The organism is Bradyrhizobium sp. Gha (assembly GCF_900113735.1).
Taxonomy (GTDB): domain Bacteria; phylum Pseudomonadota; class Alphaproteobacteria; order Rhizobiales; family Xanthobacteraceae; genus Bradyrhizobium.
Genome location: NZ_FOQM01000023.1, coordinates 57,672 through 115,342, shown reverse-complemented (window position 1 = coordinate 115,342; position 57,671 = coordinate 57,672). Strand labels below are relative to the sequence as shown.

General features: G+C 64.8%; 49 protein-coding genes (1 of these 49 only partly in view). 25 read left to right on the top strand and 24 right to left on the bottom strand.

The genetic code is table 11. The features are described 5' to 3' along the window. On the top strand, positions 1–379 hold the end of the coding sequence (locus BM222_RS25220) for an AraC family transcriptional regulator (RefSeq protein WP_092233721.1). 581 nt of this gene lie to the left of the window's left edge; only the last 379 of its 960 coding nucleotides appear in the window; the start codon falls outside the window, past its left edge; the stop codon is at positions 377–379. Between the two features lie 115 nt (positions 380–494). Continuing rightward, positions 495–1,721, top strand: a complete 1,227-nt coding sequence (locus BM222_RS25215) for an NAD(P)/FAD-dependent oxidoreductase (protein WP_092233718.1) — start codon at positions 495–497, stop codon at positions 1,719–1,721. Between the two features lie 224 nt (positions 1,722–1,945). Here BM222_RS25215 and BM222_RS25210 read toward each other — a convergent pair whose 3' ends face one another. From BM222_RS25210 to BM222_RS25175, 8 genes are all read right to left on the bottom strand, one after another. Continuing rightward, positions 1,946–2,146, bottom strand: coding sequence for a hypothetical protein (locus tag BM222_RS25210; RefSeq protein ID WP_092233715.1), 201 nt, complete (start codon positions 2,144–2,146; stop codon positions 1,946–1,948). A 296-nt stretch (positions 2,147–2,442) separates the two neighbouring features. Further along, entirely contained in the window at positions 2,443–4,584 is a 2,142-nt protein-coding gene (gene flhA, locus BM222_RS25205) for a flagellar biosynthesis protein FlhA (protein WP_177243450.1), read from the bottom strand. A 330-nt stretch (positions 4,585–4,914) separates the two neighbouring features. Further along, positions 4,915–5,214 (bottom strand): copper-binding protein, encoded by a 300-nt coding sequence (locus BM222_RS25200; protein ID WP_177243449.1) that lies wholly within the window; start codon positions 5,212–5,214, stop codon positions 4,915–4,917. A 17-nt stretch (positions 5,215–5,231) separates the two neighbouring features. Next, the gene (locus BM222_RS25195) at positions 5,232–5,687 is read right to left on the bottom strand and encodes a cupredoxin domain-containing protein (protein WP_092233709.1); all 456 of its coding nucleotides are present in this window, start codon (positions 5,685–5,687) and stop codon (positions 5,232–5,234) included. A gap of 35 nt (positions 5,688–5,722) precedes the next feature. Next, positions 5,723–7,054 carry a copper oxidase gene (locus BM222_RS25190; RefSeq protein WP_092233796.1) on the bottom strand — a complete coding sequence of 444 codons (1,332 nt, stop codon included), beginning with the start codon at positions 7,052–7,054 and terminating at the stop codon, positions 5,723–5,725. 13 nt (positions 7,055–7,067) lie between these two features. After that, positions 7,068–8,507 carry a TolC family protein gene (locus BM222_RS25185; RefSeq protein ID WP_092233707.1) on the bottom strand — a complete coding sequence of 480 codons (1,440 nt, stop codon included), beginning with the start codon at positions 8,505–8,507 and terminating at the stop codon, positions 7,068–7,070. Positions 8,508–8,516: 9 nt separating this feature from the next. Then, positions 8,517–8,801 carry a hypothetical protein gene (locus BM222_RS25180; protein WP_092233700.1) on the bottom strand — a complete coding sequence of 95 codons (285 nt, stop codon included), beginning with the start codon at positions 8,799–8,801 and terminating at the stop codon, positions 8,517–8,519. Between the two features lie 81 nt (positions 8,802–8,882). Continuing rightward, positions 8,883–9,326 (bottom strand): hypothetical protein, encoded by a 444-nt coding sequence (locus BM222_RS25175; protein WP_244547237.1) that lies wholly within the window; start codon positions 9,324–9,326, stop codon positions 8,883–8,885. 140 nt (positions 9,327–9,466) lie between these two features. Between BM222_RS25175 and BM222_RS25170 the strand changes: the two genes are divergently transcribed. Next, positions 9,467–10,732, top strand: coding sequence for an MFS transporter (locus BM222_RS25170; RefSeq protein ID WP_092233697.1), 1,266 nt, complete (start codon positions 9,467–9,469; stop codon positions 10,730–10,732). On the opposite strand, the gene BM222_RS25165 is transcribed toward BM222_RS25170, so the two are convergent. Together BM222_RS25165 and BM222_RS25160 are read right to left on the bottom strand one after the other, a co-directional pair. After that, entirely contained in the window at positions 10,729–11,136 is a 408-nt protein-coding gene (locus BM222_RS25165; RefSeq protein WP_092233693.1) for a DUF4864 domain-containing protein, read from the bottom strand. The two genes, BM222_RS25170 and BM222_RS25165, sit on opposite strands and share 4 nt — an antisense overlap. A 66-nt stretch (positions 11,137–11,202) precedes the next feature. Next, entirely contained in the window at positions 11,203–11,841 is a 639-nt protein-coding gene (locus BM222_RS25160) for a TetR/AcrR family transcriptional regulator (RefSeq protein WP_092233690.1), read from the bottom strand. Between the two features lie 252 nt (positions 11,842–12,093). Between BM222_RS25160 and BM222_RS25155 the strand changes: the two genes are divergently transcribed. The 3 genes from BM222_RS25155 to BM222_RS25145 are packed head-to-tail and all read left to right on the top strand — an operon-like array spanning position 12,094 to position 15,897. Continuing rightward, positions 12,094–12,591 (top strand): (2Fe-2S)-binding protein, encoded by a 498-nt coding sequence (locus BM222_RS25155; RefSeq protein WP_092233687.1) that lies wholly within the window; start codon positions 12,094–12,096, stop codon positions 12,589–12,591. Next, positions 12,588–13,643 (top strand): FAD binding domain-containing protein, encoded by a 1,056-nt coding sequence (locus BM222_RS25150; protein ID WP_092233684.1) that lies wholly within the window; start codon positions 12,588–12,590, stop codon positions 13,641–13,643. Before BM222_RS25155 ends, BM222_RS25150 begins: the two co-directional genes overlap by 4 nt. Further along, positions 13,636–15,897 (top strand): xanthine dehydrogenase family protein molybdopterin-binding subunit, encoded by a 2,262-nt coding sequence (locus tag BM222_RS25145; protein WP_092233682.1) that lies wholly within the window; start codon positions 13,636–13,638, stop codon positions 15,895–15,897. Before BM222_RS25150 ends, BM222_RS25145 begins: the two co-directional genes overlap by 8 nt. A gap of 39 nt (positions 15,898–15,936) precedes the next feature. Here the strand turns inward: BM222_RS25145 and BM222_RS25140 are convergent, their stop codons facing one another. Further along, positions 15,937–16,485, bottom strand: coding sequence for a cupin domain-containing protein (locus BM222_RS25140; protein WP_092233681.1), 549 nt, complete (start codon positions 16,483–16,485; stop codon positions 15,937–15,939). A gap of 148 nt (positions 16,486–16,633) precedes the next feature. Here BM222_RS25140 and aptA point away from each other — a divergent pair, with 148 nt between their 5' ends. Together aptA and BM222_RS25130 are read left to right on the top strand one after the other, a co-directional pair. After that, on the top strand, positions 16,634–17,962 hold the full coding sequence (aptA, locus tag BM222_RS25135; protein ID WP_177243448.1) for an omega-aminotransferase AptA: 1,329 nt from the start codon (positions 16,634–16,636) through the stop codon (positions 17,960–17,962). A gap of 70 nt (positions 17,963–18,032) precedes the next feature. Further along, complete coding sequence (locus tag BM222_RS25130) at positions 18,033–19,298, top strand: D-amino acid dehydrogenase (RefSeq protein WP_092233677.1); 1,266 nt, start codon at positions 18,033–18,035, stop codon at positions 19,296–19,298. Between the two features lie 110 nt (positions 19,299–19,408). Here the strand turns inward: BM222_RS25130 and BM222_RS25125 are convergent, their stop codons facing one another. Next, a complete protein-coding gene (locus BM222_RS25125) occupies positions 19,409–20,056 on the bottom strand; it encodes a helix-turn-helix domain-containing protein (protein ID WP_177243447.1) in 648 nt (215 codons plus the stop codon). A gap of 178 nt (positions 20,057–20,234) precedes the next feature. Between BM222_RS25125 and BM222_RS25120 the strand changes: the two genes are divergently transcribed. The 4 genes from BM222_RS25120 to BM222_RS25105 are packed head-to-tail and all read left to right on the top strand — an operon-like array spanning position 20,235 to position 23,701. Continuing rightward, positions 20,235–20,993 carry an ABC transporter substrate-binding protein gene (locus tag BM222_RS25120; protein ID WP_092233673.1) on the top strand — a complete coding sequence of 253 codons (759 nt, stop codon included), beginning with the start codon at positions 20,235–20,237 and terminating at the stop codon, positions 20,991–20,993. Positions 20,994–21,023: 30 nt separating this feature from the next. Beyond that, positions 21,024–21,677 (top strand): amino acid ABC transporter permease, encoded by a 654-nt coding sequence (locus BM222_RS25115; RefSeq protein WP_092233671.1) that lies wholly within the window; start codon positions 21,024–21,026, stop codon positions 21,675–21,677. After that, positions 21,674–22,405 (top strand): amino acid ABC transporter ATP-binding protein, encoded by a 732-nt coding sequence (locus tag BM222_RS25110; RefSeq protein ID WP_092233669.1) that lies wholly within the window; start codon positions 21,674–21,676, stop codon positions 22,403–22,405. The genes BM222_RS25115 and BM222_RS25110 overlap by 4 nt, the downstream gene beginning before the upstream one ends. 12 nt (positions 22,406–22,417) lie before the next feature. Then, a complete protein-coding gene (locus BM222_RS25105; RefSeq protein ID WP_092233667.1) occupies positions 22,418–23,701 on the top strand; it encodes an NAD(P)/FAD-dependent oxidoreductase in 1,284 nt (427 codons plus the stop codon). A gap of 47 nt (positions 23,702–23,748) precedes the next feature. Here BM222_RS25105 and BM222_RS40220 read toward each other — a convergent pair whose 3' ends face one another. The 4 genes from BM222_RS40220 to BM222_RS25085 all read right to left on the bottom strand — a co-directional run bounded on the left by BM222_RS40220 (position 23,749) and on the right by BM222_RS25085 (position 26,295). Further along, complete coding sequence (locus BM222_RS40220; RefSeq protein WP_177243435.1) at positions 23,749–23,967, bottom strand: hypothetical protein; 219 nt, start codon at positions 23,965–23,967, stop codon at positions 23,749–23,751. A gap of 87 nt (positions 23,968–24,054) precedes the next feature. Beyond that, positions 24,055–25,644 (bottom strand): gamma-glutamyltransferase family protein, encoded by a 1,590-nt coding sequence (locus BM222_RS25095; protein ID WP_092233665.1) that lies wholly within the window; start codon positions 25,642–25,644, stop codon positions 24,055–24,057. Positions 25,645–25,875: 231 nt separating this feature from the next. Beyond that, entirely contained in the window at positions 25,876–26,052 is a 177-nt protein-coding gene (locus tag BM222_RS41270; protein ID WP_177243446.1) for a hypothetical protein, read from the bottom strand. Between the two features lie 9 nt (positions 26,053–26,061). Then, positions 26,062–26,295: a DUF6894 family protein gene (locus tag BM222_RS25085; protein WP_092233661.1), complete on the bottom strand. Its 234-nt coding sequence runs from the start codon at positions 26,293–26,295 to the stop codon at positions 26,062–26,064. 207 nt (positions 26,296–26,502) lie between these two features. On the opposite strand from BM222_RS25085, the gene BM222_RS25080 reads away from it, so the two are divergent. The 3 genes from BM222_RS25080 (at position 26,503) to BM222_RS25070 (ending at position 30,639) form a co-directional block, all read left to right on the top strand. Beyond that, the gene (locus BM222_RS25080; protein ID WP_092233659.1) at positions 26,503–28,587 is read left to right on the top strand and encodes a PQQ-dependent sugar dehydrogenase; all 2,085 of its coding nucleotides are present in this window, start codon (positions 26,503–26,505) and stop codon (positions 28,585–28,587) included. Then, complete coding sequence (locus tag BM222_RS25075) at positions 28,544–29,485, top strand: SMP-30/gluconolactonase/LRE family protein (RefSeq protein ID WP_092233657.1); 942 nt, start codon at positions 28,544–28,546, stop codon at positions 29,483–29,485. The genes BM222_RS25080 and BM222_RS25075 overlap by 44 nt, the downstream gene beginning before the upstream one ends. 128 nt (positions 29,486–29,613) lie before the next feature. Next, positions 29,614–30,639 carry a histone deacetylase family protein gene (locus BM222_RS25070; RefSeq protein ID WP_092233655.1) on the top strand — a complete coding sequence of 342 codons (1,026 nt, stop codon included), beginning with the start codon at positions 29,614–29,616 and terminating at the stop codon, positions 30,637–30,639. A gap of 111 nt (positions 30,640–30,750) precedes the next feature. Here BM222_RS25070 and BM222_RS25065 read toward each other — a convergent pair whose 3' ends face one another. The 4 genes from BM222_RS25065 to BM222_RS25055 form a co-directional block, all read right to left on the bottom strand. Continuing rightward, positions 30,751–31,731: an LLM class flavin-dependent oxidoreductase gene (locus BM222_RS25065; RefSeq protein WP_092233653.1), complete on the bottom strand. Its 981-nt coding sequence runs from the start codon at positions 31,729–31,731 to the stop codon at positions 30,751–30,753. Beyond that, complete coding sequence (locus BM222_RS25060) at positions 31,728–32,459, bottom strand: 4'-phosphopantetheinyl transferase family protein (protein WP_092233651.1); 732 nt, start codon at positions 32,457–32,459, stop codon at positions 31,728–31,730. Before BM222_RS25060 ends, BM222_RS25065 begins: the two co-directional genes overlap by 4 nt. Before the next feature lie 228 nt (positions 32,460–32,687). Then, on the bottom strand, positions 32,688–32,855 hold the full coding sequence (locus tag BM222_RS41265; protein ID WP_177243445.1) for a hypothetical protein: 168 nt from the start codon (positions 32,853–32,855) through the stop codon (positions 32,688–32,690). Positions 32,856–32,991: 136 nt separating this feature from the next. Next, positions 32,992–39,426, bottom strand: a complete 6,435-nt coding sequence (locus tag BM222_RS25055; RefSeq protein ID WP_092233648.1) for a non-ribosomal peptide synthetase — start codon at positions 39,424–39,426, stop codon at positions 32,992–32,994. Between the two features lie 136 nt (positions 39,427–39,562). Between BM222_RS25055 and BM222_RS25050 the strand changes: the two genes are divergently transcribed. Further along, positions 39,563–43,027, top strand: a complete 3,465-nt coding sequence (locus BM222_RS25050; protein ID WP_092233645.1) for an ATP-binding protein — start codon at positions 39,563–39,565, stop codon at positions 43,025–43,027. Beyond that, on the top strand, positions 43,024–43,818 hold the full coding sequence (locus BM222_RS25045; protein ID WP_092233642.1) for a protein-L-isoaspartate O-methyltransferase family protein: 795 nt from the start codon (positions 43,024–43,026) through the stop codon (positions 43,816–43,818). Before BM222_RS25050 ends, BM222_RS25045 begins: the two co-directional genes overlap by 4 nt. Here BM222_RS25045 and BM222_RS25040 read toward each other — a convergent pair whose 3' ends face one another. Further along, a complete protein-coding gene (locus BM222_RS25040) occupies positions 43,819–44,883 on the bottom strand; it encodes an endo-1,4-beta-xylanase (protein ID WP_244547235.1) in 1,065 nt (354 codons plus the stop codon). It lies immediately after the preceding gene. A gap of 104 nt (positions 44,884–44,987) precedes the next feature. After that, complete coding sequence (locus BM222_RS25035) at positions 44,988–46,076, bottom strand: glycosyltransferase (RefSeq protein ID WP_092233790.1); 1,089 nt, start codon at positions 46,074–46,076, stop codon at positions 44,988–44,990. Positions 46,077–46,331: 255 nt separating this feature from the next. Here BM222_RS25035 and BM222_RS25030 point away from each other — a divergent pair, with 255 nt between their 5' ends. From BM222_RS25030 to BM222_RS24995, 8 genes are all read left to right on the top strand, one after another. Further along, positions 46,332–47,768: a lipopolysaccharide biosynthesis protein gene (locus tag BM222_RS25030; RefSeq protein ID WP_092233636.1), complete on the top strand. Its 1,437-nt coding sequence runs from the start codon at positions 46,332–46,334 to the stop codon at positions 47,766–47,768. A 110-nt stretch (positions 47,769–47,878) separates the two neighbouring features. Beyond that, positions 47,879–49,003 carry a mandelate racemase/muconate lactonizing enzyme family protein gene (locus BM222_RS25025; protein ID WP_092233633.1) on the top strand — a complete coding sequence of 375 codons (1,125 nt, stop codon included), beginning with the start codon at positions 47,879–47,881 and terminating at the stop codon, positions 49,001–49,003. A gap of 234 nt (positions 49,004–49,237) precedes the next feature. Further along, positions 49,238–50,470, top strand: a complete 1,233-nt coding sequence (locus tag BM222_RS25020; RefSeq protein WP_092233630.1) for a branched-chain amino acid ABC transporter substrate-binding protein — start codon at positions 49,238–49,240, stop codon at positions 50,468–50,470. 122 nt (positions 50,471–50,592) lie between these two features. Then, positions 50,593–51,540 carry a branched-chain amino acid ABC transporter permease gene (locus BM222_RS25015; RefSeq protein ID WP_092233627.1) on the top strand — a complete coding sequence of 316 codons (948 nt, stop codon included), beginning with the start codon at positions 50,593–50,595 and terminating at the stop codon, positions 51,538–51,540. Next, the gene (locus tag BM222_RS25010; RefSeq protein ID WP_092233623.1) at positions 51,537–52,826 is read left to right on the top strand and encodes a branched-chain amino acid ABC transporter permease; all 1,290 of its coding nucleotides are present in this window, start codon (positions 51,537–51,539) and stop codon (positions 52,824–52,826) included. Before BM222_RS25015 ends, BM222_RS25010 begins: the two co-directional genes overlap by 4 nt. Next, positions 52,823–53,584: an ABC transporter ATP-binding protein gene (locus BM222_RS25005; RefSeq protein ID WP_092233620.1), complete on the top strand. Its 762-nt coding sequence runs from the start codon at positions 52,823–52,825 to the stop codon at positions 53,582–53,584. Before BM222_RS25010 ends, BM222_RS25005 begins: the two co-directional genes overlap by 4 nt. Beyond that, positions 53,584–54,279 (top strand): ABC transporter ATP-binding protein, encoded by a 696-nt coding sequence (locus BM222_RS25000; protein ID WP_092233617.1) that lies wholly within the window; start codon positions 53,584–53,586, stop codon positions 54,277–54,279. The genes BM222_RS25005 and BM222_RS25000 overlap by 1 nt, the downstream gene beginning before the upstream one ends. A 296-nt stretch (positions 54,280–54,575) precedes the next feature. Beyond that, a complete protein-coding gene (locus tag BM222_RS24995) occupies positions 54,576–56,135 on the top strand; it encodes a L,D-transpeptidase (RefSeq protein ID WP_092233615.1) in 1,560 nt (519 codons plus the stop codon). 27 nt (positions 56,136–56,162) lie between these two features. Here the strand turns inward: BM222_RS24995 and BM222_RS24990 are convergent, their stop codons facing one another. Together BM222_RS24990 and BM222_RS24985 are read right to left on the bottom strand one after the other, a co-directional pair. Then, positions 56,163–56,975, bottom strand: coding sequence for a class I SAM-dependent methyltransferase (locus BM222_RS24990; protein ID WP_092233612.1), 813 nt, complete (start codon positions 56,973–56,975; stop codon positions 56,163–56,165). 103 nt (positions 56,976–57,078) lie between these two features. Beyond that, on the bottom strand, positions 57,079–57,618 hold the full coding sequence (locus BM222_RS24985) for a VOC family protein (protein WP_092233609.1): 540 nt from the start codon (positions 57,616–57,618) through the stop codon (positions 57,079–57,081). Positions 57,619–57,671 lie beyond the last annotated feature (53 nt).

Genomic DNA, 57,671 nt, shown 5'->3' with positions numbered 1-57,671 from the left:
CCTCTTGCTCGGCACCGATGCCGAGCATGCGGCGCTCGCGCGTGGTCGCGGCCATGCGGCAGCCCGTCTCGATCTCATGCGCGCCGACGTGATGGCAGCCCTCGGCCGCAACGATCTCTGCCTGTCCGAGGTCGCGACCCGCTCGGGGCTCAGCTCGCGCCAGGCGCAGCGGCTGTTCGAGCAGGCGGGCACCACGTTCACCGAATTCGTGCTCGAGCAGCGCCTGCTGCTGGCGCGAAAGCTGCTCGGCGATCCCCGCGCGCGAGCGCGCAAGATCAGCGACATCGCGCATTCCTCGGGCTTTTCCGATCTGTCCTATTTCAATCGCGCTTTCCGCAAGCGTTTTGGTGCGACACCGTCGGAGCTGCGCGAGGCGTGAGTATTCCGATCTTGTGCTGAGGCGCTGCGGCCGCATTTGGTCGAGCGGGGTGAATGAGCTATACCTGTCTCGCGAATAGATCGCCGGATAGCAGGGAATAGCGAAGTCAACGGACATGGCGCGTATCGTCGTGCTCGGCGCCGGATTTGCAGGCCTGTGGGCGGCCATTGGTGCCGCGCGCATGCGCGATGAGATCGGTAACGCCGGCCGCGACATCGAGATCCGCCTCATTGACCGCAATCCCTACCACAATATCCGGGTGCGGAATTACGAGGTCGATCTCAGCGAGCTCGCGCTGCCGCTGTCGCAATTGCTCGATCCTGTCGGCGTCGCGCACGGGATCGGCGAGGTCGAAGCCATCGATCCGGTGCACCACGAAATTTCGCTGGTCACGAGCAGCGGCGAGGAGACGCTGCGCTACGATCGTCTCGTACTTGCGCTCGGCAGCGAACTGATGTGGCCGAATATTCAAGGTCTCGCCGAGCACGCGTTCGACGTCGACACCTACACTGCGGCGCTTCGGCTGGATGATCATCTCACCTCGCTGGGACGTAGCGCGCCCGCGCCGGGACGGTCGACCATCGTGGTGGTAGGCGCCGGCTTCACCGGCATCGAGGTCGCTGCCGAAATGCCTGAGAGGCTGGTGCGCGCCGGCATCACCGGCAGCCGCCGCATCATCCTGGTCGATTCAAGTCCCGCGGTCGGCGCCACCATCGGCGGCCACGCGCGTCCCGTCATCGAGACAGCGCTGTCGTCGCTCGACGTCGAGATGCGGCTGGGCGTGCGGCTGGCGTCGGTCGAGGCTTCGGGTGTTTGCTTGAGTTCAGGCGAATTCATTCGGACGCAGACGGTGATCTGGTGCGCCGGCCTGCGCGCGAGCCGGCTCGCCGAAAACTTTCCACGCGCGCGCGATCGCCATGGGCGCCTGCTGGTCGATCCCTTCATGCGGGTGGCGGACCTGCCCGGCGTCTTCGCCGCCGGCGACGTCGCCTCCAGCGTCGTCGATGGCTTGCATCCGACCGTGATGTCCTGCCAGTTCGCCCGCCCCATGGGCCGTTTCGCCGGCCACAATGTGGTCGCCGATCTCGTCGGCCGGCCGATGCTGCCGCTGCGGATCGACTGGTACGTCACCGTGCTCGATCTCGGCGGTTGGGGCGCGCTCTACACGGAGGGCTGGGATCGCGAGGTGCGGACCACGGGCGCCGCCGCCAAGGCGACCAAGCAGACCATCAACCGCAAGCGCATCTATCCGCCGCTCACGGGTAGCAGGGATGAACTGTTTGCCGCCGCGGCGCCGACGGTGCAAGCGCCGCCGCCGACTTATGGGGCAAAGCGACGTTGAGCCAGCTGCGCGGCAGCGTGAAAACGCTGGAGCTTCCGGAACACGAGAGACGAGTTCAAGCGCGTGCCGTCGCCATCATGCGACCCACCCCAGACATGAGAAAGCGCCCGTGGGGGGCGGGCGCTTTCCGTAGTCGACTTGGGGTTGGGGTCGTCTACATATCCACGTGGCGACTTTGGGGGGCTGGTAAAGAGCCGCGTGAATTCCTGAAACTCAAAATCTCCTTAGCGAACGAGCGATGCGTTCGAACTGGTGATCACAACCGGCTTGCCGGCCTTGATGACGCGAGCAGTCTGGGTCAGGCCTTCATCCGAACTCGTCCGCGCCGAGATGCCAAAGCCCGCGAGCGCGATGCCAGCAAAGAGCGCCACGGCCACCACCTTCAGGTGGGTCGAGCGATCTGCGCTGTAGATCGAGTGGTTCATGGAAGCCTCCTGCCGCCACCTACCCGAAGTAGTCGCCAGCCAGTTCAGGCAGGTTCATGCTTCCGGTGCCCAACAACCTAGTATCGGGAGGATTCGTTCCCAAGAGGCCATCACAACAGCGTGACAGGGCGTGAAACATCGCGATCGGAACCGGAGCCTTGACCGCTAAATCATATAATTATTTCAATGATGTAATGTGCTTGTCAGGCGCCTTTATCAACGTTTGGTCGGAAAGGCGCCAGGAGCTCGGAAACCATTTGCCTGTGGCCGAAAAACACGCGGCTTCTTAAGGCAAATCAGATGCTTCCAACCGTCTTCAGCCTCGCTCTCGGGTGGATTTCGGCCTGCGACAGCACGGTCGTCTGGGCCCGGAACCGCTCCACCAGGGAGCGGACGAAGGGACGAATTGCCGCAGAGGTGACCAGCACCGGTGCCTCGCCTTCGCGGGCGGCGCGCTCGAAGGCCTCCCGCACGGCGGTCATGAACTCCGACAGCTTGGAGGGCTGCATCGCGAGGCTGCGCTCCTCGCCCTGGCCGATGATGGATTCGGCAAAGGCCTGCTCCCACCGCGCCGACAGCGCGATCAGCGGCAGATAGCCGGCATAGGAGGTGTTCTGCGCACAGATCTGTCGCGCGAGCCGGGCGCGGACATGTTCGACCATGGTCGCGGGGTTGCGCGAGAAGGCGAGCGAGTCGGCGATACCTTCGAGGATGGTCGAGAGGTCGCGGATGGAGATGCGCTCGGCGAGCAGCAATTGGAGCACGCGCTGGATGCCGGAGACCGTGACCTGTCCGGGCACGATGTCCTTGACCAGCTCACTTTGTTCCTTCGGCAGCTCCTTGAGCAGCTTCTGCACCTCGCCATAGGACAGCAGGTCCGACATGTTGGCCTTGAGCAGCTCGGTGAGGTGCGTCGAGAGCACGGTCGCGGCGTCGACGACGGTGTAGCCTTTGAGCGAGGCCTCTTCCTTGAGGCTGGCATCGACCCAGGTTGCGGGCAGTCCGAAGGTCGGCTCGGTGGTGTGGATGCCGGGCACCTGCACCTGGCTGCCGCCGGGATCCATGACCATGAACTGGCTCGGCCAGATCTTGCCGGTGCCGGCGTCGACCTCCTTGATCTTGATGATGTAGGTGTTGGCCTCGAGCTGAACGTTGTCGAGGATGCGCACCGCCGGCATCACGAAGCCCATCTCGATGGCGAGCGAGCGGCGCAGCGCCTTGATCTGCTCGGTGAGACGATCGGTGCCGTCGGGGCCGTTGACGAGCGGGAGCAGCGCATAGCCGAGCTCGATCTTGAGGTCGTCGATCTTCAGCGCGGCGGAAATCGGCTCCTCCGCCGCTGCCGCGCCCGGCGCACCCGGTGCGCCGGCCACCGGCGCGGCCTTGGCTGCTGCCTCGGCCGAGGCGGTGGTCTTCTTGTGGTTGCGCGCGGTCCAGGCCAGCGCGCCGGCGCCGGCGCCGAGCGCGAGGAACGGGATGGTCGGAATGCCCGGCAGCGCGGCCAGCACCAGCATGACGGCCGAGGACATCGCCAGCGCCTGCGGATAGCCGGAGAACTGCTTCATCAGCGCCTTGTCGGCGGCGCCGGAGACGCCGGCCTTGGAGACCAGCAGGCCCGCTGCGGTCGAGACGATCAGGGCCGGCACCTGGGTGACGAGGCCGTCACCGACGGTCAGCAGCGTGTAGCTGCGACCGGCATCGGCAAAGGACAGGCCCTGCTGCGCCACGCCGATGATCATGCCGCCGACCACGTTGATGAAGACGATCAGCAGGCCCGCGATGGCATCGCCGCGCACGAACTTCGAGGCACCGTCCATGGCGCCGAAGAAACCGCTCTCGTCCTCCAGCGCCTTGCGGCGCTCCTTGGCGACCTTTTCGTCGATCAGTCCGGCGGACAGGTCGGCGTCGATCGCCATCTGCTTGCCCGGCATGGCGTCGAGATGGAAGCGGGCGGCGACTTCGGCGATGCGGCCCGAACCCTTGGTGATGACGACGAAATTGACGATGATCAGGATGGCGAAGACGATGATGCCGATGACGAAATTGCCGCCCATCACGAAGCTGCCGAAGGCTTCGATGACGTGACCGGCCGCATCCGTGCCCTCGTGCCCGTGCGACAGGATCAGGCGGGTCGAGGCCATGTTGAGCGACAGCCGCAGCATGGTCGAGATCAGCAGGATGGTCGGGAAGGCGGAGAATTCCAGCGGCGCCTGGATGAACAGCGACGTCATCAGGATCAGGATCGACAGCGTGATCGAGATCGCCAGGAAGAGGTCCAGCACGACCGATGGCAGCGGCAGGATCAGCACCACCAGGATGGTGAGGATGCCGAGCGCCAGCGCGATGTCGCCGCGCTTGAGGATGGTGATGATATCGGAGAGGGAGGGGATCCCGGGCTTCGCTGCGCCTACGCCCTGTCCTGCGGTGACGTCGACCATGGTAGCTGCCTCCCCGCGCGACTGCCGTCCGCGCGCCCCAAACGTCTGCGCGGCAGCCGACGGGCCGCCGCTCCGAAAGTGAGGCACCGCACTGGCGTCCACGGGGGTCCTCCCGTTCTACGCGGCCGACGACACTCGACTTCACCCGGCAATTTTTGCCCGGTGTATGGTTAGCAAAGAGTTAACAAAGGATGCGGGAGGAGGTCAGGCCGGGGTATTCGGGGATTTTCCCGCGTCGTTCCGGGGCGGCTCGTAGAGCCGAACCCGGAACCTCGAGATTCCGGGTTCGATGCCGCGCATCGCCCCGGAATGACGGCTGAGGGGGCTGCCCTATTTCGCCTTCTGCAGCTTCGTCACAGTGTATCCCGACGCCTCCTCCTCGGCCTCGAACGACACCTTGTCGCCGACCTTCACTTGCTTGAGCATGGCCGGGTCCTTGACGCGGTAGACCATGGTCATGGGCTCATCCATGCCGAGGCTCGTGGCGGCGCCGTGCTTGAGCGTGATCCTGCCTGCGCTCTCGTCGATCTTCTTGACCTCGCCGCTGATCGAGGCGGCTTGCGCGAGCGCGCCCATGGCCAGGCCCAGCGTCAGGGCGAGCGCTGCGGCGGTGCGGATGATCGGCTTCATTGATGTCTCCATTGTCTTCATTTCACGGTGACGTGGCCGACCATGCCGTAGTCGCGATGATCGGGAATCAGGCAGGAGAATTCGAAGGTGCCTGATTTGGTGAACTTCCAGACGATCTCGGCGGTCTTGTTCGGCGCCAGCCGCACCCCGTTCGGATCGTCGTGCTCCATGTGCGGATGCTTCTTCATCACCTCGGCATGCGCGAGATTTTCCTTCGTGGTGGCGAGCAGGAATTCGTGATCCTCCTTGCCGACATTGCGCAGCACGAAGCGGATCTGCTCGCCGCGCTTGACCGTGATGTTCGACGGCTCATAGGCCATCTCGCTCAAGGCGATCTCGATGGTGCGTGCCGGCTTGTTGGGATCGCCGGGCTCGCCAGCCGAGAAACCGTGGTGATCATGACCCTCATGCGCGAGGGTTGGTGCGGCCGAGAGCGCGGCCAGCACGAGAGCGAGTTTGGTCGTCTTCTTCATTGTAGTCTCCGGTTGGTGGTTCATCGAAACGCTGGTCACATCTTCATCTTCGGCATCGGCGCTGCGGGTTGCCGCGCGGGCTCCGCCGCGGGTGAAGCGACCTCGTAGGCGACGGTGCCTTGCGGAAATTGATAGGGGCCGGGATCGCGGTAATCGCCGTGCGCGAGGTCCTGGCGGATCTTCATCACCGTGAACATGCCGCCCATCTCGATCGGACCGAACTGGCCGGCGCCCGACATCATCGGCAGCGTGTTGTCGGGGGCGGGCATCTCCATGTTGCCCATTGCCATGCCTGATTGCCCCATCACCATGGCGTCGGGCGCGAGCTTGCCGACGGCCTTGGCGAGATCCTTGCGCGACACGCCGATCATGTTGCGCATGTCGTGTCCCATCGCGTTCATGGTGTGGTGCGATTTGTGGCAGTGAAACGCCCAGTCGCCGGGGTTGTCGGCAAGCACGTCGAAGACGCGCACCGCGCCGACGGGAACGTCGGTGGTCGTCTCCGGATATTGTGCGGTCTCGGGAATCCAGCCGCCGTCGGTGCAGGTCACGGCAAAGCTGTGGCCGTGCAGATGGATCGGATGGTTGGTCATGCTGAGATTGCCGATGCGCACGCGCACCTTGTCGCCGAGCCGCACCGGAAGCGGATCGATGCCGGGAAACACCCGCGCATTCCAGGTCCACATGTTGAAATCGGTCATCTCGTTGACGCGCGGCAGATAGGTGCCGGGATCGACGCGATAGGTGCTCATCACGAAGACGAAGTCGCGGTCGACGGGCCGGAAATTCGGATCGCGCGGGTGCACGACGACCATGCCCATCATGCCCATCGCCATCTGCACCATCTCGTCGGAATGCGGGTGATACATGAAGGTCCCGCTCTTCCTCATCTCGAACTCGTAGACGAAGGTCTTGCCGGGTGGAATGTGCGGCTGGTTCAGCCCGCCGACACCGTCCATGCCGCTCGGAATGATCATGCCGTGCCAATGCACGGTGGTGTATTCGGGCAGGCGGTTGCTGACGAAGATGCGAACCTTGTCGCCTTCGATCGCCTCGATGGTAGGCCCCGGCGACTGACCGTTATAGCCCCAGAGATTCACCTTCATGCCCTCGGCGAATTCGCGCACCACGGGTTCGGCCACGAGATGAAATTCCTTCCAGTCACCGTTCATGCGGAACGGCAGCGTCCAGCCGTTGAGTGTGACGACGGGGCGATAGTCCGGACCGCTGGTGGGGTGCAGCGGCGGCTGCATCACCGCCTTGTCCATGTGAACTGCTTCCGGAATCGATGCGGCCTGGACGCGGCCGCTGACGGCAGACGCGCCCACGAGCGCGGCGGTGCCCAAAAATCCTCGGCGGGAAAACATGCTGGCCTCCCTGTCAGTGGCCGCCATCGGCAGGCGCGGCCGCGGCGATATTGGTTGGATTGTCGCCGCCGGACGCAGGCACGCCGCCGCCGTTGACGGCGGTCTGCAGCCCGGATTGGGCGAGGAAGAAGTTTTGCCTGGCGTCGATCGCACCGCGCAGCGAGGCGAGGCGCTGCCGCGCCTCTGTCAGGAGCGCGAAAATGTCGACCTGCATGCTGGAGAAGCGCAACTGCATCTCCTCGGTGATGATTTTTCGCAATGGCAGGATCTCGCGCTGATAGTGGCTCGCGATGTCGTAGGTCGAGCGATACACCCGATAGGCATCGCGCGCTTCCGAGCGGACGTTCACGGCGCGCTCGGTCAGGCGGTTGAAGGCGAGATTGTAGGTCTCCGCGGCTTGCCTCACGCGCACCTCGCCGCCATCGAAGATCGGGATCTGGAACTGAACATCAAAGCCGCGCTCGCGGAACGGCGCGCCGTCCGGATCCTGGGTCCGGCGGGAGATCCCGGCGAGATCGAGCAAGGTGAGGAAGCGGGTTGCCTCGGTCAGGTTCAACGACTTCGCCAGCGCAGTCAGCTCCAGCCGCGCGATCTGCAAATCGATGCGATGGGCGACTGCATCTGCCTCGATCGAAGGCAGCGTCTGCGGTCGGCGCGGCAGCGGCGGCAACGCGTTGGGCAGACGGAAGTCGAGGCCGTCGTCCCACAGCCCCATCAAACGCGCGAGTCTTTCGCGCGCACTCGTTGCCGCCTGGCGCGCCGTTGCGAGATCGGCGGTGGTCTCGGCGTAAAACACCTGCTCGCGGGCCTGATCGAGCTTGTTGACCGAGCCAGTCTCGCCGAGCTTGACCGCGAGCTGCGCGGTGGATTCCGCCGTCGCCTTCGCGTCGGTGAGCAGCACCACCATCTCGTTTCCGGCAACCGCGCGGACGTAAGCGCGACGCACATCCGCGGCGAGCCGCAGCGTCGCCAGCGCCGCGCGCAATTGCGCCTGGCGAAAGCGCCCGCGCGCGATGTCGGAGCGAAATGGCAGCGTAGCCAATGCCAGGATATCGCCGACCACCTGGCGCTCGATCTCGCTGGCGCCATTGCCCGAGATCCGCGAGATCGAGAATACCGGATTGGGCGGCAGACTCTGCTCGACCAGATCGGTCTCGACCAGCGCCAGTTCGTTATAGGCGGCCTGCAGCCCCTTGTTGTTGAGCAGCGCGATCTGCACGGCGGTCTCGATGGTCAGCGAGCGCGCCAGCAACCGGCGAATGGTCGCATCGACGGCCTCGGCGCCTTCGGCTGATCGGACGAAGGCGACGTCCTTTTTGATGGTCTGGCTGGTGAGGTCCGAGACCGTCGTCATGCCGCCGTCCGGCGAGAACGACATGCAACCGGCAAGACTCGTTGATAAGAGCCCGAACGCGGTGAGCATGAGCAGGCCCCGCGCGAGATGATGTGCCATGGCGCGCTCCTACCGGTCTTGCTTCGGCTGCGGCGCGACGGCGTCGTTGCGGTCCCGCCATGGTGCCGGTGTCGCGGGCCGCAGGCTGGTGTAGGGCGCGATGCTCGAGCGATGGTCGACGCGTGCCACCTTCGCAGCCGGATCGGCAGGGTCAGCACTGGCGACTTGTGTCGTTGCCGGTATGCAGCCGGATAGTGCGAGCGCAATCACGGCCAGCAGCGGCCAATGGAACCAAAAGCGTCCTCCCCGCGCCGCAGATGCGGCGGCGGATCTCGCCCCGAGAAGCGTAAGCATGAGCAATTCCTGATCTGTCTGGAGACCACAGGTTCGCGCGCGCGGGAATGCGCGCTCGTCCTGACGTCGTCGCGTGTCAGATCAGGTGATGGGAGGGCGGTAGTGCCGGGGTGGCGCCGCACTGTGCAGGCTTACCACGATCTCAGGCACGCAGGCGGACATCGGCTGCTGCGGCTTGCCGACATCGGGCAGATCGGCCGGTAGCGCGCTGGCGCACATCATGGCGCAGCACGGGCCAACATGGCCCTTGCTTTGATGAGGGTGCGGGCCGGGCGCGTCCTGCGCCTGGTGATGAGCGTGTATGCCGGCGTGGTCGTGTGTCACGTCCCCGTGGATGTGGCTGGCCGACATCTCACGATGCGCTGGCAAGAGCACGAGATCGTCGTCGAAGCACGAGGCAGCGCCGCTGCTCCAGGCGAGGCTCGCGGCCGGCGCGAGCACGCAGAACAGATAGGCGAGGGCGATGATCCGCCCCACCCTCATCCGCATCGATCGCGTCATCCGCAGCAAGATTCCGACAGCCATGCTCTCCGCGCGGCATTGTTGCGCCCCGCAGATTGCAAACTAATGGCAAAGCGGCGTTTCGCCAAGCTCCTTCTTACCGCAGCGCACCGCGCATGCCCATTATCGCGGCACGATGCTTGACCGCGAGGTGTTCAGCGAACATGGTCCGCGCCGTGCACGCACCAAATCACCCAGAACAGAAACCGGCCTCATTTACTCCTGACTCGCGTCAGGCCTGGGTGCGGCTTTTGCTCGCACTGGTGATCGGCTCGATCGGCAGCGTCGGCATGTGGGCTGTGGTGGTTGTGATTCCCCTCGTACAGGCCGAATTCGCTGCCACACGAGGTGCGGTGTCGCTCGCCTTCACACTCATGATGTTCGGCTTCGGCCTCGGCGGCGTGATTGCAGGCAGAATCACCGACCGCTTCGGCATTGTGCCGGCGATGGCGATCAGTATCGCCTTCCTCGGCATCGCTAACGTACTGGCCGGGCTGTCGACGCAGCTTTGGCAATTCGTGGCGGCCTACTTTCTCATCGGCCTCGGTACCTCGGCGACCTTTGCGCCATTGATGGCGGAGGCCTCGCACTGGTTCGAGCGTTATCGCGGGCTCGCGGTGACCATCGTGGCAAGCGGTAACTATGTCGCGGGCACGATATGGCCGCCGATCGTGAGCTACGGCATGAATACCGTGGGCTGGCGCACCACTCACATCGGTATTGGCCTCGTCTGTGCGAGCCTGATGTCGGTCCTGGTGCTGGTTCTGCGCGCGCAGATGGGCGACGACAAGGTCCGCAATCACGCCAATGCGCCGCCGCCGCGGGTCGATCTCAAGCTCTCGACCAACACGCTGACGGTGCTGCTCTCGGTCGCCAGCATCTCCTGCTGCGTCGCCATGGCGATGCCGCAGGTCCATATCGTCGCCTATTGCGGCGATCTCGGTTATGGCGTGGCGCGCGGCGCCGAGATGCTGTCGCTGATGATGGCCTGCGGCATCGTCAGCCGCATCGGCTCGGGCTATCTCGCCGACAAGATCGGCGGCATCCACACGCTGCTGCTCGGGTCACTGGCGCAAGGCTTTGCGCTGGTGTTCTATTTGTTCTTCGACAGCCTCACCTCCCTATATCTGATTTCCGCGATGTTCGGCCTGTTCCAGGGCGGCATCGTGCCGAGCTATGCGATCATCGTCCGGGAGGCGATGCCGGCCATTGAAGCCGCAACCCGCGTCGGCATCGTGATCTTCGCCTCCGTGTTCGGCATGTCCTTCGGCGGCTGGGTCTCCGGCATCATCTTCGATGCGACCGGCTCCTACGCGGCCGCGTTCGCCAACGGCGTGGCTTGGAATGCCCTCAATGTCGGCATCGTCTTGACGCTGCTGATCCGCTCACGCCTCAGTTCGGTCAAGACAGGACCGAATTTCGCGGCCTAAACCGCCTGTCCCGCCTTCAACAGGGAGCAGCCGGTGATCTTGTAGCTCCCGTCCGCCTGCTGCTCGAGCGTGTAGAGCGCTTCCCAGGCTTCGTCATTGGCATCGATGATGTGAACACGCTGCGCAATCGCGCTGCCTTCGGTCTTGCTGTCGCCGAACTCAAAGCTCTTGTGGCGGTAGACGGGCGCGTAGCCGTTCTGGACCATCGACATGAAGATGTCGGGTGCGGGAAAGAGCTGCTTGATCGCCGGAGCGGCATAGGAATAGGCGGCGGTCGCATCGTCATGGACGAAGGCCTGCTCCTGCGCGCGGATCACGCCTTGCGCTGTCGTGACGTCGTCAGCGCGAGCGGTGAGGGGGCTGAAGGCAACAGCAAGGGCGACGACCAGGGCTGCGATGCGCATGACAGGCTCCGCTTTGATATGCCGGCGATGCTGATCCTAGCATGGCCTTGCACAAATACGGTCCTGCTATCGCTTCCGTTTCGCGGCCGGTTTTGCCGAACTGGCAGCGCGCGTCTTGATCTTGCCGGCGGGCTGCACGCGCAGTCCGTCCACAAACACGTCGAGCATCCGCAGCACCGAGGACTGCCAACCGGGCTGGTCGTGCATGTAGCACATGCCGAAGAACGCGCGCAGCAAGTCCTCGGGACTGATGTCGGCACGCATCGCACCGGCCGCGGCTGCGCGATCGAGCAGCGAGCCGATTGCCTTGGTCAGGCGCTCAAAAGAGAAGGTCTGCAATTCGGACCCGCTCTGCACCGCGAGAGCCAGGGCCGCCACCATCCCCTTTTTGGTCGCAACGAATTCGACACCTGAGCGCAGCCAGCGCCTGAGCGCATCGACCGGGTCCTTGGCGTTCTTCAGTTGCTCGGCGAGCTCGCTGAGCTGCTCGACCTCGCGCCGGTAGACCGCCTCGAACAGATCCTCGCGCGTCGGGAAATGCCGGTAGAGCGTGCCGATGCCGACGCCGGCGCGTTTGGCCACGGCCTCCAGGCTTGCCTCTGATCCGCCCGCGTTGAACACGAGCTTGGCAGCTTCAAGCACGCGCTCGCGATTGCGCACGGCATCCGCGCGAGGCTTTCGGCTCTGGTCGGTGTGGTCGTCCATATCAGGCAATGTAGATCACGAATTGGTTAGATTGAACCCTTGCTGAACCCTTGCAGGCCTGCATCGCGTTGTCTGCGCACGGGCTTTTGACGAATTCCAAATATTTTGGGGTGGCTCTTGTTAAACGGAGGGTGCCTCCGTATCTTCGCGGGTGCCGGCCCGGAACATGTCCGCGCTGGCGCGATATCGACGGCGGCCACGGCGGTGGCGCGCCGAACGACGAGCCATGTCCATCTCTGATCGGAGCCATTTATGAACCACTCCATCAGCCTCACCGTGAACGGTGCACGGCGCGACTTCGTCCTCGACGATCCCCGCGTCACGCTGCTCGATCTCCTGCGTGAGCGCCTCCATCTCACCGGAACCAAGAAAGGATGCGACCGCGGCCAGTGCGGCGCCTGTACCATTCTGGTCGACGGCAAGCGTATCAATTCCTGCCTCGCGCTCGCCATCAGCCATGAAGGGGCCGACATTGTCACCATCGAAGGCGTCGCCCGTGGCGACCAGCTCCATCCCGTCCAGGCCGCGTTCATCGCCCATGACGGATTCCAGTGCGGCTTCTGCACGCCCGGTCAAATCATGAGCGCCATCGGCATGATGCAGGAAGCCCAGGCCGGCAATGATCCCGAACGCATCCGTGAATGCATGAGCGGTAATCTCTGCCGTTGCGGCGCCTATGCCGGCATCGTCGACGCCGTGCTCGAGGCGCAGGCCGGTGCCGACGAAACCAACCGGAGGCGCTCCGCATGAAACAGTTTGATTATGTCAGGCCCGCCACGGTCGCTGAAGCCGTTGCTGCCGCCGCCCAGCCGGGCGCGACCTATCTCGCGGCTGGCACCAATCTGCTCGATCTGATGAAGGGCAATGTCAGCCGTCCGGACCGGCTGGTCGACGTCACTCATCTTGACGGGCTCGATCGCATCGAGCGCCTCGCGGATGGGGCGTTGCGGATCGGTGCGCTCGTGAGCAATGCCGCCCTTGCGCATGATGCAGAATTCGCGAAGTCTTATCCCGCGATTGCCGAAGCGTTGCTCTCCGGCGCGTCCGCGCAACTCCGGAACGTGGCGACCGTGGGCGGCAATCTGCTGCAGCGGACGCGCTGCGCGTATTTCTACGACACGGCGAGCCGCTGCAACAAGCGCGAGGCCGGCTCCGGCTGCGATGCCCGGGATGGCGAGAACCGGGCGCATGCGGTGCTCGGCTGGAGCGAGAGCTGCATCGCGACCCATCCATCCGACTTTTGCGTGCCGCTGGTCGCGCTCGATGCCATCGTCGAGATCGAAGGCAAAAATGGCCGTCGCGAGATCCCGCTCGACGAATTGCATCGCCTGCCCGGCAATACGCCCGGACGTGAATCCGCGCTGGAACCGGGTGATCTCATCGTCGCAGTGCGTCTGCCGGCGGCGGCGCGTGGTTTTGCTGCGCATGCGCGCTATCTCAAGGTGCGCGAGCGCACGTCCTACGCGTTCGCCATCGTCTCGGCCGCGGCGGCGCTGCGAATCGAGAACGGCAAGATCGCGGAGGCGCGGCTTGCGCTTGGCGGTGTCGCCGCAAAGCCCTGGCGCGCACGCGCCGCGGAGGATATCCTCAAGGGTGTTGCGCCCACGGCGGATGTTTTCCAGGAAGCCGCCTGGCGCGCGCTCAGCGACGCAAAACCGTCCGGCGACAACGCCTACAAGATCGAGCTGGCGCGCCGCATCGTCGTGCGTACGCTGACCCTTGCTGCGGCCGGTACGCCCGCGCGTATCCCCGCGCTGCCCGCTTCCCCCTTTGCTTCGACGTCTGGAGCCATTCATGCCTGAGCTCAATCTCACCAGCGCACCCGCGCATCTCCGCCACGGCTCCAGCATCGGCCAGCCGATGACCCGCCGCGACGGCGTGCTCAAGGTCAGGGGACAGGCGACCTATGCCGCCGACAATCATCCGCCCGGCATGCTGTTTGCGGTGATGGCGGTGTCCAGCATCGCGCATGGCCGCGTGACCTCGCTCGATGTCGCCGCCGCCAAGCGTCATCCCGGCGTCATCGACGTGATGACGCCCGACCACAAGCCGCAGCTCGCGATCGATCCTGAGATCAAGACCAACCCGTTCGTGTTCCGGATGGAGGTGTTGCAGAGCGACGAAGTCCGTTATGCAAACCAGCCCATCGCGGTCGTGATCGCGGAAACGCTCGAGGCGGCGACGGAAGGCGCCGTGCTGCTGGCGCCGCGCTATGAGATGCTCCCCGCCCTCGTTGGGCTCGATGCCGGGGAAAGCTTCGTGCCGCCCGTCGTCGGTGTCGGCAATCCTGCGGAAATTCACCGCGGCGATGTCGAGGCCGGTCTAGCGGCCGCGGACAAGCAGATCGATGCGATCTACGAGACGCCGCCGCAATATCACAACGCGATGGAGCCGCATGCCATCGTCGCGCACTGGGACGGCGACAAACTGCAGATCGACATGCCGACACAGGGGCTCATGCTGTCGCTCGGACGTGTGGCCGAGCTGTTCGGCATTGCGCCCGACAAGATCCATATCCGCAGCCCGTTCCTCGGCGGCGGATTCGGGTCGAAGGGGCTGATGGCCGGTCCTCCCGTCCTCGGCATCATGGCCGCCAAGCTGGTCGGCAAGCCGGTCAAGCTCGTGCTGCGCCGTGAGCAGATGTATGGCCCGGTCGGCCACCGCGCGCCGACTCGCCAGCGCTTGCGCATCGGTGCCGACGCCGATGGCCGCCTGACCGCGCTCGATCACCACGCGCGAACCGTGTCGAGCACGTTCGACGATTTCTACGAGCCAGCGGCCGATGCCTCGCACACGCTCTATGCGGCGCCCGCGATCCGCACCTCGCATGACGCCGTGCGCGTCAACACCGGCACGCCACTGTTCATGCGCGCGCCGGGCGAGGCGACGGGGTCGATTGCGTTGGAAAGCGCGATCGACGAGATGGCCTGGGCCTGCGGCATGGATCCGCTCGCCTTCCGCTTGAAGAACTATGCCGAGGTCGAGCCGATCACCGGAAAGCCATTTTCCTCGAAAGCGCTGCGTGCCTGTTACGATCAGGGCGCCGCGCGTTTCGGCTGGGCGAAGCGCTCGCTTCAGCCGCGACAGATGCGCGACGATGCCGGACTGCTGGTCGGCTGGGGGATGGGCACCGCGACGTTCCCCGCGCTGATGTTCCAGGCCGAAGCGCGCGCCGCGATCCGCGGTGACGGTACTGGCGCAATGGAGATCGGCGCGCACGACATGGGGCAGGGCGCCTGGACAGCGCTTGCGCAGATCGCAGCCGACGCCGTCGGCCTCGATATCGACCGCATCACGTTCAAGGCGGGCACGTCCGATCTTCCTGATGCGGGCATCGCCGGCGGTTCCGCGCACACCGCAACCGCGGGAGCTGCGATCCATAGCGCCGGCGCGGCCGTGATCGCCAAGCTTGCCGATCTCGCCACCAATGACGAGCGATCGCCGCTGTTCGGCGCCGGCAATGCCGGTGTGATCGCGCGCGACGGCCGGCTGATCCGGCGCGACGACCAGAGCCGCAGCGAGAGCTACACCGAGATTCTCGCGCGTGCCGGCGTCGCCGAAGTCGAGGCGCGCGGCACCGGTGCGCCGAATCCGGCGGCGATGGAAGAGTATGCGATGCACGCCCATGGCGCGGTGTTCGCTGAAGTGAAGGTCGATCCCGAGCTCGGCCAGATCCGCGTCACCCGCATGGTCGGCGCCTTTGCCGCGGGCCGTATCGTCAACCCGCATCTGGTGAAGAGCCAGCTGTTCGGTGGCATGATCTGGGGCATGTCCTTTGCACTGCACGAGGAGGCCGTCACCGACCGCCGCAGCGGACGGGTCATGAATGCCAATCTGGGCGAATACCACATCCCCGTGAATGCCGACGTGCCGCCGCTCGACGTCGTCACGGTCGAGGAGCACGACCCCCATGTGAACGCGCTCGGCATCAAAGGCGTCGGCGAGATCGGCATCACCGGGAGCGCCGGTGCGGTTGCCAATGCCGTCTGGCATGCGACCGGCGTGCGGGTGCGCCGCTTCCCGATCCGGATCGAAGAGCTGCTGAAGGGCCTCTAACGGCACCGGGTGGGGCGCGATCATCTCGCGCCCTCCGCCTCAGAACGTCGGTGGCGTGCAGGCCGAGATCACTTCGCACGGCTTGCCGCCGACACAGCGGAAGCGATGCGGGCGGCGGCTCTCGAAATAGTAGGCGTCACCCGGATTGAGGATGCGGCGTTCGTCCTCGACGGTGACCTCGAGCTTGCCCGAGATCACGATGCCGCCTTCCTCGCCGTCATGGACGAGGTGCACGCGTCCGGTGTCGCTGCCGGGCTCATACCGCTCTTTCAACATCTGCAGGCTGCGGCCGAACAGATTGTCGCCGATCTGCCGATACGAGATCGGCTTCTTGCCGACCTCGGTGAGCTCCTCCGCCCGGTAGAAGATCTTGCGCCTCGATTCCGGCTCCAGCGCGAAGAACTCGGCGAGCCCCATCGGGATGCCGTCGAGGATGCGCTTGAGCGCGCCGACCGACGGGTTCATCTGGTTGGATTCGATCAGCGAGATCGTCGAATTGGTGACGCCGGCGCGTTTTGCCAGCTCGCGCTGCGACAGCTTGTGGCGGGCCCGGATGAATCGCAGCCGTCCACCGATGTCGACGCTCATGGCTCTGGCCTCTGTTGCAGGTGTTGCGGATCGCGCAAATATGGACCAGCAGGCCCCGTGAAATCAATGGCTTGCAGATCGCCAGAAAAGGACTTGTTGCGCTATCGAAGCCGTGGCTCTGCTAGGCGGTCAGCACAGGAGCGTGGCCGTGACCCTTCATCAGATTCCGAACACTATCAAGACCGACTCGTTCTGGATGCCGTTCACGGCCAACCGCCAGTTCAAGAAGGCGCCGCGCCTGTTCTCGTCGGCCGAGGGCATGCACTACACCACCGTCGACGGCCGCAAGGTGATCGACGGCTCTGCTGGCCTCTGGTGCGTCAATGCCGGCCATGGCCGCAAGCAGATCGCCGCCGCCGTCGAGCGGCAGCTGATGACGCTGGACTTCGCGCCGACCTTCCAGATGGGCCATCCGCTCGCGTTCGACTTCGCCGAGCGCCTTGCCGAGATCGCGCCGAAAGGCCTCGACCGTGTCTTCTTCACCAACTCCGGCTCTGAATCGGTCGACACTGCGCTGAAGATCGCGCTCGCCTATCACCGTGCCACGGGCCAGTCGAGCCGCACCCGCCTGATCGGCCGCGAGCGCGGCTATCACGGCGTCGGCTTCGGCGGCACCTCGGTCGGCGGCATGGTCGCCAACCGTCGCGCCTTCGCCACCCTGCTGCCTGGTGTCGATCACATCCGCCACACCCATGATCTCTCGCGTAACGCTTTCGCCAAGGATCAGCCGGACCACGGTGCCGAGCTCGCTGACGATCTCGAGCGTCTGGTCGCCCTGCACGGTGCCGAGACGATCGCCGCCGTCATTGTCGAGCCGGTGCCGGGTTCGACGGCGGTGCTGCCACCGCCGAAGGGCTATCTGCAGCGCCTGCGCACGATCTGCGACAAGCACGGCATCCTCTTGATCTTCGACGAAGTCATCACGGGCTTCGGTCGCCTGGGTACGCCGTTCGCCGCCGACTTCTTCGGTGTCACGCCGGACCTGATGACGACCGCCAAGGGCATCACCAACGGCACCATCCCATGCGGCGCGGTGTTCGCGAGCCGCAAGGTGCACGACGGCATGATGGTCGGCCCCGAGAACCAGATGGAGCTGTTCCACGGCTACACTTATTCTGCGCACCCGACCGCCTGCGCCGCCGGCATCGCCACGCTCGACATCTACAAGGATGAAGGCCTGCTCACGCGCGGTGCGACCATGGCCGAATACTGGCGCGATGCGCTGCATCAGCTGAAGGGCTTGCCTAACGTCGTCGACATCAGAAATTGCGGCCTGATGGGCGCGGTCGAGCTGGCGCCGCGCGACGGCGTCGTCGGCGCGCGCGGCTACGACGTCATGGTCGATTGCTTCAATACGGGCCTCTATCTGCGCATGAGCGGCGACAGTTTCGCGATGTCGCCTCCGCTCATCGTGGAGAAGAGCCACATCGACCAGATCGTCTCGATTCTTGGCGACGCCATCAAGAAGGTGGCCTGATAATTGCTCTCGCCGCCGCAGGGTTCTATCTTGCAGCGGCGAGCGTGATGCCGCGGGAGTTTGACCAAGCGTGAAAGTTCTCATCCTCGGCAGCGGGGTCATCGGTGTCACCTCTGCCTATTACCTTGCCCGTGCCGGTCATGAGGTGACGGTCGTCGATCGTCAGCCCGAACCCGCGCTGGAGACCTCGTTTGCCAATGCCGGCGAAGTGTCGCCCGGCTACTCCTCGCCATGGGCTGGTCCCGGCGTGCCGGTGAAAGCGGTCAAGTGGCTTCTGATGAAGCATGGTCCGCTGGTGATCCGGCCGAAGCTCGATCCCGTGATGTGGGTCTGGCTGCTCAAAATGCTGCGCAACTGCACCAGCGCGCGCTATGCGGTCAACAAGAGCCGGATGATCCCGATCGCGGAATACAGCCGCGATTCTCTGCGTGATCTGCGCCGCGACATCGGGATTCAATATGACGAGCGTTCGCAGGGCACGCTGCAGCTGTTCCGCTACCAGGCCCAGCTCGACGGCACCGGCGAAGACGTCGCGGTGCTCAAGCAGTACGGTGTGCCCTACGAGACGCTGAGCCGCGAAGGTTGCATCGCGGTCGAGCCGGCGCTCGCGGGTGTGAAGGAAAAATTCGTCGGCGGCCTTCGGTTGCCGCAGGATGAGACCGGCGATTGCCACATGTTCACGCAGGCCCTGGCCAAGCACGCCCAGGCGCTTGGCGTGCGCTTCCTGTTCAACACCGGCATCGACCGCATCGTCACCGAGGGCGACCGCGTCAGCGGTGTCGCGACCAGCGCCGGCCTGTTGCAGGCAGATAGCTATGTTCTCGCGCTCGGAAGCTATTCATCGCGAATGGCCGCGCCGCTCGGCATCTCCCTGCCGGTCTTTCCGGTGAAGGGCTATTCGATCACGGTGCCGATCAAGGACGCCTCCGGTGCACCGGAATCGACCGTGATGGACGAAAGCTACAAGGTCGCGATCACCCGTCTCGGCGACCGCATCCGCGTCGGGGGCACCGCCGAAATTTCCGGCTTCTCGACCCGCCTTTATAATGCGCGCCGCGCCACACTCGATCATTCCCTGACCGACCTGTTCCCGCGCGGCGGCGATCTCTCCAAGGCCACGTTCTGGAGTGGCCTGCGTCCGATGACGCCGGACGGTCCGCCCGTGATCGGCCCGACGCAATATGCCAACCTGCACCTCAACACCGGCCACGGCACACTCGGCTGGACCATGTCCTGCGGTTCGGGGCGGGTGCTCGCGGATATGCTGTCGGGCAAGAAGCCGGATGTCGATGTGAGTGAGTTGACAGTGGATCGGTATCAGCACCGGTTTGGGTAGGCGCCTCTCTCTCCTCGTCATTGCGAGGAGCCCTTGCGAAGCAATCCAGACTGTCTCCGCGGAAAGATTCTGGATTGCTTCGCTTCGCTCGCAATGACGGGGGAGAGAGCTTACGCCCCCGTCACACAATTCACCCACAGCACCACCGCCTTCGCCTGCTGCGCTGGATTGGCAAACCGGTGCGGCCTGCGGCTTGCAAACCGAAAACTGTCGCCGGTCTTCAGCGACCACGTTTCGCTGTCGACCGTCAGCATCATCTCGCCTTCGAGCACGAGACCGGCTTCCTCGCCGTCATGGGTGTACAGCTCATCGCCAGTGGAGCCGCCGGGCTCCAGATGGACCAGGAACAGGTTGAGCTTGTTGTCGGCGTTCGCCGGGCTCAGCAATTGCTTTGAGACGCCAGTGCGCCAGAGCTTCAGCTCTGGCCGCTGCAATCCACGCGTCACCACCTGATCGGATGCGCCGTCGGCGCTCGGGCTTGCGCCGAACAACGCGGCAATGCCGACGCCGAACACGTCTGCGAGCGTGGCCAGCACGCGCAGTGACGGTGACGACAGGCCACGCTCGATCTGGCTGAGAAAGCCGATCGACAGCTCGGTACGCGCCGCAACTGTTTCGAGTGAGAACTGCCTGACGCGCCTGAGATCGCGGATGCGGCGGCCGACCGCGACGTCCATCGCGGGCTCCGCCGGCTTCGCCGTCGCCTTCTTGCCGCTCGTGGCCTTCTTCGCCGGCTTCGCGGAGGCCGGTTTGCGCATTCTTTTGCCACCGCTCACGTCAAACCGCTTCCTTCATGTGCATGAAAACCGCTTGCATGATTCGCGAAACTATGACCAAATTTTCATATTGGTGAAAATAGGTCGAAACGGTTTGGCCCGCAACGTCTGATCACGACATGCGCGAGCGCCGTCATCGGCAAGCCCAAAGGGGGACGCGATGAAGCTTTTTGGTCTGGCCGCGGTTGCGGCGCTCGCGATTGCAGCGGTGACACCCGTTTCGGCGCAGCAGGTGCTGAAGGTCGGCTCGACGCCGACGGGTATTCCCTTCACCTTTCTCGACACCAAGACCAATTCCATCCAGGGCATCATGGTCGATCTCGTCACCGAGATCGGCAAGGACGCCGGCTTCAACGTGCAGATCGAGCCGATGCAGTTCTCGGCGCTGATCCCGTCGCTGACCTCGAGCAAGATCGACATCATCGCCGCCGCAATGTTCATCACCGCGCCGCGCAAGGAGGTCGTCGACTTCTCCGACCCGATCTACACCTATGGCGAAGGCTTGGTGGTGCCGAAGAGCGACAACAAGGCCTATGCCACGCAGGAGGATCTCAAGGGCGAGACCGTGGGTGCCCAGGTCGGCACCGCCTTCGTCGATGCGCTGAAAAAATCCGGCTTGTTCGCCGAGGTGAAGGCATACGACACCATTCCCGACATCCTGCGCGACGTGAACACCGGCCGCCTCAAGGCCGGTTATGCCGACTATCCGATCCTTGCCTACAATCTGAAACAGGGCGGCTTCCCCGAGGTGCGCCTCGTCGACGGCTACAAGCCCGTCACGGTCGGCTCCGTCGGCATCGGCGTCCGCAAGGGCGAGAGTGCGCTGCTCGGCAAGATCAACGCCTCGCTCGCCAAGCTGAAAGCCAATGGCACCATCGACAAGATCCTCGATAAATGGGGCCTGAAGGCTCAGGGTTGATCGAGGCTGATCGCGCATCGAAGGCTGCCCATGAAAGGTTTCTGGCGCGACGCCGCCGAGTTCTTTCCGATCCTGATGAACGGCGTCGCGCTGACCATCATCGTGACGATCGGCTCGCTGCTGCTATCGACGGCTCTTGGCCTGATCTGGGCAATGATGCGGGTCTCCGGCATCAAGGCGCTGGCGATGCTCAGCGCCAGCATGATCAATCTGATCCGCGGCATCCCGATCATCGTGCTGCTGTTCTACCTCTACTTCGTGATGCCGGATCTCGGCGTCACGTTATCGGCCTTGCAGGCCGCAATTCTCGGCCTTGGCATCGCCTATTCGGCCTATCAGGCCGAGAACTTCCGCGCCGGCATCGAGGCGATCGACAAGGGCCAGATCGAGGCCGCGCAGTCGATCGGCATGGGCTGGTGGCTCACCATGCGGCGCGTGGTGCTGCCGCAGGCGGTGCGCATCGTGCTGCCTCCTTACGGCAACGTCATGATCATGATGCTGAAGGATTCGTCGCAGGCCTCGACCATCACGGTCGCCGAGCTCGCCCTGCAAGGCAAGCTGATCGCGTCGTCGACTTTCAAGAACACCAACGTGTTCACGCTTGTAGCCTTGATGTATCTCACCATGAGCATCCCGCTGATCCTGCTGGTGCGTCATTTCGAGAAGCGAGCGGGCAAGAAATGATCGAGCTCAGCGACGTCCACAAGAGCTTTGGCAACGTGGAGGTGCTCAAGGGCATCACAGCCTCCGTGCAGAAGGGTGAGGTGGTTTGCGTCATCGGACCGTCAGGCTCGGGTAAGTCCACCATCCTGCGCTGTATCAACGGACTCGAAAGCTACGACCGCGGTGAGATCAGCATCGAAGGTTTGAAAGTCCACCGCGATGCGCCGACGATTGTCGAGATCCGCACCCAGGTTTCGATGGTGTTCCAGCGCTTCAATCTGTTTCCGCATCGTACCGCGCTCGAAAATGTCGTCGAGGGGCCGCTGTTCGTGAAGCAAGAGCCGCGAGCCGAGGCGTACGAGCGGGGTCGCGCGCTGCTTGCTCGCGTCGGGCTGGCCGAGAAGGCCGATGTGCACCCGCCGCAGCTGTCCGGCGGCCAGCAGCAGCGCGTCGCGATTGCGCGGGCGCTAGCCATGCAGCCGAAGGCAATCCTGTTCGACGAGCCGACCTCGGCGCTTGATCCCGAGCTTGTCGGCGACGTCCTTGGCGTGATGCGCAAGCTCGCCGACGAGGGCATGACCATGGTCGTCGTGACCCACGAGATGGGCTTTGCCCGCGATGTTGCCGATCGCGTGTTGTTCATCGACGGTGGCGTCATCGTCGAGCAGGGGCCGGCCAAGGCGTTGCTCAATCAACCCCAGCATCCGCGTACGCAGGACTTTTTGCGCCGCGTGCTGCATCCGCTCTGACCGGTTCTCGCCATGACGCGTCTGTCTCTGCCACCCTCACTCTATGCCGACACCGCCGTCGCGCCGGTGGCCACGCCACCGCTCGACATGGACAAGAGCATATCCGTCGCGATCGTCGGCGGCGGCTACACCGGTCTCTCCACGGCATTGTATCTGGCGGAGCAGGGCGTCGAGGCGCTGGTGCTGGAGGCGCAGGAGCCGGGCTGGGGCGCGTCCGGTAATAACGGCGGGCACACCAACCCCGGCCTGAAGCATGACCCTGACAAGATCGAAGCAGATTTCGGCGCCGATCTCGGCCGCCGCATGATCGCGTTCTCCTACGGTGCCACCAATTTCACGCATGATCTGATCCGCCGTTACCAGATCCCCTGCGAGGCGCGACAGAACGGCACGTTGCGCGCGGCCTACAACGAGGCCAGCGCCGCTGCGATCGAGAAGACGGCGCAGCAATGCATCCGTCGCGGCATGCCGGTGACGTATCTGAACCGCGAGCAGTTGCGCGAGATGACCGGTACGGATCGCTACATCGGCGCCATGCTCGATACACGCGGGGGCGACCTGCATCCGCTCAGCTACGCCCGCGGCCTTGCGCGCGCCGCGCTCTCTGCCGGCGCGAAGGTGCATGGCGAGACGCCGGCGCTATCGCTGCGCCGCGACGGCAGCCGTTGGCGCATCGCGACGCCGCGCGCGGTGGTGCATGCCGACAAGGTGCTGCTCGCGACCAATGGCTTTACCGACGATCTCTGGCCCGCGCTCCGCCGCACCATCGTGCCGGTGTTTTCCTCGATCGCTGCCACTGCGCCGCTGACGGAAGAGGTCGCGCGCTCGATCATGCCGAGGCGGCCGGTGCTCTACGAGAGCGGTCACATCACTGTCTATTACCGCATCGACCAGCAGAACCGGTTGTTGATGGGCGGCCGCGGCCCGATGCGCTGGATCAAGTCGCCTGATGATGTGGCCTATCTCATTCGTTACGCCGAGCGTCTCTGGCCGCAGCTCAAGGGCGTCACCTGGACCCATGGCTGGAACAGCCGGCTTGCGATCACCGGGGATCATTATCCGCATGTGCACGAGCCCGCGGAAAACATCCTGATCTCGCTCGGCTGCAACGGCCGCGGCGTTGCGCTCTCGACCGCCATGGGCGCGCAGCTCGCGCGCCGTCTGATCGGCGGTCCCAAAGCCGAGATCGACATGCCCATCACCGGCATCAAGCCGATCCCGATGCACGCATTCTGGCCGGTCGGTGTGACCACCGCCGTGATCGCAGGCCGGGTACGCGACCGGCTCGGCATTTGAAAAAGGCGCCGCTGGAGCGGCGCCTTGGATGATTAACCGGTTGAAGGTCAGCAGCGGCCCTGCTTCCACAGGCCGGGCGGGCAGCCGTGACCGCGCCAGCCGACCTTGCGCCCATGCCACCATCCGGGCGGCGTGCCGTGGTGGTGATGGCCCAACCCGTGGCCATGACCGTATCCGTGGCCATGACCGCCCTTGGCAAATGCCGCGCCGGGCATCGTGAAGCCGGCCGCAATGATCAATGCTGCGGCGAGCGCGAGCTTCTTCATCCTAACTATCTCCTCTTGGGCACGCATCTGTCCGTTCGATGGACATCGATCGCGGTGTCGCGGGCAAATATGGAGGAGTCGTGGCGCTCAAGACTCCGCCACGGCGTCGGCCCAAGGCTGAAAGATCTCGACCGCGCCGGAATTGAGGTCGCCGTCGCGCATCACCACGCTCGGGCAGGCGAATTTCTGCGGCAAGGCCTGCACCTGGCTCTCTTCATAATCGAAGCGAGCGGCCAGGGTTTTACGTATCTCCGCTGGCAGCCTGACATCGCCGATCACGACCGCGCCCTCGCTGGCGTCGATGCGCGGCTGGTGGATGGCGGCATCGAGGTCCATGCCGAAATCCATCGCAAACGATACGAGCTGCATCACCGAGGGCAGGATGCGGCGTCCGCCGGAAGCACCGACCGCAAGGCGCTTGCCATCCCTGGTCTCGGCGATGACGGGCGTGTAGTTGCAGAGGCAGCGCTTGCCTGGCGCGAGCGAATTGGTGGTGCCGGGTGTCGGATCGAACCACATGATGCCGTTGTTCATGGCAATGCCGCTGTGCGGCGTCACGTATTTCGAGCCGAACGAGGACAGCAGCGTCTGCGTCACCGCGGCGATGTTGCCGTGACGGTCGACGACCGAGAAGTGCGTGGTGCAGGCGGGCGCGAGATATTCGGCGCCGAGCGAACGCTTGCCGTCGGCATCGCCCATGTCCTTGAGCCGCTCGCGGAAGGCCGCCTGCAGGGCGAGCGCATATTCGACATAGGCGGCTGCATCGGGTGCGCTTGCCGGCTTCAGGCTCTGCTGCAGCAGGCGCAGTGCATGCGCCATGGTCGGTCCGGCCGTGAGTTCCGGCGTCGCATGGACCTTGCCGCCGCGATAGGGGATCGCCAGCGGCTCGCGCAGATGCGCGCGAAACGCGGCGAGATCCTCCACCGACAGCGAGCCGCCGTCTGACCTGATGTCGGATGCGATGCCTTTGGCGAGATCGCCCTGGTAGAAATCACGTGGACCGGCTTCGGCAAGGTGCGACAGCGTCGCCTTGAGCGTGTCCTGTGGCAGCCGCACCTCGGACTTGATCCCCCATGGCGGGCTCGGCGGCAGGCCGTCCTTCAGGAATGCAGCCGCGCTGGCGGGGTAGCGCCGGAGATCGGCCGCCGAGGCCGTGATCGTCAGCGCGGTCCACCAATCGACCAACAGACCTTCGCCGGCGAGGCCGACTGATGGTGCGACCAGATCCTTCCACGACATTCTGGCGTAGCGGCGATGGGCCTCCTCCATGCCGGCGACGACGCCCGGCACGGCAATCGCGCCGGGTCCGTGAATGTTGCGGTCGTCCGTCACCCGCGACCAGGGAAACAGGTCGGAGGCCGCCCCTTCGCCGCTGAGCGGATAGTCCGATACGCGCAAGCTCTGCGGCGCGCACATGCCGTAGTCGATCACCTCGTACCGATTTTCCTTGGCGCGGTAGAGCACCATCGCGCCGCCGCCGCCGATGCCGCTGTTCCAGGGCTCGAGCACGTTCAGCGCAAAAGTGGTCGCGACGATCGCATCGACGCAATCGCCGCCCGCAGCCAGCACCTGCGCGCCCACCTCGGCCGCCCGCCGTGATTGCGAGGCGACGATGCCGCCCTTGGAGGTGATGGCGGGTTTGCGGACGGTTTGGTTGGGGCTGAACTGATCGGGCATGATGTCGCTTGTGCTCGCTTTGGCTTCGGGCGGGCGAAGAATGGCATATCGCCATCAACGAGAACATCCAAAGCGAGACGCGACATGGCAGGTGTGAAACAGGCGCGTGATGGCGCCGTCGGGATCTTGACGCTCGACGAGCCGGCAAGCCTGAAGGCGACGACGTCAGGCCTGCTCGGCGCGCCGCCGTCGTCGAGATGGCAGAAGATGGAGAGGAGGAAGCGGGCCCGTTCAGAGCCCGCGGTTCAGCCGGCTGGCCTGATATTTGGCGTGCCATTTCGGGCCCGGGCCGCGCATGTAGTGCAGCTCGGGACGGTACGGGTTGCCCGCGATCAGCAGCAGCTTCTGCAATTTGCCGGCGACGAAGGTGATGGGCTGGCGGAACAGGGTCAATGAAGCGAACAGCATGGCATCACCTCAATGCGGCTTGCCGAGCATCGCGGTGAAGGGAAGATCGAAGATCTCCTCGCCGTCGTCGTCGCTGACATGGATCACCCAGTCACGCCAGTCTTCGGCGCCGGGCGTCTCGATCATCGCGCGCATGATCTGGGCAGCGCGGTCGCGCGCCTCGGCGAGGTTGGCAACTGCCGCGCCATAGTGGTCGATCAGCGTGCCTTCGGTGTTCGAGCAGTGGAAATACATCTGAACCATACACGCCTCCTCTGGAAAGCGATTTGGATCGCATATCGGTACCACCCGCACAGCGCGAAAAATATTCGGGCTGAACCCGGTAAGGGAATCTACGGAGATTGGTCGGCACCAAGAGCCCCGCGGGTTTGATCACAGCCGGGTGAGGTTCAACTGGACGGCGCCGGTACAGCATGGAACAACCATCGGCCGAAGGTCGGGGAGGCCGCTGTGACTCAGCTCACATTCCAGGATGGACGCCGAAGCTTGTGCGTGGGTGTCGCTGCCGTCGTCGCGATCCTTCTCGGTTTCGCGTCGCCGGCCGCATCCGAGCCGGTCAGGAAGAGCGGTTATGTGGTGGGGACCGAGACCTGCGGCAGCGGCGATCTCGCTTTTCCCAGGGTTCAGATCGACATGAAGGCGGGCTTTTGCGCTGGCCTCGTTGCCAGCGAGGAGGAGCATCTCAAGTTTCCACGGTCGATCATCCAGGTGCCCGGCCGTGATCTGTTCGTGGTCGCCGACATGGGCGGCTGGGGCCGCAACGATGGACGGCTTTTGCTGCTCGATCCCCATGCCGCGGGCGGCCAGCGGCTCAAGGAACTCCTGACCGGGGTGGAATATCCGTTCGGCCTCGTGATCGGGCCGGACAAGAAGCTCTATGCCTCGACTGACGAGACGATCTTTCGTTTTGATCCGCTGGCGGACAATCCGCGCGGCACGCTCGAGACCATCATCCGCCACATGCCCGGCCGCCGCATCACGCTGCCCGACGGCACCAGGATCGAGGAAAGTGCGCATCCGCTCAAGCAATTCGTGTTCGATCGTAACGGGCGGCTGTTCGTCAATGTCGGCGCCCACAGCGACGATTGCATCTCGCCGGCGCCGATCACGAAACCCTGTGCGCCGGCGGAAGGCCCTTCCGCCATGGCGGCGATCTGGCTGTTCACGCCACCGTCGGGCGGCGTCTTCGCGGCCCTGAAGGCGAACGATCCAGATCCGCCCCACACGATTTACGCGCGAGGCCTGCGCAATTCGATGGCGCTGGCGCTGCACCCCAGCTTTCCCGATGCCGGCTACGCCTTCCTGCAGGGCGAGAACGGCCGGGACCTGCCCGATCTCTTCAAGCCGAACGAGGAGATCAACGCGATCGAGCAGGGCAAGCATTATGGCTGGCCTTATTGCTACGACTTGTCGACGCCCAGCCCCGAATTCAAACTGGTGCTGCTATCCGGCGTCTACAAATCGCTTTGCACCGGAAATGCGCTCTACAAGGCGCCGTTCTCGCTACTGCCGCCGCACGGCGCGCCGCTTGCGATGCTGTATTATCACGGTACGAAATTTCCGGAGCTGGAGGGCAAGCTGCTGGTCGGCCTGCACGGTTATCGCCCGACCGGCAGCCGCGTGCTGATCTATGACGTCGACGATCACGGTTTTCCGAAGCCGGCTCCGGCGCCGGTGCGCTATCACGTCAGTTGTGCGGCCGACCCGACCCACAGCTTTCAGACCGACGCCGGTGATGTCGCCGCCGCACCGTTCGATGAGCTGATCGCCGGCTGGCACCGCGTCAACGGGGCGCGGCCGCAGGGCGCGCCGGTCGGGATGACGATCGCGGAGGACGGCGCGATCTGGCTGGTCGAGGACAAGAACCAGACCATCATCCGCATCGATCGTGCCGCGGGCGATCCCCCGCCGCCGCTGCCGTGCGACACCCGCAGCCAGGCGCTGATCGACCAGCTCGCTGGCTTCGTCGCCAAGGATGCACAGGACAGGATCCGGCTCACCACGTTGCGCAAGAACCTCGTCGAGAAGCACTGCGTCGGCTGCCATTCCGATTTCGGCCTGAAGGAAGGACAGTCGGACGCCGACAAGGACGCCACCGTGCTCCGGTTCATGCTGTCGCAGGACGGATGGATCTTTCCGGGCGATCCGACCTCCGGCAAGCTGCGCACACGGCTGCGCGGCATCGGCGCGGAAAAGCTGATGCCGCCGGGCGGCGAGGGACTGCCGAAGACCGAGCCCGGTTACGCGGCTTTGCTCACCACCGTCGACCTGCTCGTGGCCAAGATGGTTCCGGGCACGCCGATGCGCATCAAGCTCGGCCTGCCGCAGCGCAAATTCTTTGCCAAGACCGACAAGACCAACAAGGAATGCGGCGAAATACCGGCTGCCAGGGTCGTCGTCGTGACACAAAGGAACGCTGTAGACAAACCGGGCTTCAGCCGTTTCTTCCGGCCGGCCGATCCTTACTTGAACGGCGAGTGCAGCGACGACGATGGCTATTACATCCGGCAGGAATTTCTGGTGCCTGTGCAGTAGTATTCTGCTCGTCGTCGCGACGCCGCTCTTCGCTGCCGAGACGAAGCTGTTCGAAAGCGTGCAGGTGACGCCCGCCGACGAATATACACACGGTATCGAAGGGCCCGCCGTCGATCTCGATGGCAACCTCTTCGTCGTCAATTTCGGCAAGCCCGGCACCATCGGCAGATTGCCCGCGGGCGGCGCGGCGTCGGAAGCCTTCACGGCACTTCCCGAAGGCAGCATCGGCAACGCCATCCGCTTCGATCGCAGCGGCACGATGTTCATCGCCGACTACAAGAAGCACAACATCTTTGCGATCCCGAAGGGCGCGACCGAGCCGGTTGTCTGGTTTCATTCCGACGAGATGAACCAGCCGAACGACATCACCATCGCCCACGATGGCACGATCTATGCGAGCGATCCGAACTGGAAGGGCCGGGAAGGCCACATCTGGCGCATCGCGAAAACTGCCGACGGCGCGGTGCAGGGACAAATCATGACGGCGCCGCGTGCGATGGGCACTACCAACGGTATCGATCTCGGCCCTGACGGCAAGACGCTTTATGTCGGCGAATCCAGCAATGGCCAGGTCTGGTCCTACACCATCAGCGGCAACGACCTCACCGGCGCACGGCTGGTCAAGGCGTTCCAGCCCGATACCATCGACGGCCTTCGCACTGACGTCGCCGGCCGCCTCTACGTCGCGCGCATTCTCAAGGGCACGATCGCGTTGATGAAGCCCAACGGGGCGGTCGAGCATGAGATCGCGCTGAAGGGGAAGGAGCCGACCAACCTCGCCTTCGGTGGCAGCGATGGCAAGACCGTCTTCGTTACCCAGCGCCAGGGCGGTTTCATCGAATCCTTCCGCACGGACCAGCAAGGCCGCGAGCACTGTCTCCAGCGCGGCCGCTGTTAGGGAGGTCACAGCGCTCTGCTCTCGGCGCAGAGCCGCGGCCCTGAGGCGGTATTCTTCTCGCTTGCATCCGTGGGCTACAGGGATCAAGACGTCAGGGGCATCGTCAAACGTGACTACGGGAGTGTTGAGTGAAAGCCGTCCATACCGAACTGCATCGTAGCCACGATCCGCAATTCTTTCTGGTTCGCGGTGTCGTCAAGCGCACCACCGAGCAGCCCGAGCGCGCCGATCGCCTGCTCAAGGGTTTGAAGGACGGCAAGCATCAACTGGTCGAGCCGACCAGGTTCGGCCAGGGCCCGCGTGCCCGCATTCACAGCCCGGAATATTTGTCGTTCCTGAGTGAAGCCTGGGACGCCTGGACGGCGCTCGGCGATTCCGGTCCCGAGATGATCGGCAACGTCCATCCCGTGCGCCACGCCGCGACGTATCCGACACACATCGTCGGCAAGCTCGGCTGGCACACGGCTGATACGGCGGCGCCGATCGGTCCCGGCACTTGGGCCGCCGCTTGCGCCGCCACCGACGTTGCGGTGACGGCGGCGCAGATGGTGATGGACGGTGAGGACGCCACCTATGCGCTTTGCCGTCCGCCCGGCCATCACGCCTATCGCGACATGGCCGGCGGCTTCTGCTTCCTCAACAACAGCGCGATCGCCGCGGCGCATCTGCGGCTCGAGCACGAGCGCATCGTGATCCTCGACGTTGACGTCCATCACGGCAACGGCACGCAGGGCATCTTCTACGCGCGGCCTGATGTCTACACGATCTCGATCCACGCCGATCCGATCGCCTATTATCCCTATGTATGGGGCTACGCGCATGAGCGCGGCGAGGGCCCTGGCCTCGGCGCCAATCTCAATATCCCTCTGACGATCGGCACCGGCGATGACGGCTATCTCAAGGCGATGGACGTCGCGCGCAGGGCAATCGAGTCCTTTGCGCCCGGCGCGCTCGTGATCGCGCTCGGCCTCGATGCTTCCGAGCACGATCCGCTGAAGGGGCTCGCCGTCACCACGGCGGGCTTCCGCCGCATCGGCCAGGCCATCGCGAAGCTGGGCCTGCCGACCGTGTTCGTGCAGGAGGGCGGCTATCTCTCGGACATTCTCGGCGCCAACCTGACCTCGGTGCTGGCGGGGTTCGAGGAAACGCGGTGAAGTGGCCTCATTCTCCCTCGTTGCGAGCGCAGCGAAGAGAATCCAGACGCGCGGAGAAACTCTGGATTCGCTGCGCTCACGATGACGGCGTAGATGCAGTGTGATAAGTAGCTAAAGCATCCCGCTCGCCCTCAGCGCCTTGCAGACGTGCTGCATCTCGGCCTCATCCGCGACCATGTCGAGCATGACGGTGGTCAGGCCCTTGCCGGCAAACTCCTTCAGCTTCGCGCCGATCTCGGCATAGCCGCCGACCAGATACGGGCAGTCGGCCTGGAAGGTGAGGTAGGGCAGCAGCCAATAGCCATTGTCGGCAAGCTCGCCGCTCTGCCCCTCATAGAGCCGCCGCTTCCAGACGGAATCCGAGTTCTCCACCGTCAGCGCGAGAAGCTCGCGATCGTCAGCGTTGTCGCGGAAGCGCGCCTTGGCGGCCCGTCGTGCCTCCTCGCCGCTCTCGCGCGCGAAGATGCCGAAATTCATTCCTGATGCGTTGATGCCGCGGTCGAGATCGGGCGGCAGCATCTGCATCTTGATGCAACCTGTCTCCTCTGCGACGCGCTGCGCCGCGTCCGATTGCCCAGCGATCAGGAATTCCGGCATCAACTCCGCCGGCGGGCGCGGTCGCAATTGCAGATTTCTGGCGCGATAGAACCGCCCCTCGACATTGACCGGGCGTGGGCTCATGAGCAGTTGGCGCGTCAGCCCGATGAATTCGCCGAGCCTGACATAGCGGTCGGCATGCGATTGTTCGTCACCGAGTCCCTGCAGATCGCTGACCGCGGTGCCGGTGATCATGTTGAGATAGATCTTGCGGCCGTAGAGCTGCGCGAAGGACGACACGAATTTCGCCGCCGTGAACGGGTGCATATAGACCGGATTGACGGCGATCAGCGGCGAAGATCGCGTCGTCGCCGCGATGACGTGCTGGGCCATGGCCCACGGCTCGACGAAGACGTCATTCCCTTCGAACAGCAAAATGCCTTCGAAGCCGTTGCGATCGGCGAACTCTGCCACACGCATCAGCTCGCCGACATAGTTTTTGGGATCGCGGTTGCGCGAAATCGCCGGAAAGACCCGCAGCCGCGCCTGCATCATGCCACAGCTTCCTGGAGCGGCCAGGCGTTGCGGGTGATGCGAAGGCCACCCGCGGCGCGCGAGCCGTCTGCGATCGCGAGGCGATGCGAGGGCGACGGCGAGCACAGCGAGAAGCGCCAGCCGGTGGGATCGTCCGCGATATCGCTGTTGAAGCTGATCCCGATCGCCTCCCGCGAGATCTGCATCGCGAACGAATCGAGCGGCAGATTGAGCCCGAAGCCCCTGGCCTTCAGATAGGATTCCTTCAGCGTCCAATAGTCGAAGAAGCGTTCGGTTGCGGCGGGCTCGGGAAGGCCACGCAGTGCCTCGACCTCCTCCGGCGCGAAGAATCGCAGCGCTGTCGACAGCGGCGCGCCACGCCGCGACACGGTCTCGACGTCGACACCGACGGTCTCATGCTTCGACACGACGCAGGCGACGCAACCGTCGGTATGGGACAGGCTGAAATGCAGTGCCGTCGCGGCGGCGGGTGCCGCGACAAAGGGCCGCCCGTAGCGGCCGGTCGAGAACGACCAGTCGCTGGGTGCGACCTCAGGTGCTGCGTGCGAGAGCGCCAGGCGCAACATCGCGTGCGCGAGGATATATTGCCGTTGATGCCGATCGAACCTGAAGCGCTCGGCGCGTACCCGCTCGTCGACCGAGAGCAACCGCCGAAACGCATCGACAGCGTCAGGCGTGTCGATGCTCTCGAGCAATCCGACAAACAGTTCAATTCCGTCGTCTGTCATCCAAACGGTCCCACAGCGCCGGGCGGAGGTTCAAATCCGACCCTGACCGAAGAATCAACCGACCTGAACCGATCGAGCAGACCGCTTCTCGCGGTCCACCCGGGCAAATTCTTGTCGATGCTTGCCGGTCTACAGGCGCAAGCTTATGGAAGACCCAAACTCGACAGGCGAGCGGCCCAAATCTGGACGTGAAATCCGAAATTCGTGCGGCGTCTCAGCCGACGAATGTTACTTCTTCTTCTTGGCCTTTTTGCCGGCGCCCAGCACCGAAAGACTGGCATCGACTTCCTTCAGAGCGGACTGGAGCTTCTTCTTCTCGTCGGTGAGAAGTTTTTGCAGCGCCTTGCGGTCCTTGTCGCTCAGCGAGGTGCCCTTGGTAAATTTGATGAAACCCATAACACTCCCCCGGTTGAAATCAGTACAAATCGAAACGCGGGAATAATCTTGCGCGCTGGCGCCAAATAATCAAGATGCAACTTGCTCATTCGCAGCTCTGGCGAGTGCCCCCTTATTCGTCTGCCCTTACCGCAGCTCATGCCGCTCTGCGCGCGAGCAGCCGGTCGAGCGGCGTATTGGGGTGCGCGATGGCGGACGCCAGCAGCGCGACGAGATCCTCCATCCACGTGCCGACCATGCCGCCGTCGAGCAAATCGCGCTTGTAATTGCAGGTGCCTGTGATCCCGGTCGGGCGCTCCTTGAGCATCAGGGAGAGCCAGGTCTGGTCGACCGGAAGCACCGGTTGGCCCTCGCGCGCCACGTTTCCAATCGATCGCACCGTGACGGCAGGCAGGTCGAGCGGCTGGCGTAGCGGATTTTGCAGCGTGAAATAGACCTGGAGCAGCGATGCCGGATCGATGCCTTCCTGCTCCAGATGGTCGGCCAGGATGTTGAACGGCAGCTCCTGGCGCGCATGCGCGTCGAGCACACTTTGACGCACCCGCGCCAGGGCCTGCGTGAACGACAGATCCGGGGTCATTCGGCTGCGGACGATCACGGTGTTCTCCAACGGGCCGATGATCCGCTCGGTGTCCGGCTGGGCGCGGTTGGCCATGGCTGTGGCGACTGAAATGTCCGTGCGTCCAGTCCGTGCCAGCAGCAGGACCTTCAGGCCGGTGAGCAGAGACATGAAGAGCGTGGCGTTGTGCTGGCGCGCATAGGCCGTGAGCCCGGCGACAAGTTCACGCGCCATGCTGAGCGGATGATGGCCGGTCGATGCGCCCGGATGCGCTCCGCCGTCAAAAAGGGGAGCTGCGTCGCGCAGATTCTCGGCCCAGTCCGCGGCCTGGCGGCGGGCCGCCTCGGTGCCGCACCACCAGCGCTGCCAGCGGGCGACGTCGGAGAACGCGAGCGGCGTCCTTGGCGGAGGTCCCGACCGATGGCCCGCGAGCGCAGCATAGCAGTTCGACAATTCCTCGAACAGCACGCCGACCGACCAGCCATCGGCGATGGCATGGTGCAGCGTCAGCAGCAGGATGTGATCCTCGGAGTGAAAGCGCAGCAGCCGTGCGCGCAGGAGCGGCGCTCGCGCAGTGTCGATCCGGGTATAGGTCTCCTGCGTCATCAGGAGCTCGAGCTTCCTGAGCTCGAGTGCCTTGCGCCGCTTGTTGTTATGCGGTCGCCCGTCGCCGATGGTCTCGACGGTCAGGACCGGCCCGAGCGCGGCGGGCGCGACGACGCGGCTGACCGGCTCGCCGCCATTCCAGCCGAAGGCCGTCCGCAGCGATTCGTGTCGGCGCACGATGTCGTCGATGGCCTGCGCCAGCCTGCGCGGATCGATCGGGCCCTCGAGGTGGAATGCGAAGGGCAGGTTGAACAGCGGCAGACCGGGCAGGTTCTGCTCGATCCGCATCATCTGGTCCTGCGCAATCGACGGCGCGGGAGGTCCGCTTTCAGCGAGGCGCGGGACGTCCGCCGCGGGCTTTTGCGGTTTCATGGCCACGGCCTCGTCGACCAGCCGGGCGAGTTTCTCGATCGTGGGTGCCTCGAAGATGGTCTTGATCGGCAGCGAGACCCCGAGTGCGCGGGCGACGCGCGCCATCGCCTGGCCCGCCAGCAACGAATGGCCGCCGAGGTCGAAGAAATTGTCGGTGACACCGATGCTCTCGACCTTCAGCAGGTCGATCCAAATGTCGGACAGCACCTTTTCGGTGAAGCGGCGGGCCGGCACGGCGGCTTCAGTGCCTGCGGCCTCCTGTTGCGCGGGTGCCAGCAGCGCGGAGCGATCGAGCTTGCCGTGGGCATTGAGCGGAACGTGATCCAGGAACAGGAACGCCGAGGGGATCGCATGACTTGGCAACCGGCTTTTGAGGAAGTCGCGCAGCTCGTTGGCGCTGGCCTGGCTGCCGGATTTGGCGACGACATGGGCGATCAGCCTGACATCGCCATTGCCGTCACGCCGCGGCTCGACGATGCCGGCGCGCACGCTTGCGTGGTCGGCGAGTGCTGCCTCGATCTCCTTGAGCTCGATCCGATAGCCGCGGACCTTGACCTGGAGGTCGGCACGGCCGAGGCATTCGATCGTCCCGTCGGCGCGGCGGCGGGCCAGGTCGCCGGTGCGGTACATCCGGCTGCCTTTCTCGCGCGCGAACGGATCGGGGATGAAGCGCTGCCGGCTCTGCGCGGGATCGTTGACATAGCCGCGGCCAACGCCGGCGCCGCCGATGCAGAGCTCTCCGACCACGCCGACCGGCTGCGGCTCCAGGTTATGATCAAGTACGTAGAGCTGCGTGTTGGGCAGGGGGGCGCCGACCGGGACATTGCTGGTCGCCGCGTCCGGCGCCCGGGTCAGCCGGTGCAGGGAGACGTCGTCGGAACATTCCGACGCACCATAGGCGTTGATCAGCGGCACCTTGGGGCAGCGGGCGAACCAGGCGCGACAGAGATCGACGGGCAGCGGCTCGCCCGTCGAGATCAGCAGCCGGAGCTTCGCGAAAGCACGCAGCATCGGCGCCTCGTCGAGGCGTTCGAGGATGACGCGGAGCAGCGAAGGGACGATCTCGAGCACCGTGATGCCCTCGCGTTCGATCTCGCGCGCGAGCAGCATCGGGTCCTGCACGACTGCGTTGCCGCAGACATGGACGCGCGCGCCGGTCATGGGACCGGCGAGGAACTGCCAGACCGAGATCACGAAACTCTGCGGCGCGGTCTGCGCGATCACGTCCTTGGCCGTGAGGCCAAGCTCGGCAATCAGCGACGCCAGATGATTCGTCAGGCCGCGCTGCTCGATCATGACGCCCTTCGGCGTACCGGAAGAGCCGGACGTGTAGATCAGATAGGCAAGGCCCGTGCTTGTCCGCCTCCTCGTGCGGGTCGGCTTGATCAGGTTGAGCGCGATTGCGTCCTCCAGCTCGGCGACCTGGATGCGCTCGGGCAGCGGCTCGAGCAGCGCGCCGGCGATGGTGGACTGTGCGCGTCCGGTCAGCAGCACCTTTGCGCCGCTCGATCCGAGGATGATTGCGAGCCTCGCCGGCGGCTGCTCGGGATCGAGGTTCAGGAACGCCGCGCCTGCGCGCTGCACGCCGATCATTGCGGCGAGCAGGTTCGGCCCACGCTCCGCGAGCAGGGCGACCACGCTCTCGGTGCCGAGCCCTTCGCGCGTCAACCAGCGCGCGATCGCCTGGCTCCGGCGCACCAGCTCGCGATAGCTCAGGGACGACAGTCCGTCGGACACAGCAACGGCATTCGGCGTCTCGTTCGCCTGCTGATCGAAACGTTCGCAGAGATTGCCGCGCGTCGCAAAATCAGCCGAACGGCCTTTCGCAGGCAGTCGCCGGCGTTCGGCGTCGGTGAGCAGAGGCAGGCGCGTGATCCGCTGCTCGGGATTGGCGATGGCCGCCTTGAGCAAGGTCTTGAACTGATCTGCCATGCCCTCGATCGTGCCTGCATCGAACAGATCGGTGGCGTATTCGAAGAAACCGCTGAAGCGGCCCTCGGCTTCGACCAGCTCGAGCGTGATGTCGAAGCGTGCGACTGCCGGGTCGATTTCCAGCCGCCGTGCCGTCAGGCCGGGGAAGCGCGCGGCCTCGATCGACGGGTTCTGGAGGATGAACATGATCCGGAACAGCGGATTGCCATCGCTCCTTCGCGCGATCTGCAACGCGCGCAGGACCTCCTCGATCGGAAGGTCCTGGTTGCGGTAGGCGTCGAGAGTGACCTGCCGCACCCGCCGCAGCAATTCGCCGAAGGTCGGATCGCCGCCGAAATCGTTGCGCAGAACCAGCGTGTTCGCAAACAGCCCGATCAGGCGCTCGCTCTCGATCTGGTTGCGGTTCGCAATGAGCGAACCCGTCGCGACATCCTCGTGCCCGGTATGGCGGAACAGCAGACACTGGAACACCGCGAGCAGCGCCATGAAAGGCGTTACGCCCTGGTCCTGGCTTAGCGCGCGTATGTCGGCCGAAAGGGCCTTGGTGAACTCGAAATAATGACGGGCTCCGCGGCCGCTCCAGACTTCAGGCCTTGGCCGGTCCGTCCGCAACGGCAGCGTGGTGACGCCGTCGAGCTGGGTCCGCCAATAGTCGAGCTGCTCTTTCGCGGCCGGTGTCTGCGCCCAACCCTGCTGCCAGAGTGCAAAATCGCGATACTGAAAGCCGGGCGAAGGCAGCCCCGCAGCGCTTCCCTTGCGGGCGGCCGAATATCCGGCGGCAAGCGCCTCCCAGAACAAGCGCTGCGACCAGCCATCGGTGACGAGGTGATGCACATTGACGACGAGCGCATGGCTTGACTTGTCGAACGAGAGCAGCGTGACCTTCAGCGGCGGCTCGCGGGCGAGATCAAACTCATATTGCGCGAGCCGGAGGGCTTCGCGCCTGACGACCGCAGGCCGCCGATCCGGAGGGCAAGGTCTCAACTTGATCCGCTCGAATTGCGGCGGCGCCTGAAGCACGTGCTGCACAGGCTCGCCCTCGCGTTCGACGAAGACCGAGCGCAGCGCCTCGTGGCGCTCGCAAATCGACGCGAGGCTCGCCTGGAGCGCGGCAATGTCGAGTTCGCCCCTGAGCAGCGCGACCTCGACCACGTTATAATTGTACCGTGTCCGGTCGAGCCGCGAGAGCACATACATCCGCTGCTGCTGGAACGACAGCGGCGCATCTGCCTCGGAAGCCGCCTGACGCCATGCCGGCAGCGAGGGATCGCGATGCGCAGTGTTTTCGAGCCGGGCCGCAAGCGCGCCGACCGTAGCACAGTCAAAAATGTCCTCGAAGGAGAAGTCGACGTTGAAGTGCTCGCGCAGCCGCGAGCGCATCTGCGTGACCGCGAGCGAATCCGCGCCGAGCGCAAAGACATCCTGATCAACGCCGACCTGCGGGAGCTCGAGCAGGCTGGCCCAGATGTCCGCGAGCTGGGTCTCCAGTTCGCCGCGCGGCAGTTGCGTCTCGTGGTCATCCGACGCTGAAATCAGCTCGGCCAGCGCGTTGCGCTTGACCTTGCCGCTTGCGCCCTTCGGCAGCGCGGCCACGCTGCGGATCAGGCTCGGCACCTTGTAGGCGGCGAGGCGTTTGCGCGCGAATTGGCGTAATTGGTCGGACGTCGCCTCGGAATTGGATCGTAGCACCACGACTGCGGCGACGTTCTCGCCGAGCTTCGCGTGGGGAATAGCGAAGACGCCGGCTTCCAGCACCGCCGGATGGGCCAGCAGCACCTCCTCAACCTCCAGCGGAGAGACTTTCTGGCCGCCGCGGTTGATGACATCCTTGATGCGGCCAACGATGAAGAGATAGCCGTCGGCATCGAGATAGCCGAGATCACCGGTCCGGAACCAGCCGTTGCGGAAAGCGGCCTGCGTCGCCGCCTCGTCATTATGATAACCGCGGCTCATATTCGGTCCGCGCAGCATGATTTCGCCACGCTCGCCGTGTGCAAGCGTGCGGCCAGCATCATCCATGATCGCGATCTCAGGACCTGCGGCGCGGCCAACCGAGCCGATCTTGCGCAGCTCGAACGGATTGGCGGCAATCTGCGAGGCCGCTTCCGTCATGCCATAGGTTTCCAGGACGGGCACGCCGAACGTCGCCTCCAGCCCATTGAGAATGGCCGGCGCCAGCGAGGATGAGGCCGAGCGGATCACGCGCAACGAGGACGACCGGGCGCGGTTCGGGTTCGCTTCGGCGGCCGTCAGCAGCGCGCGATGAATGGTCGGTACCGCCGTGTACCAGGTTGGCTGCAGGTCCCGCATCCAGCCGAAGAAGGACGGTGCATCGAAGCCGCCGGTCACGATCACGCTGGAGCCCGCGGCCAGCGCTGTCAGCAGGCCGGAGATCAGGCCGTGAGCGTGAAACAGCGGCAGGACGTTGAGCAGGCGATCGTGCCGGGCGAGCGACAATACGCGACCGGCATTCTGTGCGGACAGGCACACATTGCGGTGTGTCAGCGGCACCATTTTCGGCCGTGCCGCCGTGCCCGACGTCAGCAGGATGAACGCATCATCGTCGGCGCATGCCGCGCCGCTCGTGCAGGCCGGACCGATCGTCGGGCCGATGAATTCGCAGCCCCCGAGATCCGTCTCCGGTCCCGGCACGAAGTCGATGACTGCGATATCGAGTGCCCTGGCAACGTCGCGACTCGCCGAGTTCATGTCGGCCCGCGTGACCAGCGCCGTCAGCTTCAGCTCGCTGAAATACCGCTGCAACTCGTCGGCCGTCAGGTCCGGGTTGATGGGGACGCAAGCGCAGGCCGATGCGACGGCAATCAAGGCCAGTGCGCTGTCAGCCCCGCGCGGGAGCGCGACGGCAATCCGGTCGGCAGGCGCAATGCCGACCCCGCGCAGCGTCTGGACGAGGTGCTCGATCCGAGTGCCGAGCGCGCCATAAGTCAGCGGTGACCGGCCGGGCGCGAGCAGAGCAGGCGCCGCGCCTATCGTTCGCGCATGGAAGGCGAGACCGCGGCCGAGATCGGCAAAGATCTCGGTTTCGGCGCTCGCGCCGTCCATTCCGTCTGCCGCTCCGGATGCAATTCCCGACAATGCCATTTCCTTTTGATCCGATTGGGCTATTCTTCCCTGGAGTTAGGGAACGCGTCCAGTCTGAGGTGAAGTTTAGGCCCCAAAATCTGTGGTTGAGGGACCTTAAGCCCTTCGGCGGAGGGCGTGTCGGGGTGGAATCACCATGCTGGAGAAAGAGCCGGGGACGGAAGTCGGGTTGAAGAGCTGGCTCGAAGGCGTCGGCCTCGGCCACTACACCGATCTGTTCGCGCAACATCGCCTCGATCTCGACGTCATGGCGGATCTGACCGAGGCCGACCTTGCCGAGCTTGGACTGCCACTCGGCGATCGCAAGCGGCTGCAACGGGCAATGGCCGCGCTGATGCGGGCCGAGACGGCGGAGATGCCGGCCGCAGCCCCACGCCCGCAGACCCGTGCGGAGGTCGGCGCCGAGCGGCGTCAGCTCACCACCATGTTCTGCGACATGGTGGATTCCACCGCGCTGTCCGCCCAGTTCGACCCCGAAGACGTGCGCGACATGATTGCGAGCTTCCGCGAGACCTGCGTGCGCGTGGTCAAGCATTACGAAGGTTTCGCCGCGCGGTTCGTGGGTGACGGCATCCTGGTCTATTTCGGCTACCCAACCGCGCATGAGGACGACGCCGAGCGCGCGGTGCGCGCTGGCCTCGAGATCGTACGGGCATTGTCGACAGCTCGTGCGATCGAGCCGCGCGGGGCGCTCAGTCACGCGCCCGCCGTTCGCATCGGAATAGCGACCGGCCTCGTCGTGGTCGGCGACCTCGTGGGTCAGGGCACCGAAGAGCGCGATTCAGCGGTCGGCGAGACGGTGAATCTTGCCGCGCGCCTGCAGGCGCTGGCGCCGCCCAACGGCGTCGTGATCTCGAGCTCGACGCAATCCTTGCTGAAGGGCAAGTTCGATTATCGCAATCTCGGCGCTCATTCATTGAAGGGCATCTCGGAAAAGACCCAGGCCTGGCACGTCATGCGCGCCACGCGGGTGGAGACCCGCTTTGCCGCCGCCATGGGCACGCGGCTGACCCCGCTGGTCAATCGCGAGGAGGAAATCGCGCTGCTGATGGGACGCTGGCAGCAGGTCAAGGACGGCGACGGCCAGGTCGTCGTCAAGTTCGGCGAGCCCGGCATCGGCAAGTCGCGCATCATCCAGGAGATTTTCGAGCGGATCGCAGGCGACCGGCATGGACAGGTCTCGTTCCAGTGCTCCCCCTATTACACGTCCACCGCTTTCTATCCGTTCGTCGAACAGCTGAAATTCTCCCTCGGCCTCGATCGCGAGGACGTGTCCGCGCTGTCTCTGGCGAGCCTGGAGAATGCGATCGCCGCTGCGCATGGTGACATCGAGCAAGTCGCGCCGCTGTTTGCCGCGCTCCTGTCGATCCCGACCGGGGAGCGCTATCCACCGCTGGACCTGTCGCCGCAGCAGCAGAAGGACGCGACCGTCGCTGCGCTGGTCAACCACTTCTTGGGGCTCGCGCGCGAGATGCCGCTGGTGATGGCCTTCGAGGATCTGCACTGGATCGATCCGACCTCGCGCGAGGTGGTGGACCTCTTGGTCGACCGGGTGCAGAACCGGCCGATCCTGACCATCATCACCGCGCGCTCGGAATTCCAGCCGAGTTGGAACGCGCATTCGCATGTCACGACGCTGGTGCTGAACCGGCTGAGCCGGCCGCTGCGCACGACGCTGGTCGAGCGCGTTGCAGGCCGCGAGCTTCCCAAGGAAGTCGTGGAGGAGATCATCGTCAAGACCGACGGCGTGCCGTTGTTTCTGGAGGAGCTGACCAAGACGGTACTCGAATCCAACCTCCTGACCGAACGCCACGGGCGCTACGTGCTGTCGGGCCCATGGCGGCAGCTCGCGATCCCGGCGACGTTGACGGACTCGCTGATGGCGCGTCTGGACCGGATGGGGCCGTTCAAGCGGATCGCACAGATCGGCGCCACCATCGGTCGCGAATTTTCCTACGAGACCCTGCACGCAGTCGCCAACACGCCGGCGGAGCAGATCGAGGCGGCGCTCGCTCATCTGGAGGAGGCCGGGCTGATCGTGCGCCGCGGCCATCCGCCCGATGCGCTCTACTCCTTCAAGCACGTGATGATCCAGAACGCAGCCCATGCGAGCCTGTTGCACAGCGAGCGGCGCAAGCTGCACGCCAGCATCGCGCATGTTCTCGCCGAAATGTATCCGGAGAAGACCGAGCGCGAGCCGGAGCTGCTCGCCCATCATCTGACCGAGTCCGGTCAGAGCGAGGGCGCCGCGAGCTTCTGGCTCAAGGCCGGCAAGCAGGCGGCCAAGAGCGGCGCCAATCTCGAGGCGATCGGCCATCTCCGCCGCGGCCTCAGCGTCGTGCAGGCCAATGCACGGATGCAGGGCGCCGACGAGATGGAGCTCGAGCTGCGGATCGCGCTGGGCAACGCGCTGATCGCCGCCAAGGGCTATGCCGTGCAGGAGGTCGAGGAGAACTATATCCGCGCGCTCGAGCTCGGCCAGCAGCTCGATGACGACGAAAAGGCTTTTGCCGCGACCCGCGGGCTCTGGGTCTGCCATTTCATCCGCGCCGATCTGACCCGCGCGCACGACCTCAGCGTCGAGCTGTTGAAATTCGCCAAGCGGGAGCGGCTCAAGGAGCGGACGGAACCGCCGCAGCAAACCGGCTATCTGATCGAGGCGCACCGCTCGATCGCGATGACCATGCTTTACCGCGGCCGCTTCGCCGCGGCGCAGCATCATCTGAATCGGTGCATCGATCTCTACAGTCCCGATCTGCACTCCGACCTGATGGAGCGTCACGGCACGGATCCAGGCGTCGTTTCGCTGTCCTATCTCGGCTATCTCCTCTGGTTCCTTGGCCGGCCCGACGCGGCGCGCCAGCACAGCGAGCAGGCGATCCTGCTTGCGGAGAAGATCCGCCATCCCTTCTCGCTCGCCTTCGCGTTGGTGTTCGGCGCCTATCTCTGCCAGCATCTGCGCGATATCGAGGGCACGCGCGACCACGCCAACCGCGCCATGATCATCGCCACCGAGCACAATTTCCTGCACTGGAAGCAGCAGGCCGCGATCCTGCGCGGCTGGGCGCTGACCCAGCTCGGCGAGGCCGACGAGGGTATCAGCCAGATGCGCGTCGGCCTCGACGAATATGAGGCGATGGATTCCTGGCTCGCCGGCTGCTGGTTCCGCTGCCTGCTCGCGGAAGCCTATGCCAAGGTCGGCATGCGCGAGGCTGCGTTGCGCGCGCTGGACGGTGCGCTTGCAACCGCAAGACGGACCGGTGATCACTCCTATCTCGCCGAGGTCTATCGCCTGCAGGGCGAGATCACCATGTCGGACGGCAATCAGGTCTCGGTGCAGGAGGCCGAAGATCTGTTTGATCTGTCGCTGGAGACGGCGCGCAAGCAGGGTGCGTTGTCCTGGGAGCTCAGAACCGCCGTGAGTCTCGCGCGGCTGTCGCACGAATCGGGCAAGCGCGAACATGCCAGCCTTCTGCTGCTGCCGATCGTCGGCAAGTTCAACGAGGGATTCCTGACGCCGGACCTCAAGCTCGCGATGCAGCTCGTGCACGAGCTCGGTGGTGACATGCCGGCTCGTCCGCAGGCAGATCCGGTGAAATGAGCGACCTCTCCGCGGCGCGTGCACGCTATGTCGCGCTGATTGCAAAGCGGGAGCGGATTGCCTCGCCACGCCTGCTGAATGCCCTTGCGACGGTGCCGCGCGAGGATTTTCTGGCGAAAGGGCCGTGGCGCATCAAGAGCGAGGCAGCGCGCAGCTACCGCCTGACGTCCGACGCCGATCCCATCCATCTCTACGACAATGTGCTGGTCGCGATCGACGCGCGCCGCAAGCTCGACACGGGTTTGCCGAGCCTATGGGCGCACTTCATCGAAGTGCTGACGATCCGCGAGAAGGACCGTGTGGTCCAGATCGGTTGCGGGCTCGGCTATTTCTCGGCGATCCTCTCGCAGATCGTGGGGCCGAAGGGGAAGGTGCAGGCCATCGAATGCAACGCGCGGCTCGCATCGCGCGCCGCGGCATACCTTCGCGCCTATTCTAATGTAGAGGTCATCAACGGCGACGGCTGCCGCGACATCAGCGAGCCGGCCGACATCATCATCGTGCACGCCGGGTTCTCGCATCCGCATCCGCTCTGGCTTGCCTCGCTCCGCCCGCGCGGTCGCCTGCTGGTGCCGCTGACGCAGCGCGACCGCGAAGGCGCCGCGCTCAAGATCACGCGCAAGGGCAAGGGGTTCGAGGCCGAAGCGGTGCAGCAGATCCGGATATTCCCCGGCCAGGGCCGCGGGCTCACCGCGCTCGACGATCGCGTCGCCGATTGGTGGCAGCGCGCCTCCGCGCTGGCGCCGCTGCGCTTTCGCGGCATCGCGCAGGGACTGCCGTCGGATGATTGATCACGCGTCCTTCGCGAACTTGCTGATGACATCCATGAACGGTTTCGGCTTGAACTCGCCATCGAGTGGCAGCGGTCGGCTCGGCTGCTTGTCCGGACGCTTGAACATGGCGTTGATCCAGCAGTAGCGGTCGGAGATGCCCCAGGTCAGGATCGAGCGGACCGGTCCGCTGGTCGAGATCGCGGTCAGGAGATCGTCGACGCGCTTGGCGACGATGGCGTCGCGCTCCGCGGGACTTCCCGTCAGCTTCTGGTCGTCGACGTCGAGCTCGGTAACGAAGACCTCGAGGCCCCACGAGCGAACTTCGGTGACGAATTCGGCGAGCCCATGGGTGTCGATCTCGAGTTCGGCATGCAGATGCGATTGCAGCCCGACCGCGTGCAGCGGGACGCCCTGATCCAGCAGATCCATGATGAGGTTGCGGTAGGCGGCGCGCTTGGCGACGAACGAGTCTTTCGCCGATTCGATGTCGTATTCGTTGATCGCGAGCTTGACGTAGGGATCGGCTGCTGCGGCCGTGCGGAACGCCAGCGGAATCCAGCGATCGCCGAGATGCTGGGTCCAGAACGTGTCACGCCGGTCCTTGACGCTCTTGGGATCGTCAGGGATGGGCTCGTTGACGACGTCCCACGAGGTCAGCTTGTCCTTGTAGTAGGACACGACGGTGTTGATGTGGTCGACGTAGGTGCGCTCGACGCTCTTCGAATCCTTGATCTGCTTGGTCCAGTCCGGAATGTCGGCATACCAGGCCAGCGCATGGCCGCGCATGGTCATGTCGTTCGTCCGGGCGAAATCATAGATCGCGTCGGCGCGCTCGAAAGCGAAGGTGTGCGCGTCCGGCCGCAGCATCGGCCATTTCAGCTCCTGCACCGGCACCACCTGCGTGCAATAGGTGCTGATGGCTTCGCCGAGGCGCGGATCGGCTTGCAAATCCAATAGCGTCGCGGCCGCGCCGAAACCTGGACGGCGCTGCGCAAGTTTCGATGCCGGCACGGCCGATGCCGATGCGCCCGCCGCGAGCGTGGCGGCGCTGCCGAGGAGAAGTTCGCGTCTGTCGAGCTTCATGACGTGGCTGCAGTCCTTCCGGAACCAACGCGCCATCGTACCAAGCGGTGCCTTGCGACGCCGTGTTTTCCCCTCGTTGGGTTAAACTTTTACGGGCGGCCGTCTCAACGCAACTGGCGCTGCATCACCGCTTCAGCGATGCGGTAATAGTGCAGCGCGCCCTTTTCGAGCGTGAGATTGTCCATCACATAATCGCGAGGCGCGAAGTCGCTCGCGCTCACATGCGACCAGAACTCGCTCCAGCCGGAGCCGAAGCCGGCCGCGTCGGCGAACGTGCGGCCACAGCGTGCGTCGAAATAGGGCACCGAGGACACGCCGCCTTCGTACCTCACGCGGTCCGGGAAGTACTCGGGATCCCGCCATGGGCCGCCGCGATCCCAGGCGAACACAGGCACGCCGCTGGACAGCGCCTGCTGGCAGGCGATGCCCTGGCTCTCATGCTCGCAGAGGAAGACCATGCTGCGGCAGCGCGCCAGCGCGGCCCTGTAGTCGTCTTCCTTGTATCGGCCGTAGCGGATCACCTCGACCGAGCGGCCGGCGGCTTCGAGATGCCGGCGCATCGGGCCGATCAGCTCGCTCTCATAGCGCTCGTGTTCCCAGCGCACCTTGTCATAGAGCAGCACGTCGACACTCTTCTGTGCGGCTGGCGTTGGCGTCCACAGATCGGTTTCGATGCCGACCGGCCACACCTGGACGTCAGGCCAGTATGGCCGGCACATCTCCGCATACCAGTTGCAGGGCACCAGGATGGTTTGGGTAAGCGGGGCCTTGTGATGCGCGGGTACGTCCACGGGATGGTTGTACATGACGACGCCGAGCAGGAGCGGGTTCTTCCATGCGAACCGATCGAGCACGAACGGGCGTCCGAGAATGCAGGCAAGCTCCTCCGGATGCTTCCGGATGTAGCTGTAGTCGTTGAGGCGATAGGGAATCCCGACCCGGTCGAGCCCGGCGCAGAGATTGAGGAACACGCGCCGTTGACCGCTGATCCAGGATTCGCCGAGCAGCATGCGCCGCAGCAGCGGCCGGACGTGGCGGTCGCCTGGAAACCAGCGGTCGTCCCGCTCCTCGAAGAACAGATTGAGCGTCATCCGCCCGCCCCCGTCCGCAGGGGAGGCCGGCACCAGGGACACGTCCGTCCCGCCATGGGGCAGGGCGGCCGGGTTTGGCGGTAAACGTTCGACGACGTCCATCTCAGTCACGTCCACGCATTATCCGAAGGTCGGGCAACGACCTGAAATCATGGTTTCTTTTCGGTGATCGCGGCGGCCCGTTCAAGGACAGGGCAAATTTAACGCTAACGCGCGAAAGCGGCGGGGCCGCCCCATTCGGTGGCCGATCTGCAGAGTTAAATGACTATCTTGGGAGATGCTGCGGCGCAGTCGAACCACCACGTCAACGTCCAACTGATTAACGGCCGATTTCAACGCCGCCAGTCCCGTGCACGCATGCTCAATCGCCATTTCTCCATCTATCTGGTCGCCCATATCCTGCCTGCGGCGGTGGGTTTCTTCGCGGTCACCGCCTACACGCGGCTGCTGACCCCGGCGGAGTACGGCGTCTATGTCGTCGGCATGAGCATCGCCGGCATTCTGGGCGCGATCTTCTTCGTCTGGATCAAGCTGTCGGTGTCGCGCTATCAGGCAATGTCGCAAGAGGTGGATTTTCGCGGCACCGCTATGGTTGCCTTCGCGCTCACGGTGGTCGCCATGTGCGCCGCGACCCCACTGGTGTTCCTGTTCCGCAGCGATGTCAGTGTCGAGCTGGTGCTCGCCAGCATGTTCGTCGCGATCATGTCGAACGCGGTCGATGTCGGCCAGGAGTTCGAGCGCGCCAAGCTGCGGCCCTATCGCTTCGCGGCGATCTCGATCGTGCGCAGCGTGTCGAGCGTGGGCTTCGGGCTGCTCGGAATCTGGGTGGGCTGGGGTGGCATGGGCCTGCTCGCGGCGTTCGGCCTCGGCTCGCTCACTGGCATCGTTCTCAATCTCGTCGGCGATCGCACCAGGATGGCGGGCTTTTCGCGCGGCCAGTTCATGCAGCTCGCACGCTATGGTCTGCCCCTGACGCTGGCGGGGCTCTCGGTTGCGGTCTACTCGGCCAGCGGCCGGCTCATCGTCGCCTGGCTGCTCGGCAAGGATGCTGCCGGCATTTTCGGCGTTGCCGCCGACCTGCCGCGCCAGTTCATGGTCATGATCGCCGGCAGCGTTGCCGCGGCCACCGTGCCGCTGGTGTTCCGCTCTCTGTCGGAGAACAACAGTGGCGCGACGCGGGAGCGGCTGACCGAGAGCCTCGAATTGCTGCTCGTCGTCGTTGCGCCCGTCGCGATTTGGCTTGCGCTCGCGGCAGACCAGGTCGCGGGCACGCTCGTCGGCGTCGATTTTCGCGCCGGCGTGTCCGCGCTGCTGCCGATGCTGGTGCTGGCGCGCTTCTTCGGCATCGCCAACCAATTCTACGTCCAGCTGAGCTTCCAGCTCGCCGAGCGGCCCTTCATGCTGGCGGCCCAGTCGTTCCTCACTCTGGTCGTGAGCGCGGCGCTGATGGTCGCGCTCGTCGCAGGCTACGGCATCTATGGCGCGGCGCTGGCGACGCTCGCAACCGAAGTGATCGGCTTTGTCGTCGCCGTCGGGCTGATGCACCGGGCCCATCCCGTGCCGTTCGACGTCGCCAGGCTCGCCGGTGTTGGGGCGTCGGCCGCGGCCATGGCGGGGGCGATCTTCGTCGCGCGCTCGCAGGTCAGTGGCACCGGCATCGTGGCGCTGATCGCCGTGAGCCTTGCCGGCGGTCTTGCTTACGTCACTGCTGCGTGGCTTTTGAACGTCGCGAATGTGCGGACGCTGTCGCTGCGATTCCTGCGGACGTTCAATCGCAAGGCGCTGGGTGCATAGGCACGCCGTGGAGGGCGCGCTTTCGGGTTTCACAGATGCCGAGCATGAAGGTGACTTCGCGCGCATCAACCGAGATGCTAGCCTGCGCGTGGTCTCGCAGGATCTGCATCATGACTGATAGCTTCACCATCCGTTCGATCGAGGCGTTCTGCTATCGCTATCCGCTGGCGACGCCGGTGGTGACGTCGTTCGGCAAGATGCTCAACCGTCCCGCCGTCTTCGTTCGCGTCGTCGACGAAGATGGGGTCGAGGGATGGGGTGAGGCCTGGTCCAACTTCCCCGCACCGGGCGCGGAACATCGCGCCCGGCTGGTCAATGAAGTGCTTGCGCCGGGCCTCATGGGCCGGGAGTTCAGCGAACCCGCTCAAGCTTTCGAGGCTCTCACTGGGGGTACCGAAGTCCTCGCACTTCAGTGCGGGGAGCCCGGCCCGTTTGCGCAAGGAATATCGGGAATCGATCTCGCCTTGTGGGATCTCTCAGCACGCCGTCAGCGCTTGCCGCTGTGGCGGCTGCTCGGAGGCCGCTCGAGCAGGATCAAGGTCTATGCCAGTGGCATCAATCCCGGCGGCGCCGCGCGGACGGCCGAGGCCGCGCTCAAGCGCGGCCATCGCGCGCTGAAGCTGAAGGTCGGTTTCGGTGCCGAGACCGACCTCGCCAATCTCTCCGCGCTGCGCGCCATCGTCGGAGCCGGCATGCTCGCCGCCGATGCAAACCAGGGCTGGTCGGTCGATCAGGCGCTGGAGATGCTGCCGCGGCTTGCCGCGTTCGATCTGCGCTGGCTGGAGGAGCCGATCCGTGCCGACCGCCCGCGCGAGGAGTGGCGCAAGCTGCGTATGAGCGCGAAGATGCCGATCGCGGCGGGCGAGAACATCTCCAGGGCGGAGGGGTTCCGCGAAGTCCTGGCTGAAGACGTGCTCGACGTGGTTCAGCCCGATATCGCGAAATGGGGCGGGCTCAGCGCCTGCGCGGGCCTCGCACGCGGCATTCTGCAATCGGGCAAGACCTTCTGCCCACACTATCTCGGCGGCGGCATCGGGCTATTGGCCTCAGCGCATCTGCTCGCCGGCATCGGCGGTGACGGCTGGCTCGAGGTCGATGCCAACGACAACCCGCTGCGCGATCTGTTCTGCGGCCCCGTCACCGATGTAACAGATGGTGCGATCACCCTCGGCGAGGAGCCGGGACTTGGTTTCACGCCTGACCTGTCGGGGATCGCGGACTATCGCAGTCTGTGACCCGGCGCCGTCACCAAGCGATCCCACACGTTCCTGCTTGCGTTCTATTCCTTGTCGCGGAATGTTGGAGGCGGCACTGATAGCCGCATCACATTTCATGGCGGCTGCCTCGGCCATGTCCTGTTGCGCTTGAAAAGCGCAGTTCGTTCTGCTCATTAGGGCTTTGAAATTGCGCTGAATCATGCGCAAAAAAACCCGTCGACGAAAGTCGATACCCAGCGAGGAAACGAAATAATGCGCAAGCTCACTTTGGCCATTGCCGTGATCGCCCCGATGCTCGGTCATGCAGCGTCGGCTGAGGACACCGTCAAGATCGGCTATATCGATCCGCTCTCCGGTGGCGGTGCCAGTGTCGGCGAGGGCGGTCTCAAGACCTTCCAGTATCTGGCCGACGAGCTCAACGCCAAGGGCGGTATCCTCGGCCACAAGATCGAGATTCTGCCGCTGGACAACAAGACCAATCCGCAGGAAAGCCTGGTGCAGGCGCAGAAGGCGATCGACGCCGGCGCCCACTACGTCACGCAGGGCAACGGCTCTTCCGTCGGCGCCGCACTGGAAGACTTCGTCACCAAGCACAACACGCGCAATCCCGGCAAGGAAGTCCTGTATTTCAACTACGCCGCCGTCGATCCGAGCCTGACCAACGAGAAGTGCAGCTTCTGGCATTTCCGTTGGGACGCCAGCTCCGACATCAAGATGGAAGCGCTCACGAACTACATGAAGGACGTTCCGTCGATCAAGAAAGTGTACCTGATCAACCAGGATTATTCGTTCGGCCAGTCGGTACGCTCGGACGCGCGCAAGATGCTGGGCGCAAAGCGGCCCGACGTCCAGATCGTCGGCGACGAGTTGCATCCGCTGCTCAAGGTCACGGACTTCTCGCCCTATATCGCCAAGATCAAGGCATCAGGCGCCGACAGCGTCGTCACCGGCAATTGGGGCCAGGACTTCGCGCTGCTGCTCAAGGCTGCGGCCGATGCCGGCCTGAAGGTCAATTGGTATACCTACTACGCCGGCGGCGCCGGCGGTCCGACCGCGATCAAGCAGACCGGTCTCGATCACCAGGTCTTCCAGATCAGCGAAGGCATCCCCAATTCGGGCAACCAGGCCGCGATGGACTTCGAGAAAGCCTTCCGTGCCAAGGTCAATTTGTCGCTCTGGTATCCGCGTGCGGTCAACGAGATGCACATGTTCAAGGCGGCGGCCGAGAAGGCCAACTCGATCGACCCCGTGAAGGTCGCGGCGGCGCTCGAGGATATGAAGTTCGAGGTCCTCGATGGCGGCCAGGGCATCATGCGCAAGGACGATCACCAGTTCTTCCAGCCGATCTACATTTCCTCCTTCGGCAAGCTCGCCGCCAATGAGCCGTTCGACGAGGAAAATACCGGTTGGGGCTGGCATATCGTTTCCCGCGTCGATACGCCGCAGGCTATGGTCTCCACGACCTGCAAGATGACGCGACCCTAATCACGACACCCGTCATCTTCCCGCGAGCCGTTACGCTTGCGGGAAGACGGCGGCCGGAATGCCTTGATCGGTTGGACGATATTCACCGGGGCCCGGCGGCCCCGGATAGCCATGAGTGCGCTGTGCTTGAACTCATTGTCATTTCGACCCTGAACGGCGTGCTGTTCGGCATGCTGCTGTTTCTGCTGTCGAGCGGGCTGACCGTCATCTTCAGCATGATGGGCGTGCTCAACTTCGCTCATGCCAGCTTCTACATGCTGGGCGCCTTCTTCGGCTTCCAGCTCACCAAATGGATCGGCTTCTGGCCGGCGCTGGTGCTGGCACCTCTGCTGGTCGGTGCCATCGGCATGGCGGTGGAGCGCTATGGCCTGCGCAACACCCACAAGCACGGCCATGTCGCCGAGCTCTTGCTGACGTTTGGTCTGGCGTTCGCGATCGAAGAGATCGTCTCGATGATCTGGGGCAAGAGCCCGCTCGACTATCGCGTGCCGGCGCTGCTCGATTTCCCGGCCTTCACGATCTTCTCGACCAACTATCCCGCCTACAAGATCTTCATGCTGGCCGTGTCGGTCATCATCTTCGTGGCGCTGCTGATCGTGCTCAAGCGCACCCGCGTCGGCCTCATCGTGCAGGCGGCGCTGACGCATCCGCACATGGTCGGGCATCTCGGCCACAATGTCGGACGCGTCTTCATGGCAGTGTTCGGGGTCGGTAGCGCGCTGGCCGCCCTTGCCGGCGTCATTGCAGGTCCTGCTTTGGTGACGCAGTCCGACATGGCCGCCTCGCTCGGGCCCATCCTGTTCGTGGTCATCGTGTTCGGCGGCCTCGGCTCGTTGCCTGGCGCCTTCATCGCCTCGCTCGTCATCGGACTGGTCCAGACCTTCGCAGTGGCGCTCGATGGTTCGCTGGCGAGTGCCTTCGGCCCGCTCGATCCGTCCTCGGGTCCCTCCGTTCTCACCGATGTCTGGAACGTCACGATCGCGCAGGTCGCACCGATCGTTCCCTATGTCCTGCTGGTGCTCATTCTGATCGTGCGGCCCATGGGCCTGATGGGGACGCGTGAGACATGACCACTGCTGCGACCTCGACCTCCAAAATGGCGGCAGAGCCCGCTGGTGGGCTGCGCTTCTACGGCGTCTGGCTGCTCGGCATCCTCGTGCTGATCGTGCTGCCGATGATCTTCTCGTCGGGCGGCTCGCTGACCTCGTTCAGCCTGATCGGCATCGCGATCGTGTTCGCGCTATCCTACAACATCCTGCTTGGCCAGACCGGCCTGCTCTCGTTCGGCCACGCCGTACACTATGGCCTCGGCGGTTTCGCGGCGTGCCATATGATGAACGCGGTGGTGTCGCATGGCTGGCCGATCCCGCTGCCGTTCATTCCGTTGTTCGGCGGGCTCGGCGGCCTCGCCTTTGCCGTCATCATCGGCTGGGTCATGACCAAGCGCGCCGGCACGGTGTTTGCGATGATCTCGCTCGGCATCGGTGAACTCGTGGCGTCGTCCTCCCTGATCCTGCGCTCGGTGTTCGGCGGCGAGTCCGGCATCACCACGGACCGCACGGCGCTGCCGAAGATGCTGGGCTGGTCGTTCGGGCCGCAGCTTCAGGTCTATTACCTGATCGCGTTCTGGCTCGTGCTGTCGGCGATCGCGATGTACGCGCTGACGCGGACGCCGCTCGGGCGGATCTGCAACGCAGTCCGCGACAATCCGGAGCGCGTCCAGTTCATCGGCTACGATCCGCACGTCGTCCGCTACATCGCCTTCTGCTTTGCCGGGTTCTTCGCCGGCATCGCGGGTGGTCTTGCCGCGATCAACTTCGAGATCGCGAACTCCGCCTATCTCGGCGCGATCCAGTCCGGCCTCGTGCTGTTCTCGACCTTCATCGGCGGTACCGCGTTTTTCTTCGGTCCGATCCTGGGCGCCATCCTCGTCACCTATCTGCAGCTGGGACTGACCAATCTCACCACGGCCTGGCAGCTCTATTTCGGCATCATCTTCATCGGCATCGTGATGTACTCGCCGGGCGGCATCGCCGGCCTGTTGATGATGCATCGGCCGTTGATCCGCGCCGGAACGCTGTGGACGGTGATCCCGTCTTATCTCGTCGCTGTGGTCCCGACGGTTGCCCTGGCTTGCGGGGTGATCCTCGCGATCGAGACCGTCGCGCGTTTCTCCGGCGGCGATCCCATCAACCTGTTCGGCATTGCCTTTATCGCGACATCGCCGGTGACATGGCTCACCGCGGCAATTCTCGTCGTCGGCGGTTTCTTCGTCGCGCGGCTGGCCTGGCGGCGGATCGCGGAGGCATGGGACAAGGCTGCGACGGTGGCGCGTGACCGGGGGTATCTGGCATGAGCGGAGCGGTCTCTGCAGCCATCGAAGTCCGTGCCGTCGAAAAGCGCTTCGGCAATGTCGGCATCATCCGCGATCTCAATCTCAGCGTCGCCAAGGGTGAGCGCCACGCCATCATCGGCCCGAACGGCGCCGGCAAGTCGACGACCTTCAACCTGATCAGCGGCCACATCGCGCCGACCTCGGGCGAGGTGAGGCTGAACGGCGATCTGATTTCCGGCCTTCGGCCGTTCGAAATCAACCGCCGTGGCCTGTCGCGCTCGTTCCAGGTCACCAACGTGTTCGCGCGCATGACGGTGTGGGAGAACGTCCGTTGCGCCGTGCTGTGGGCGACGGGACACCGCTACGCGTTCTGGAAGAACGTCGACAGCCTGCCCGAAGTGCGCGAGCGCACGGCCCAGATTCTCGACGATATTCATCTGACGCACCGGCGTGACGTTCCTGCCGGGCTGCTCACCTATGCCGAGCAGCGCGAGCTGGAGATCGGCATCACCATCGCGAGCGGCGCCACCGTCGTCATGCTGGACGAGCCGACCGCGGGCATGAGCCACGCCGAGACCGACCGCGCCGTAGCGCTGATCCGGCGGCTGACCGAAGGCAAGACGCTCGTCATCGTCGAGCACGACATGAGCGTCGTGTTCGGTCTCGCCGACCGCATCTCGGTGCTGGTCTACGGCCACATCATCACCTCGGGCACGCCGGAAGAGATCCGCCGCGATCCCAAGGTCAAGGAAGCCTATCTCGGCGAGGAAGCGCACTGATGCTCGAGGTCAGGGATCTCCACGCCTATTACGGCAAGAGCCACATCCTCCAGGGCGTCGACCTCGACGTCGGCGCCGGCGAGGTCGTGAGCCTGCTCGGTCGCAACGGCGTCGGCCGCTCCACCACGGTCAAGGCGATCATGGGCGAGGTCGCCCCGCAAGGCACGATCCGCTTCAAGGGCAAGGACATCGCCGGCCTGCCGAGCTACAAGATCGCGCGCCTCGGGCTCGGCTATGTGCCTGAACATCGCGACATCTTCCCGAGCCTGACGGTTCGCCAAAATCTCGTGCTCGGTATCAAGGATACGCGCCGTCCCGGCAAATGGCGCCTCCAGGATATGCTCGACATGTTCCCGAACCTCGCCGCGCGCGCCGATACCGCGGCGGGCGTGCTGTCCGGCGGCGAGAAGCAGATGCTGACGACGTGCCGGACGCTGATGGGCGACCCTGACCTGATCATGATCGACGAGCCCACCGAGGGGCTCGCGCCGCTGATCGTGCAGCAGGTCGGCGATCTCATCGCCCGTATCGCGCAGGCCGGCGTCGCCATTCTCCTGGTCGAGCAGAAGCTGTCGATCGCGATGCGCATCTCCAAGCGCGTCTACATCATGGGCCACGGCCGCGTCGTCTTCGAGGGCACGCCTGACGAGCTCAAGGCCAACGCCGCCGTGCGGCAGGAATGGCTCGAGGTCTGACCGACGACCAGCACACCGGCGTACTGCCGACGCAACCTCTGTGATTCCGGTCACACCTGTGCCGCCCCTCTAAAAGCGGACATTCCGCCGCATCCCGCCTCGGTCACCGCTAGCTCCGCCCGGCCTCGGCCGTGAACCGCCTTCCGCCCGCACGGACCCTCGTATAAGAGAGTTTCGTCGCCGGGACGGACTGAATATCGCCAAATACGGAACAGATGGTGGCTGCGAATTCTTAATCCAAAGGCCGCAATCTGACCGATGATGGACCTAATGCGGACAGGCAACCGGGGAATGGCATGAAAGACCTGATGACGACGGCGCAATCCCATCGGGTGATCCGGCGTTGGGGGACCCCCGGAATTGTGATGTTCGCGGCGGCGGTCGCTTTGGCCGCCCCCAGCCAAATCCTCGCTGCCAAGCAGCCGCGCCAGGCCGCCGAGGCGGTGGCGCCGCGCGACGCGGGCGAGCCGATCATGGCGATCGTGTCGCTCAAGAGCCAGCAGGTGACCTTCTACGATTCCGAGGGCTGGATCCTGCGCGCGCCAGTCTCGACCGGCACGACCGGACGCGAGACGCCCGCCGGCGTCTTTGCCGTCATCGAGAAGGACAGGGATCACCACTCGACCATGTATGACGATGCCTGGATGCCGAACATGCAGCGCATCACCTGGAACGGCATCGCGTTGCACGGCGGGCCGCTGCCCGGCTATGCCGCCTCGCACGGCTGCGTGCGCATGCCCTTCGGTTTCGCCGAAAACCTGTTCGACAAGACCAGCATCGGCATGCGGGTGATCATCTCGCCGAACGACGCCGCTCCGGTCGATTTCTCGCACCCCTCGCTGTTCGTGCCGAGCAAGGAGGCCATCGCGGCGGTTCCGGCGCGTGCCGCCAAGCTCTCCGCGGAAGCGGAGGAAGCCGCGAGCGCGGCCGACGAGGCCAAGAAGGCCGCAGCAGCGGCGGCGAAAGAGGCGCAATCGTTGCCGGCGTCGCTGCGCAAGCTCGAGCAGCAGAAAGCCCGCGCCGACGCCGAGAACGCCTATGCCGACAAGCTGGTTGCGAACGCCAGGACTGACCAGGCCAAGGCAAAGGCCGATGAGTTGAAGCAGAAGGCTGCGACCAAGGCTGCGGATGCGACAACCCAGCTCGATGCCGCCAAGGCCGCCGCGCAGCCCAAGCGTGACGCCGTTGCCGCCACCAAGGAGGCGTTCAAGGCCGCCGCGGCCAAGAAGGCCGAGGCCGTGAAGGCCGCGACGGACGCAAAACTCGCGATGGAGCCGGTCTCTGTCTACATCAGCCGTGCAACGCAGAAGCTTTACGTGCGCCGCAACACGCACAAGCCGGCGCCGGATGGCGGTGGCGAGGTGTTCGACACCAGCATCGAGGTTCCCGTCACCATCCGCAATCCCGACCAGCCGCTCGGCACGCACATCTTCACGGCGATGGCGAAGAACGACACGGGCCTGCGCTGGAGCGTCGTCTCCATCGACGACGGCGACAACGCCAAGGACGCGCTCGACCGCATCACCATCCCGCGGGAGGTTTGGGATCGTATCGGGCCGACCGCGCTGCCGCGCTCGTCGATCATCGTCTCGGACGAGCCGCTCAGCGGCGAGACAAACTACCGCACCGAGTTCGTCGCGGTGCTGAGCAACCATCCGCAAGGCGGCTTCATCACGCGCAAGCCGACCGCACCGCCGGTGGAAATGGCGAGCGACGATGGCTGGGGCGGCGGCTATGGCGGAAACGGCTTCTTCTTCTTTGGGCAGCGCGATCCGCAACCCGTCAGTCCGCGCCGCCGCAGCGGCCAGTACCAGTACTTTCAGCCGCCACAGCCGATGCAGCGGAGCTTTTGGTAAGCCCCTGATGGGGTCCACGGCCCCGCTTCACGGCCTTGCCGTGATCACCAAGGCCTGAATCTTCGCCTCGACAGGCCCCGAGCCGTGGCGTTTTCGGATCGCCTCGGCAACGGCGTCGGTCGCGGCCTCGAGCTTGCTCGCATCCCTGGCCTCGATCTCGCCGCGCAGCGGCGTGCCCTGGCAATACGCGATCGCGACATAGTCAGCGCTCGGCCCGCGGCTCATCGCTATCAGCGTCTCGATCGAGATGTCCTTGAAGCCCGCGCGTTCGAGATCGGCCTTGATGACGGCCTTGTCGTGATAGCCGTGCGGCGTCCGCGCCATGAACAGCGGCGGATCGTCGGGAAACATCTTGCCGAGCGCGACGGTCGCATCATCCGCGAACACATTGTCCTGGATGCGGTCCCAGACGCTGAACAGGTAGGTACCATCAGGCTTCAACACCCGTTTCGCCTCGGCGTAACCTTTGCTGCGATCCGGAAAGAACATGGCGCCGAACTGGCAGCAGACGACGTCGAACGTGGAATCGTCGAAGGGCAGGGCCAGCGCATCGGCCTGACGCCAGCACATGCGGGGATCTTCCCCCTGACGCTGCTTTGCGACCGCGAGCATCGGCTCGTTGAGGTCAGTTGCGACATAGCGGATACCGGCAGGCAGCCGTGCCGCCACGGCCCGCGTCACCGCCCCGGTGCCGGCTGCGATCTCGAGCAAGTCTGCTGGGGATAGCGCGGCGATGCGTCTCGCAAGGTCGTCGGCATAGACGGAGAAGATCAGCGGAACCAGATATTCATCGTAGAGTTTCGGGACCGAGCCGGCGAAAACCTTGTCAGCCGCAGACATGCTTACCTCGCTGAACTCTGGGACAGGAAGGGGGGAGACGCTAGCACGGATCGCGCGGCCGGCAACGGCGTGGCGCGTCCTGTCATTCGGCAAGCGAGGAAGCCTATGACGCCCCGCCACCCACTTCCCGGATCGGCCGCGTGCCGTCCCAGCTCAAAGCCGCCTGCCTTACCTTTTCGAAGAACGGTCCCTTGGTGCCGCTGATGTCGGAGATTTCGATGATCGTGCCCGGATGGGCCTGCGTGTCGAAATAGGCGAAGCGTCCCTTGTCACCGCCGATCTGGCCCTCGTGGCCGATCCTGTAGCCGAGCCCGATCGCCTTGTCGTAGAGCGCCTGGTAGTCGTGGCTCCAGTACGACATGTGCTGGAGGCCTTCATGGCCGGCGTCCAGAAACTCCTTGTAAAGCGAAGGCGCATCGTTGCGCTGCTGGATCAGCTCGATCTGGAGATCGCCGGAATTGGCGAGCGCAATGCTCATCTCGACGGACGAGTCCTCGCCGCGATGACGGAACCAGTCGGTCTTGACCCGGTCCATGTAATACCAGGGACCGACGCCCATCACGTCGATCCAGTGCGTCATCGCGGCGTGGATGTCCCGCACCACATATCCGTTCTGGCGCACCGCGCCGAAGATGCGGCTCATGCCCGCGCTCCCGCTGTCGACCCACTCACTTGAGCTCGATCGTCGCGGCGGTT

Coding starts and splice junctions, on each gene's coding strand:
- BM222_RS25155 (WP_092233687.1), top strand. CDS start 12,094: ATGAACCACTCCATCAGCCTCACCGTGAACGGTGCACGGCGCGACTTC.
- BM222_RS25010 (WP_092233623.1), top strand. CDS start 51,537: ATGACCACTGCTGCGACCTCGACCTCCAAAATGGCGGCAGAGCCCGCT.
- BM222_RS25065 (WP_092233653.1), bottom strand. CDS start 31,731: ATGATGCAGGCGCGGCTGCGGGTCTTTCCGGCGATTTCGCGCAACCGC.
- BM222_RS25085 (WP_092233661.1), bottom strand. CDS start 26,295: ATGGTTCAGATGTATTTCCACTGCTCGAACACCGAAGGCACGCTGATC.
- BM222_RS25145 (WP_092233682.1), top strand. CDS start 13,636: ATGCCTGAGCTCAATCTCACCAGCGCACCCGCGCATCTCCGCCACGGC.
- BM222_RS25055 (WP_092233648.1), bottom strand. CDS start 39,426: ATGGCATTGTCGGGAATTGCATCCGGAGCGGCAGACGGAATGGACGGC.
- BM222_RS24985 (WP_092233609.1), bottom strand. CDS start 57,618: ATGAGCCGCATCTTCGGCGCGGTGCGCCAGAACGGATATGTGGTGCGG.
- BM222_RS41265 (WP_177243445.1), bottom strand. CDS start 32,855: ATGGGTTTCATCAAATTTACCAAGGGCACCTCGCTGAGCGACAAGGAC.
- BM222_RS25200 (WP_177243449.1), bottom strand. CDS start 5,214: ATGAAGCCGATCATCCGCACCGCCGCAGCGCTCGCCCTGACGCTGGGC.
- BM222_RS25110 (WP_092233669.1), top strand. CDS start 21,674: ATGATCGAGCTCAGCGACGTCCACAAGAGCTTTGGCAACGTGGAGGTG.
- BM222_RS25120 (WP_092233673.1), top strand. CDS start 20,235: ATGAAGCTTTTTGGTCTGGCCGCGGTTGCGGCGCTCGCGATTGCAGCG.
- BM222_RS25005 (WP_092233620.1), top strand. CDS start 52,823: ATGAGCGGAGCGGTCTCTGCAGCCATCGAAGTCCGTGCCGTCGAAAAG.
- BM222_RS25125 (WP_177243447.1), bottom strand. CDS start 20,056: ATGCGCAAACCGGCCTCCGCGAAGCCGGCGAAGAAGGCCACGAGCGGC.
- BM222_RS25150 (WP_092233684.1), top strand. CDS start 12,588: ATGAAACAGTTTGATTATGTCAGGCCCGCCACGGTCGCTGAAGCCGTT.
- BM222_RS25140 (WP_092233681.1), bottom strand. CDS start 16,485: ATGAGCGTCGACATCGGTGGACGGCTGCGATTCATCCGGGCCCGCCAC.
- BM222_RS25160 (WP_092233690.1), bottom strand. CDS start 11,841: ATGGACGACCACACCGACCAGAGCCGAAAGCCTCGCGCGGATGCCGTG.
- BM222_RS40220 (WP_177243435.1), bottom strand. CDS start 23,967: ATGAAGAAGCTCGCGCTCGCCGCAGCATTGATCATTGCGGCCGGCTTC.
- BM222_RS25095 (WP_092233665.1), bottom strand. CDS start 25,644: ATGCCCGATCAGTTCAGCCCCAACCAAACCGTCCGCAAACCCGCCATC.
- BM222_RS25215 (WP_092233718.1), top strand. CDS start 495: ATGGCGCGTATCGTCGTGCTCGGCGCCGGATTTGCAGGCCTGTGGGCG.
- BM222_RS24990 (WP_092233612.1), bottom strand. CDS start 56,975: ATGTCTGCGGCTGACAAGGTTTTCGCCGGCTCGGTCCCGAAACTCTAC.
- BM222_RS25210 (WP_092233715.1), bottom strand. CDS start 2,146: ATGAACCACTCGATCTACAGCGCAGATCGCTCGACCCACCTGAAGGTG.
- flhA (WP_177243450.1), bottom strand. CDS start 4,584: ATGGTCGACGTCACCGCAGGACAGGGCGTAGGCGCAGCGAAGCCCGGG.
- BM222_RS25115 (WP_092233671.1), top strand. CDS start 21,024: ATGAAAGGTTTCTGGCGCGACGCCGCCGAGTTCTTTCCGATCCTGATG.
- BM222_RS25075 (WP_092233657.1), top strand. CDS start 28,544: ATGGCTATTACATCCGGCAGGAATTTCTGGTGCCTGTGCAGTAGTATT.
- BM222_RS25165 (WP_092233693.1), bottom strand. CDS start 11,136: ATGCGCATCGCAGCCCTGGTCGTCGCCCTTGCTGTTGCCTTCAGCCCC.
- BM222_RS25045 (WP_092233642.1), top strand. CDS start 43,024: ATGAGCGACCTCTCCGCGGCGCGTGCACGCTATGTCGCGCTGATTGCA.
- BM222_RS25040 (WP_244547235.1), bottom strand. CDS start 44,883: ATGAAGCTCGACAGACGCGAACTTCTCCTCGGCAGCGCCGCCACGCTC.
- BM222_RS25060 (WP_092233651.1), bottom strand. CDS start 32,459: ATGACAGACGACGGAATTGAACTGTTTGTCGGATTGCTCGAGAGCATC.
- BM222_RS25105 (WP_092233667.1), top strand. CDS start 22,418: ATGACGCGTCTGTCTCTGCCACCCTCACTCTATGCCGACACCGCCGTC.
- BM222_RS41270 (WP_177243446.1), bottom strand. CDS start 26,052: ATGCTGTTCGCTTCATTGACCCTGTTCCGCCAGCCCATCACCTTCGTC.
- BM222_RS25180 (WP_092233700.1), bottom strand. CDS start 8,801: ATGCTTACGCTTCTCGGGGCGAGATCCGCCGCCGCATCTGCGGCGCGG.
- BM222_RS24995 (WP_092233615.1), top strand. CDS start 54,576: ATGAAAGACCTGATGACGACGGCGCAATCCCATCGGGTGATCCGGCGT.
- BM222_RS25020 (WP_092233630.1), top strand. CDS start 49,238: ATGCGCAAGCTCACTTTGGCCATTGCCGTGATCGCCCCGATGCTCGGT.
- BM222_RS25185 (WP_092233707.1), bottom strand. CDS start 8,507: ATGGCACATCATCTCGCGCGGGGCCTGCTCATGCTCACCGCGTTCGGG.
- BM222_RS25025 (WP_092233633.1), top strand. CDS start 47,879: ATGACTGATAGCTTCACCATCCGTTCGATCGAGGCGTTCTGCTATCGC.
- BM222_RS25050 (WP_092233645.1), top strand. CDS start 39,563: ATGCTGGAGAAAGAGCCGGGGACGGAAGTCGGGTTGAAGAGCTGGCTC.
- BM222_RS25195 (WP_092233709.1), bottom strand. CDS start 5,687: ATGAAGAAGACGACCAAACTCGCTCTCGTGCTGGCCGCGCTCTCGGCC.
- BM222_RS25030 (WP_092233636.1), top strand. CDS start 46,332: ATGCTCAATCGCCATTTCTCCATCTATCTGGTCGCCCATATCCTGCCT.
- BM222_RS25175 (WP_244547237.1), bottom strand. CDS start 9,326: ATGGCTGTCGGAATCTTGCTGCGGATGACGCGATCGATGCGGATGAGG.
- BM222_RS25170 (WP_092233697.1), top strand. CDS start 9,467: ATGGTCCGCGCCGTGCACGCACCAAATCACCCAGAACAGAAACCGGCC.
- BM222_RS25000 (WP_092233617.1), top strand. CDS start 53,584: ATGCTCGAGGTCAGGGATCTCCACGCCTATTACGGCAAGAGCCACATC.
- BM222_RS25035 (WP_092233790.1), bottom strand. CDS start 46,076: ATGGACGTCGTCGAACGTTTACCGCCAAACCCGGCCGCCCTGCCCCAT.
- BM222_RS25190 (WP_092233796.1), bottom strand. CDS start 7,054: ATGTTTTCCCGCCGAGGATTTTTGGGCACCGCCGCGCTCGTGGGCGCG.